The sequence below is a fragment of the Streptomyces sp. M2CJ-2 genome, assembly GCF_016757295.1.
GTDB lineage: Bacteria > Actinomycetota > Actinomycetes > Streptomycetales > Streptomycetaceae > Streptomyces.
Genome location: NZ_JAESIF010000020.1, coordinates 57,672 through 113,564, shown reverse-complemented (window position 1 = coordinate 113,564; position 55,893 = coordinate 57,672). Strand labels below are relative to the sequence as shown.

General features: G+C 71.6%; 55 protein-coding genes and 1 pseudogene (2 of these 56 running past the window's edge). 22 read left to right on the top strand and 34 right to left on the bottom strand.

Annotated features, from left to right (window positions below):
- The 7 genes from tpiA to uvrC all read right to left on the bottom strand — a co-directional run.
- Positions 1-223: the beginning of a triose-phosphate isomerase gene (tpiA, locus tag JL475_RS17900; RefSeq protein ID WP_219933638.1), read on the bottom strand. 533 nt of this gene lie to the left of the window's left edge; only the first 223 of its 756 coding nucleotides appear in the window; its start codon is at positions 221-223; its stop codon lies beyond the left edge, outside the window.
- Positions 224-262: 39 nt separating this feature from the next.
- A complete protein-coding gene (pgk, locus tag JL475_RS17895; RefSeq protein WP_202278720.1) occupies positions 263-1,474 on the bottom strand; it encodes a phosphoglycerate kinase in 1,212 nt (403 codons plus the stop codon).
- 158 nt (positions 1,475-1,632) lie between these two features.
- Positions 1,633-2,640 (bottom strand): type I glyceraldehyde-3-phosphate dehydrogenase, encoded by a 1,008-nt coding sequence (gene gap, locus JL475_RS17890; RefSeq protein WP_109380029.1) that lies wholly within the window; start codon positions 2,638-2,640, stop codon positions 1,633-1,635.
- A gap of 308 nt (positions 2,641-2,948) precedes the next feature.
- Entirely contained in the window at positions 2,949-3,938 is a 990-nt protein-coding gene (gene whiA / locus JL475_RS17885) for a DNA-binding protein WhiA (RefSeq protein WP_202278719.1), read from the bottom strand.
- Positions 3,929-4,999, bottom strand: coding sequence for a uridine diphosphate-N-acetylglucosamine-binding protein YvcK (gene yvcK / locus JL475_RS17880; RefSeq protein WP_202278718.1), 1,071 nt, complete (start codon positions 4,997-4,999; stop codon positions 3,929-3,931). The genes whiA and yvcK overlap by 10 nt, the downstream gene beginning before the upstream one ends.
- A complete protein-coding gene (gene rapZ / locus JL475_RS17875; RefSeq protein ID WP_237407440.1) occupies positions 4,996-6,018 on the bottom strand; it encodes an RNase adapter RapZ in 1,023 nt (340 codons plus the stop codon). The genes yvcK and rapZ overlap by 4 nt, the downstream gene beginning before the upstream one ends.
- The gene (gene uvrC, locus JL475_RS17870; protein ID WP_202278717.1) at positions 6,015-8,153 is read right to left on the bottom strand and encodes an excinuclease ABC subunit UvrC; all 2,139 of its coding nucleotides are present in this window, start codon (positions 8,151-8,153) and stop codon (positions 6,015-6,017) included. Before uvrC ends, rapZ begins: the two co-directional genes overlap by 4 nt.
- 170 nt (positions 8,154-8,323) lie before the next feature.
- On the opposite strand from uvrC, the gene JL475_RS17865 reads away from it, so the two are divergent.
- Positions 8,324-8,521 (top strand): hypothetical protein, encoded by a 198-nt coding sequence (locus tag JL475_RS17865; RefSeq protein ID WP_202278716.1) that lies wholly within the window; start codon positions 8,324-8,326, stop codon positions 8,519-8,521.
- A 285-nt stretch (positions 8,522-8,806) separates the two neighbouring features.
- A complete protein-coding gene (locus JL475_RS17860; protein ID WP_202278715.1) occupies positions 8,807-9,754 on the top strand; it encodes a hypothetical protein in 948 nt (315 codons plus the stop codon).
- Positions 9,755-9,785: 31 nt separating this feature from the next.
- Here the strand turns inward: JL475_RS17860 and JL475_RS17855 are convergent, their stop codons facing one another.
- On the bottom strand, positions 9,786-10,205 hold the full coding sequence (locus JL475_RS17855; protein WP_202278714.1) for a Rieske (2Fe-2S) protein: 420 nt from the start codon (positions 10,203-10,205) through the stop codon (positions 9,786-9,788).
- A 223-nt stretch (positions 10,206-10,428) separates the two neighbouring features.
- Between JL475_RS17855 and JL475_RS17850 the strand changes: the two genes are divergently transcribed.
- Together JL475_RS17850 and JL475_RS17845 are read left to right on the top strand one after the other, a co-directional pair.
- Positions 10,429-11,550 (top strand): LacI family DNA-binding transcriptional regulator, encoded by a 1,122-nt coding sequence (locus JL475_RS17850; protein ID WP_202278713.1) that lies wholly within the window; start codon positions 10,429-10,431, stop codon positions 11,548-11,550.
- On the top strand, positions 11,547-12,455 hold the full coding sequence (locus JL475_RS17845; RefSeq protein ID WP_202278712.1) for a carbohydrate kinase: 909 nt from the start codon (positions 11,547-11,549) through the stop codon (positions 12,453-12,455). Before JL475_RS17850 ends, JL475_RS17845 begins: the two co-directional genes overlap by 4 nt.
- 100 nt (positions 12,456-12,555) lie before the next feature.
- Here JL475_RS17845 and uvrA read toward each other — a convergent pair whose 3' ends face one another.
- Positions 12,556-15,549, bottom strand: a complete 2,994-nt coding sequence (uvrA, locus tag JL475_RS17840) for an excinuclease ABC subunit UvrA (RefSeq protein WP_202278711.1) — start codon at positions 15,547-15,549, stop codon at positions 12,556-12,558.
- Positions 15,550-15,772: 223 nt separating this feature from the next.
- Between uvrA and JL475_RS17835 the strand changes: the two genes are divergently transcribed.
- Positions 15,773-16,468, top strand: coding sequence for a maleylpyruvate isomerase family mycothiol-dependent enzyme (locus tag JL475_RS17835; RefSeq protein WP_202278710.1), 696 nt, complete (start codon positions 15,773-15,775; stop codon positions 16,466-16,468).
- Between the two features lie 10 nt (positions 16,469-16,478).
- Positions 16,479-17,135 (top strand): MBL fold metallo-hydrolase, encoded by a 657-nt coding sequence (locus JL475_RS17830; protein WP_202278709.1) that lies wholly within the window; start codon positions 16,479-16,481, stop codon positions 17,133-17,135.
- Positions 17,136-17,228: 93 nt separating this feature from the next.
- On the opposite strand, the gene aroQ is transcribed toward JL475_RS17830, so the two are convergent.
- The 7 genes from aroQ to JL475_RS17795 all read right to left on the bottom strand — a co-directional run bounded on the left by aroQ (position 17,229) and on the right by JL475_RS17795 (position 26,623).
- Positions 17,229-17,702 (bottom strand): type II 3-dehydroquinate dehydratase, encoded by a 474-nt coding sequence (aroQ, locus tag JL475_RS17825; protein ID WP_202278708.1) that lies wholly within the window; start codon positions 17,700-17,702, stop codon positions 17,229-17,231.
- A 255-nt stretch (positions 17,703-17,957) separates the two neighbouring features.
- On the bottom strand, positions 17,958-19,079 hold the full coding sequence (locus tag JL475_RS17820) for a calcium:proton antiporter (protein ID WP_202278707.1): 1,122 nt from the start codon (positions 19,077-19,079) through the stop codon (positions 17,958-17,960).
- 370 nt (positions 19,080-19,449) lie between these two features.
- A complete protein-coding gene (locus tag JL475_RS17815) occupies positions 19,450-20,433 on the bottom strand; it encodes a TerC/Alx family metal homeostasis membrane protein (RefSeq protein WP_202278706.1) in 984 nt (327 codons plus the stop codon).
- A 317-nt stretch (positions 20,434-20,750) separates the two neighbouring features.
- On the bottom strand, positions 20,751-22,757 hold the full coding sequence (locus tag JL475_RS17810) for a TerD family protein (protein WP_202278705.1): 2,007 nt from the start codon (positions 22,755-22,757) through the stop codon (positions 20,751-20,753).
- A 52-nt stretch (positions 22,758-22,809) separates the two neighbouring features.
- Positions 22,810-23,388, bottom strand: a complete 579-nt coding sequence (locus JL475_RS17805) for a TerD family protein (RefSeq protein ID WP_202278704.1) — start codon at positions 23,386-23,388, stop codon at positions 22,810-22,812.
- A 157-nt stretch (positions 23,389-23,545) separates the two neighbouring features.
- Positions 23,546-25,690 (bottom strand): excinuclease ABC subunit UvrB, encoded by a 2,145-nt coding sequence (uvrB, locus tag JL475_RS17800; RefSeq protein ID WP_202278703.1) that lies wholly within the window; start codon positions 25,688-25,690, stop codon positions 23,546-23,548.
- 63 nt (positions 25,691-25,753) lie between these two features.
- On the bottom strand, positions 25,754-26,623 hold the full coding sequence (locus JL475_RS17795) for an MHYT domain-containing protein (protein ID WP_202278702.1): 870 nt from the start codon (positions 26,621-26,623) through the stop codon (positions 25,754-25,756).
- Positions 26,624-26,957: 334 nt separating this feature from the next.
- On the opposite strand from JL475_RS17795, the gene JL475_RS17790 reads away from it, so the two are divergent.
- A complete protein-coding gene (locus tag JL475_RS17790) occupies positions 26,958-27,830 on the top strand; it encodes a glycerophosphodiester phosphodiesterase family protein (RefSeq protein WP_202278701.1) in 873 nt (290 codons plus the stop codon).
- An 82-nt stretch (positions 27,831-27,912) separates the two neighbouring features.
- The gene (locus tag JL475_RS17785; protein WP_202278700.1) at positions 27,913-28,476 is read left to right on the top strand and encodes a methylated-DNA--[protein]-cysteine S-methyltransferase; all 564 of its coding nucleotides are present in this window, start codon (positions 27,913-27,915) and stop codon (positions 28,474-28,476) included.
- A gap of 18 nt (positions 28,477-28,494) precedes the next feature.
- On the opposite strand, the gene JL475_RS17780 is transcribed toward JL475_RS17785, so the two are convergent.
- Positions 28,495-28,923, bottom strand: coding sequence for a VOC family protein (locus JL475_RS17780; protein ID WP_202278699.1), 429 nt, complete (start codon positions 28,921-28,923; stop codon positions 28,495-28,497).
- Positions 28,924-29,023: 100 nt separating this feature from the next.
- Between JL475_RS17780 and JL475_RS17775 the strand changes: the two genes are divergently transcribed.
- Together JL475_RS17775 and JL475_RS17770 are read left to right on the top strand one after the other, a co-directional pair.
- Positions 29,024-29,932, top strand: a complete 909-nt coding sequence (locus JL475_RS17775) for a pseudouridine-5'-phosphate glycosidase (protein WP_202278698.1) — start codon at positions 29,024-29,026, stop codon at positions 29,930-29,932.
- A 74-nt stretch (positions 29,933-30,006) separates the two neighbouring features.
- Entirely contained in the window at positions 30,007-30,897 is an 891-nt protein-coding gene (locus JL475_RS17770) for a carbohydrate kinase family protein (protein ID WP_237407473.1), read from the top strand.
- A 52-nt stretch (positions 30,898-30,949) separates the two neighbouring features.
- Here the strand turns inward: JL475_RS17770 and JL475_RS17765 are convergent, their stop codons facing one another.
- From JL475_RS17765 to JL475_RS17755, 3 genes are all read right to left on the bottom strand, one after another.
- Positions 30,950-31,744: a class I SAM-dependent methyltransferase gene (locus JL475_RS17765; protein WP_202278696.1), complete on the bottom strand. Its 795-nt coding sequence runs from the start codon at positions 31,742-31,744 to the stop codon at positions 30,950-30,952.
- A gap of 135 nt (positions 31,745-31,879) precedes the next feature.
- Positions 31,880-32,308: a CBS domain-containing protein gene (locus tag JL475_RS17760; RefSeq protein WP_202278695.1), complete on the bottom strand. Its 429-nt coding sequence runs from the start codon at positions 32,306-32,308 to the stop codon at positions 31,880-31,882.
- A gap of 180 nt (positions 32,309-32,488) precedes the next feature.
- A complete protein-coding gene (locus JL475_RS17755) occupies positions 32,489-33,121 on the bottom strand; it encodes a uridine kinase (RefSeq protein ID WP_202278694.1) in 633 nt (210 codons plus the stop codon).
- A gap of 199 nt (positions 33,122-33,320) precedes the next feature.
- Between JL475_RS17755 and JL475_RS17750 the strand changes: the two genes are divergently transcribed.
- Positions 33,321-33,809 (top strand): anthrone oxygenase family protein, encoded by a 489-nt coding sequence (locus JL475_RS17750; RefSeq protein ID WP_202278693.1) that lies wholly within the window; start codon positions 33,321-33,323, stop codon positions 33,807-33,809.
- Between the two features lie 167 nt (positions 33,810-33,976).
- Positions 33,977-35,473, top strand: a complete 1,497-nt coding sequence (locus JL475_RS17745) for a glutamate synthase subunit beta (RefSeq protein ID WP_202278692.1) — start codon at positions 33,977-33,979, stop codon at positions 35,471-35,473.
- An 88-nt stretch (positions 35,474-35,561) separates the two neighbouring features.
- Here JL475_RS17745 and JL475_RS17740 read toward each other — a convergent pair whose 3' ends face one another.
- The 3 genes from JL475_RS17740 to JL475_RS17730 all read right to left on the bottom strand — a co-directional run bounded on the left by JL475_RS17740 (position 35,562) and on the right by JL475_RS17730 (position 37,664).
- Positions 35,562-36,368 carry an SAM-dependent methyltransferase gene (locus tag JL475_RS17740; protein WP_202278691.1) on the bottom strand — a complete coding sequence of 269 codons (807 nt, stop codon included), beginning with the start codon at positions 36,366-36,368 and terminating at the stop codon, positions 35,562-35,564.
- Between the two features lie 123 nt (positions 36,369-36,491).
- The gene (locus JL475_RS17735) at positions 36,492-36,773 is read right to left on the bottom strand and encodes a DUF397 domain-containing protein (RefSeq protein WP_202278730.1); all 282 of its coding nucleotides are present in this window, start codon (positions 36,771-36,773) and stop codon (positions 36,492-36,494) included.
- A 30-nt stretch (positions 36,774-36,803) separates the two neighbouring features.
- Positions 36,804-37,664 carry a helix-turn-helix transcriptional regulator gene (locus JL475_RS17730; RefSeq protein ID WP_202278690.1) on the bottom strand — a complete coding sequence of 287 codons (861 nt, stop codon included), beginning with the start codon at positions 37,662-37,664 and terminating at the stop codon, positions 36,804-36,806.
- Between the two features lie 197 nt (positions 37,665-37,861).
- Here JL475_RS17730 and JL475_RS17725 point away from each other — a divergent pair, with 197 nt between their 5' ends.
- On the top strand, positions 37,862-38,617 hold the full coding sequence (locus JL475_RS17725; protein WP_237407435.1) for an ATP-binding protein: 756 nt from the start codon (positions 37,862-37,864) through the stop codon (positions 38,615-38,617).
- A gap of 14 nt (positions 38,618-38,631) precedes the next feature.
- Complete coding sequence (locus JL475_RS17720) at positions 38,632-39,042, top strand: hypothetical protein (RefSeq protein WP_202278688.1); 411 nt, start codon at positions 38,632-38,634, stop codon at positions 39,040-39,042.
- Here the strand turns inward: JL475_RS17720 and JL475_RS17715 are convergent.
- The 4 genes from JL475_RS17715 to JL475_RS17700 all read right to left on the bottom strand — a co-directional run bounded on the left by JL475_RS17715 (position 39,032) and on the right by JL475_RS17700 (position 42,658).
- On the bottom strand, positions 39,032-39,238 hold the full coding sequence (locus JL475_RS17715; protein WP_202278687.1) for a hypothetical protein: 207 nt from the start codon (positions 39,236-39,238) through the stop codon (positions 39,032-39,034). The genes JL475_RS17720 and JL475_RS17715 overlap by 11 nt on opposite strands.
- Before the next feature lie 147 nt (positions 39,239-39,385).
- Complete coding sequence (locus tag JL475_RS17710) at positions 39,386-41,272, bottom strand: FUSC family protein (protein WP_202278686.1); 1,887 nt, start codon at positions 41,270-41,272, stop codon at positions 39,386-39,388.
- Positions 41,273-41,609: 337 nt separating this feature from the next.
- Positions 41,610-41,822 carry a DUF397 domain-containing protein gene (locus JL475_RS17705; RefSeq protein ID WP_202278685.1) on the bottom strand — a complete coding sequence of 71 codons (213 nt, stop codon included), beginning with the start codon at positions 41,820-41,822 and terminating at the stop codon, positions 41,610-41,612.
- The gene (locus tag JL475_RS17700; RefSeq protein WP_202278729.1) at positions 41,819-42,658 is read right to left on the bottom strand and encodes a helix-turn-helix transcriptional regulator; all 840 of its coding nucleotides are present in this window, start codon (positions 42,656-42,658) and stop codon (positions 41,819-41,821) included. The genes JL475_RS17705 and JL475_RS17700 overlap by 4 nt, the downstream gene beginning before the upstream one ends.
- Positions 42,659-42,847: 189 nt before the next feature.
- On the opposite strand from JL475_RS17700, the gene JL475_RS17695 reads away from it, so the two are divergent.
- Positions 42,848-43,321, top strand: coding sequence for an ATP-binding protein (locus tag JL475_RS17695; protein WP_237407434.1), 474 nt, complete (start codon positions 42,848-42,850; stop codon positions 43,319-43,321).
- A 136-nt stretch (positions 43,322-43,457) separates the two neighbouring features.
- Here JL475_RS17695 and JL475_RS17690 read toward each other — a convergent pair whose 3' ends face one another.
- A complete protein-coding gene (locus JL475_RS17690) occupies positions 43,458-44,081 on the bottom strand; it encodes a TetR/AcrR family transcriptional regulator (protein ID WP_307825082.1) in 624 nt (207 codons plus the stop codon).
- Positions 44,082-44,175: 94 nt separating this feature from the next.
- On the opposite strand from JL475_RS17690, the gene JL475_RS17685 reads away from it, so the two are divergent.
- The 3 genes from JL475_RS17685 (at position 44,176) to JL475_RS41490 (ending at position 46,558) form a co-directional block, all read left to right on the top strand.
- Positions 44,176-44,823 carry an NADPH-dependent FMN reductase gene (locus JL475_RS17685; protein WP_202278684.1) on the top strand — a complete coding sequence of 216 codons (648 nt, stop codon included), beginning with the start codon at positions 44,176-44,178 and terminating at the stop codon, positions 44,821-44,823.
- Positions 44,820-46,223: a DHA2 family efflux MFS transporter permease subunit gene (locus JL475_RS17680; protein WP_202278683.1), complete on the top strand. Its 1,404-nt coding sequence runs from the start codon at positions 44,820-44,822 to the stop codon at positions 46,221-46,223. The genes JL475_RS17685 and JL475_RS17680 overlap by 4 nt, the downstream gene beginning before the upstream one ends.
- Before the next feature lie 89 nt (positions 46,224-46,312).
- Positions 46,313-46,558 (top strand): hypothetical protein, encoded by a 246-nt coding sequence (locus JL475_RS41490; protein WP_307825081.1) that lies wholly within the window; start codon positions 46,313-46,315, stop codon positions 46,556-46,558.
- Between the two features lie 41 nt (positions 46,559-46,599).
- On the opposite strand, the gene JL475_RS17670 is transcribed toward JL475_RS41490, so the two are convergent.
- Positions 46,600-47,379 (bottom strand): nucleotidyltransferase family protein, encoded by a 780-nt coding sequence (locus JL475_RS17670; protein ID WP_202278682.1) that lies wholly within the window; start codon positions 47,377-47,379, stop codon positions 46,600-46,602.
- A gap of 380 nt (positions 47,380-47,759) precedes the next feature.
- Between JL475_RS17670 and JL475_RS17665 the strand changes: the two genes are divergently transcribed.
- Positions 47,760-51,320, top strand: coding sequence for a S8 family serine peptidase (locus tag JL475_RS17665; protein ID WP_307825080.1), 3,561 nt, complete (start codon positions 47,760-47,762; stop codon positions 51,318-51,320).
- A gap of 127 nt (positions 51,321-51,447) precedes the next feature.
- Positions 51,448-51,555: pseudogene (locus tag JL475_RS40075) on the top strand (histone acetyltransferase); the annotation flags it as partial.
- Positions 51,556-51,564: 9 nt separating this feature from the next.
- On the opposite strand, the gene pip reads toward JL475_RS40075, so the two are convergent.
- On the bottom strand, positions 51,565-52,530 hold the full coding sequence (pip, locus tag JL475_RS17660; protein WP_202278680.1) for a prolyl aminopeptidase: 966 nt from the start codon (positions 52,528-52,530) through the stop codon (positions 51,565-51,567).
- A gap of 32 nt (positions 52,531-52,562) precedes the next feature.
- Complete coding sequence (locus JL475_RS17655) at positions 52,563-53,321, bottom strand: uracil-DNA glycosylase (protein WP_202278679.1); 759 nt, start codon at positions 53,319-53,321, stop codon at positions 52,563-52,565.
- Between the two features lie 178 nt (positions 53,322-53,499).
- Here JL475_RS17655 and JL475_RS17650 point away from each other — a divergent pair, with 178 nt between their 5' ends.
- Positions 53,500-53,967: an RNA-binding S4 domain-containing protein gene (locus JL475_RS17650; RefSeq protein WP_109380617.1), complete on the top strand. Its 468-nt coding sequence runs from the start codon at positions 53,500-53,502 to the stop codon at positions 53,965-53,967.
- A 47-nt stretch (positions 53,968-54,014) separates the two neighbouring features.
- On the opposite strand, the gene JL475_RS17645 is transcribed toward JL475_RS17650, so the two are convergent.
- Positions 54,015-54,701, bottom strand: coding sequence for a bifunctional 2-polyprenyl-6-hydroxyphenol methylase/3-demethylubiquinol 3-O-methyltransferase UbiG (locus JL475_RS17645; RefSeq protein WP_237407433.1), 687 nt, complete (start codon positions 54,699-54,701; stop codon positions 54,015-54,017).
- A 133-nt stretch (positions 54,702-54,834) separates the two neighbouring features.
- Here JL475_RS17645 and JL475_RS17640 point away from each other — a divergent pair, with 133 nt between their 5' ends.
- On the top strand, positions 54,835-55,098 hold the full coding sequence (locus tag JL475_RS17640; protein WP_202278726.1) for a DUF6343 family protein: 264 nt from the start codon (positions 54,835-54,837) through the stop codon (positions 55,096-55,098).
- A 33-nt stretch (positions 55,099-55,131) separates the two neighbouring features.
- On the opposite strand, the gene JL475_RS17635 is transcribed toward JL475_RS17640, so the two are convergent.
- Together JL475_RS17635 and coaE are read right to left on the bottom strand one after the other, a co-directional pair.
- Positions 55,132-55,512: a tetratricopeptide repeat protein gene (locus JL475_RS17635; RefSeq protein ID WP_109380614.1), complete on the bottom strand. Its 381-nt coding sequence runs from the start codon at positions 55,510-55,512 to the stop codon at positions 55,132-55,134.
- A gap of 50 nt (positions 55,513-55,562) precedes the next feature.
- A protein-coding gene (gene coaE, locus JL475_RS17630) for a dephospho-CoA kinase (RefSeq protein ID WP_202278677.1) crosses the window boundary here: on the bottom strand, positions 55,563-55,893 show its 3' portion. 290 nt of this gene lie beyond the right edge of the window; only the last 331 of its 621 coding nucleotides appear in the window; the start codon falls outside the window, past its right edge; it ends in the stop codon at positions 55,563-55,565.

Sequence of the window (55,893 nt, the reverse complement as noted above, 5' to 3'; positions counted from 1 at the left end):
CGGTGTAGGCGCCGCCGTCGTGCGCCGAGATGTCCTGGGCGCCGTACTTGATCTTCAGCTTGTCGCCGTCGACGAGGGTCTGGACGGAGCGCAGGTCGGTGAAGGGCGGCAGGACGGCGACCTCGACGGCCTCGTAGTCCGTGTCGGCCAGGGCGAAGGCGAGCTTCTGGACGTGGGCGATGGCCTCGAGGTGGTTGAGGTTCATCTTCCAGTTGCCCGCCATCAGCGGCGTGCGGCCTTTTTCAGCAGCGGTCATTGAGGGTCAGTCCTCCAGTGCGGCGAGGCCGGGGAGCGTCTTGCCCTCGAGGTATTCGAGGGAGGCGCCGCCTCCGGTCGAGATGTGGCCGAATGCCTTTTCGTCGAAGCCCAGGATGCGTACGGCCGCGGCGGAGTCGCCACCGCCGACCACGGTGTAGCCCGGGGAGTCGAGAAGGGCCTGGGCGACCGCCTTGGTGCCCTCGGCGTAGTCGGGGTGCTCGAAGACGCCCATGGGGCCGTTCCAGAAGACGGTGGCCGCGTCGGCGAGCTTCGAGGCGTACAGGGTGCGGGTCTCGGGACCGATGTCCAGACCCTGCCGGTCGGCCGGGATGGCGTTCGCGGCGACGGTGACGGGATGGGCCGGAGCCTTGGTCTTCAGGTCCGGGAACTCCTCGGCGACCAGCGTGTCGACCGGCAGCACCAGCTCCACGCCGTTCTTCTCGGCGCGTTCCAGGTACTCGGTGACGGCGGGCAGCTGGTCCTCCTGGAGCAGCGACGTGCCGATCTCGTAGCCCTTGGCCTTGAGGAAGGTGTACGCCATGCCGCCGCCGATGAGGATGCGGTCGGCCTTGCCGAGCAGTTCGTCGATGACGGCGAGCTTGTCGGAGACCTTGGCGCCGCCGAGGGCCACCACGTAGGGCCGCTCGACCTCGTCGGTGAGCTTCTTCAGGACGCCGACCTCGGTGGCGATGAGGAAGCCCGCGGCGTGCGGCAGGCGCGCCGGGAGGTCGTACACGGACGCGTGCTTGCGGTGCACCGCACCGAAGCCGTCACCCACGTAGAGGTCGGCGAGTGCGGCGAGCCGGTCGGCGAAGGCCCCGCGCTCGGCGTCGTCCTTGGCGGTCTCGCCGGCGTTGAAGCGCAGGTTCTCGAGGACCGCGACCTGTCCGTCGGCGAGGCCCGCGACGGTGGCGGTGGCGGAGTCGCCGACCGTGTCCGTCGCGAACGCCACGTCGGCGCCGAGGAGTTCACCGAGACGCGTGGCGGCCGGGGCGAGCGAGAAGGCGGGGTCCGGGGCGCCCTTGGGGCGGCCCAGGTGCGAGGCGACGACCACGCGGGCGCCCGCGTCGGCGAGGGCCCTGACGGTGGGCAGCACGGCGCGGATACGGCCGTCGTCGGTGATGGTGGTGCCGTCCAGCGGCACGTTGAGGTCGGCGCGGACGAAGACCCGCCTGCCCGCGACCCCTTCGGAGAGGAGTTCGTCGATCGTCTTCATGAGGGGACTCCTGGAAAAGAGCTGAAGAGAGCTTGTGTTCGCTCGTGATCGCTCGTGATCGGAAGAGGTCGACTGCTCCGATACGTGCGTCAGGGCTCGGACAGCGCTGTGGCGCGCCGGCCGAGCCCTGCACTCATATCAGGCGGTCTGCTCCACGATCAGAGCTGGTTGCCGACGAAGACCGTGAGGTCGACGAGGCGGTTGGAGTAGCCCCACTCGTTGTCGTACCAGCCGATGATCTTCACGCTCTTGCCGTCCTGGACCATGGTCAGGGACGAGTCGAACGTGCAGGACACCGGGGCGTTGACGATGTCGGAGGAGACGATCGGGTCCTCGGTGTACTCGAGGAGGCCCTTGAGCTCGCCCTCCGCGGCCTTCTGGAAGGCGGCGTTGACCTCTTCCTTGGTGACCTCGCGGCTGAGCTCGACGACCAGGTCGGTGACCGAGCCGGTCGGGACCGGGACGCGCATCGCGATGCCGTCCAGCTTGCCCTTGAGCTGCGGCAGCACCAGGGCGGTGGCCTTCGCGGCACCGGTGGTCGTCGGGATGATGTTCTCGGCGGCGGCACGGGCGCGGCGCAGGTCCTTGTGCGGGAAGTCCAGGATGCGCTGGTCGTTCGTGTACGCGTGCACCGTCGTCATCAGGCCCTTGACGATGCCGAAGTTCTCGTCGAGCACCTTCGCCATCGGCGCCACGCAGTTGGTGGTGCAGGAGGCGTTGGAGATGACGTGGTGGTTCGCCGGGTCGTACTTGTCCTGGTTGACGCCCATCACGATGGTGACGTCCTCATCCTTGGCCGGAGCCGAGATGATGACCTTCTTGGCGCCACCGGCGATGTGCTTCTCGGCGTCCGCCTTCTTGGTGAAGATGCCGGTCGACTCGATGACGACGTCGACGCCCAGCTCGCCCCACGGGATGTCCGCGGGGTTGCGCTCCGAGAGCACCTTGATCGTCTTGCCGTCCACGGTGATCGTGTCGGCGGTGTGGGAGACCTCCTGCTTGAGGCGCCCAAGAATGGTGTCGTACTTCAGCAGGTGGGCAGTGGTCGCGGTGTCACCCAGGTCGTTGACCGCCACGATCTCGATGTCTGCGCCCTGCTCGAGCAATGCGCGGAAGTAGTTCCGACCGATGCGGCCAAACCCGTTGATGCCTACGCGGATCGTCACGAACCGATCTCCTCGTTGGTGCGCCGGCTCAAGTCGCCGGCGAGCTGTATGGGATGTCCCCGACCACCCCCGACCCTACCTCTCCGGGGCTCCGGCCGTGACATTGAGTCGACGCATACCCGGCACGACGCCCTTTACCCGTCAGTAAGGCATGGACCGCCCAGTCCGACGCACCTTGCGGGCCCCCCGTCGGGGTCCTGCGGCCCCTTCCGGCTCGACCGGAAACCTCCGGGCCCCCTTGACGACCGCCGGCCGGCCGTGTGCACGGCCGGCCGGCGGCGGGTGGGTCAGAGGTCAGGGGTCAGGGGTCAGCCGACGAGGTTGTCGGCGAGTTCCTCGCCGATGTTGGCCTCCGTGCCCGGGATGCCGAGGTCGGCGGCGCGCTTGTCGGCCATGGCGAGCAGCCGGCGGATCCGCCCGGCGACGGCGTCCTTGGTCAGCGGCGGGTCGGCGAGCGCGCCCAGTTCCTCCAGGGAGGCCTGCTTGTGCTCCATGCGCAGCCGGCCGGCCGCGGCGAGGTGCTCCGGGACGTCGTCGGCGAGGATCTCCAGGGCACGCTGCACCCGGGCACCGGCGGCGACGGCCGCGCGGGCCGAGCGGCGCAGGTTGGCGTCGTCGAAGTTGGCCAGCCGGTTCGCCGTGGCGCGCACCTCGCGGCGCATCCGGCGCTCCTCCCAGGCCAGCACCGAGTCGTGGGCGCCGAGCCGGGTGAGCAGGGCACCGATCGCGTCGCCGTCACGGACGACGACCCGGTCCACGCCGCGCACCTCGCGGGCCTTGGCGCCGATCGACAGCCGGCGGGCGGCACCGACCAGGGCGAGCGCCGCCTCGGGGCCGGGGCAGGTCACCTCCAGGGAGGAGGAGCGGCCCGGCTCGGTGAGGGAGCCGTGCGCCAGGAAGGCCCCGCGCCAGGCCGCCTCGGCGTCGCAGGTGGCCCCCGAGACCACCTGCGGAGGCAGGCCGCGGATCGGGCGGCCCCGGCCGTCCACCAGGCCGGTCTGGCGGGCCAGCTGGTCGCCGCCCGCGACCACCCGGACAACATAGCGCGAGCCGCGGCGCAGCCCGCCCGGTGCCATCACGATCAGTTCGGATCTGTGGCCGAAGATCTCCAGGACGTCCCGCTTGAGGCGGCGGGCGGCCATCGCCGTGTCCAGCTCCGCCTCGATCACGATGCGCCCGCTCACCAGGTGAAGGCCGCCGGCGAACCGCAGCATGGCGGAGACCTCCGCCTTCCTGCAGCAGGTCCGGGTGACGGGGAGCCGGGAGACCTCGTCCTTCACCGCTGCCGTCATCGCCATGGGCCGATCCTTCCATGCATCCGAAAAATACGGTCGTACGCGGCGGCCAGCAGCTCCGGGTCGTGCCTGGGGCTTCCGTCGGGCCGGGCCACCGGCGCCAGTTCGACCGCGGCGCCGCCGAACCCCTTCGCGGCCTCGGTCAGCACATCGCGGTCGGGTACGGCGGCCTCGTCGGCCAGCACCACGTCCAGGGCGAGTTTAGGGGCGTGTCGCCCCAAAACCTCCAAATGACGCTGCGGGGAGAAGCCCTCGGTTTCTCCGGGCTGCGGGGCGAGGTTCAGGGAGAGCACCCGGCGCGCCTTCGTCTCGACGAGCGCCTCCAGCAGTTCGGGCACCAGGAGGTGCGGGATGACCGAGGAGAACCAGGAACCGGGGCCGAGCACCACCCAGTCGGCGTCGAGGACCGCCGCGACCGCCTCGGGGACGGCGGGCGGGTCGTTCGGCACGAGGTGCACGGACTGCACCTCGCCGGGGGTGAGGGCGACGGTCGCCTGGCCCCGGACGGTCTCCACGGCGTCCGGACGCTCGGGGTCGTGCCCCTTGACCAGCGCCTGGAGCTCCAGCGGCACGGCGGACATGGGCAGCACCCGCCCGTGCGCGCCGAGCAGTCGGCCGACCAGGTCCAGGGCCTGGACGTGGTCGCCGAGCTGCTCCCACAGGGCGACGATCAGCAGGTTGCCGACCGCGTGCTCGTGCAGGTCGCCCTTGGACTGGAAGCGGTGCTGGATGACCCGGGCCCAGGTCTGGCCCCAGTCGTCGTCGCCGCACAGCGCGGCCAGCGCCTTGCGCAGATCGCCGGGCGGCAGCACGCCCAGTTCGTCGCGCAGCCGCCCGCTGGAGCCGCCGTCGTCGGCCACGGTGACGACGGCGGTGAGGTCGCCGGTGATCCGGCGCAGCGCGGCGAGCGAGGCGGACAGCCCCATGCCGCCGCCGAGGGCCACCACCTTGGGCTGGGCGCCACGGCGTCGCGGCTTGGCCCCACGGGCCTCGACCGGTCGGCCGACGCGCCCTTCGGGCTGCGCCCGGCGCAGCCGGTTCAGCCGCGGAGTACGCACGGTCATTCCCGGCCCATGTCCCGGTGGACGACCACCGTCTCCACGCCCTCCGCGGCGAGGCGGGCGGCGAGCTTCTCCGACATGGCGACCGAACGGTGCTTGCCACCGGTGCAGCCGACGGCGATGGTCACATAGCGCTTGCCCTCACGGCGGTAGCCCGCGGCGATCAGCCGCAGCAGCTCGGCGTACCGGTCGAGGAACTCCTTGGCGCCGGGCTGGTTGAAGACGTACGCGGCCACCTCCTCGTGCCGGCCGGTGAAGGGTCGCAGCTCGGGGACCCAGTGCGGGTTGGGCAGGAACCGCATGTCCACCACCAGGTCGGCGTCGACCGGGAGGCCGTACTTGAAGCCGAAGGACATCACGGTGGCCCGCAGCTCGGGCTCCTCGTCACCGGCGAACTGGGCGTCCATCTTGGCGCGCAGCTCGTGCACGTTGAGGCTGGAGGTGTCGATCACCAGGTCGGCGTCGCCGCGCAGTTCGCGCAGCAGTTCCCGCTCGGCGGCGATGCCGTCGACGATGCGGCCGTCGCCCTGGAGGGGGTGCGGGCGGCGCACCGACTCGAAGCGGCGCACCAGGGCTTCCTCGGAGGACTCCAGGAACACGATCCGCCGGGTGACGCCCCGGGTGTCGAGGTCGGCGAGCGACTCGCGGAGGTTGTCGAAGAAGCGCCGGCCGCGGACGTCGACGACGACCGCGATCCGGGCCACATTGCCCTGGGAGCGGGCGCCGAGCTCCACCATGGTGGGGATCAGCGCGGGCGGGAGGTTGTCGACGACGAACCAGCCCAGGTCCTCCAGACACTTCGCGGCCGTGGAACGGCCGGCCCCGGACATGCCGGAGATGATCACCAGCTCGGGGATCGCCGTCTCGGCGCCCCCGGCCTTTTCCTTGCCCGTACTCACCTGTGCTCCGTCGTCCTGACGCGTCTCGTCGTGTGTGCCCCGGCCCGCGTCCTGTGCGGCGTCATGGGGTGTGCCATGGGATGTCTCACGGCCTGCGTTCCGGTGTGTCTCGTGCTCGGTCATCTCTCCAGCCCCCGTCGGTCGTCCGGGGCGCCCGCGGACACGGGCTCCCCGGGGGAACCCGGTGTCTTCCCGGGTTCTTCCACGTCATCCATGATCTCGCCCGTCGCCGTGTTCACGGCGGGGGCGGCCGGGGCCGCCCCGGCGAGGGCCACGGCGATCACCTCGGCCGTCTTGCGACCTATGCCCGGCACTTCACAGATCTGCTCGATCGTCGCCGAGCGAAGCTTCTTCACCGACCCGAAGTGCTTGATCAGCGCCTGCTTGCGGGTGTCGCCGAGGCCCGGCACCTCGTCCAGCGGACCGGACCGGAAGCGTTTGGCCCGCTTGACCCGCTGATAGCCGATGGCGAAGCGGTGGGCCTCGTCACGGACGCGCTGGAGCAGGTAGAGGCCCTCACTGGTGCGGGGCAGCACCACCGGGTCGTCGTCGTCCGGCAGCCACACCTCCTCCAGCCGCTTGGCGAGGCCGCACACGGCAATGTCGTCGATGCCGAGCTCGTCCAGGGCCCTGCGGGCCGCCGCCACCTGGGGAGCGCCGCCGTCGACGACCACGAGCTGGGGCGGGTAGGCGAAGCGTCTGGGGCGGCCGTCGTCCTCGGTGAGCGTGCTCGCGGGCGGTTCACCGGGGCTGCCGGCGGGGGTGCCGTCCGCTCCGTCGGTCACGCCGGTGGCTGTCCCGGTGCCGGCGGTCACACCGGCAGTCGCCTCGGTGCCGCCGGTCCACTCGCCGGTCCTCTCCTTGTCGGCGAGGTAGCGCCGGAAGCGGCGGGTGATCACCTCGTGCATGGAGCGGACGTCGTCCTGTCCGGCGAAGCTCTTGATCTGGAAGCGGCGGTACTCGCTCTTGCGGGCCAGCCCGTCCTCGAAGACGACCATGGAGGCCACGACGTCGTCGCCCTGGAGGTGCGAGATGTCGTAGCACTCGATCCGCAGCGGGGCACCGTCCAGGTCGAGCGCGTCGGCGATCTCCTCCAGCGCGCGCGAGCGCGTGGTGAGGTCGGAGGCGCGCCTGGTCTTGTGCAGGGCGAGAGCCTGCTGGGCGTTGCGCTGCACGGTCTCCATCAGGGCCCGCTTGTCCCCGCGCTGCGGGACCCGCAGGGAGACGCCCGACCCGCGCCGCCCGGTGAGCCACTCCTGGACCGGCTCCACCGGGTCGGGCAGCGCGGGGACCAGGACCTCCTTCGGGACGGCGTCGCCGGTCTCCTCCCCGTACAGCTGCTGCAGGGCGTGCTCCACGAGGGCGCTGGTGGTGATCTCCTCCACCTTGTCGGTGACCCAGCCGCGCTGGCCGCGCACGCGTCCGCCGCGGACGTGGAAGATCTGGACGGCCGCCTCCAGCTCGTCCTCGGCGACCGCGATCAGGTCGGCGTCGGTCGCGTCGGCGAGTACGACGGCGCTCTTCTCCATGGCCTTCTTCAGGGCGCCGATGTCGTCACGCAGCCGGGCGGCCCGCTCGTACTCCATGTCCTCGGCCGCCTCGGTCATCCGCTGCTCCAGGCGGCGCAGATAGGCGCCGGTGCGGCCGGCCATGAAGTCGCAGAACTCCTCGGCGAGCTCGCGGTGCTCCTCGGCGGAGACCCGGTCCACGCAGGGCGCCGAGCACTTGCCGATGTAGCCGAGCAGGCAGGGGCGGCCGGTGCGGGCGGCGTTCTTGAACACACCGGCCGAGCAGGTGCGCACCGGGAAGACCCGCAGCAGCAGGTCCACGGTGTCGCGGATCGCCCACGCGTGCCCGTACGGACCGAAGTACCGGACGCCCTTCTTCTTGTGACCCCGCATCACCTGCACGCGCGGGAACTCCTCGTTCATCGTCACCGCGAGGTACGGGTAGCTCTTGTCGTCGCGGTACTTGACGTTGAACCGGGGGTCGTACTCCTTGATCCAGGAGTACTCCAGCTGGAGCGCCTCGACCTCCGTGGACACCACCGTCCACTCCACGGAGGCGGCCGTGGTGACCATGGTGCGGGTGCGCGGGTGGAGCCCGGCGAGGTCCTGGAAGTAGTTCGCCAGGCGCTGGCGCAGGCTCTTCGCCTTTCCGACGTAGATCACCCGGCGGTGCTCGTCGCGGAACCGGTAGACCCCCGGCGAGTCGGGGATCTCACCCGGTTTGGGGCGGTAGCTGGAGGGGTCGGCCATGTCTCACACCCTACTGGCGAAGACCGACACCGCGGCGGGGTCGCGGAACCGCCGGGCGGGCGTCGCTCCGGAAGGTTACGGCCGCCGGGAAGCGGGAAGGTGGGAGGTCCGGCCTGTTGACAGGCCGCAGGACGGGAAGCGGACGCGGTCACGAGTCGGAGGCTGGGCGAATGCGACAGACGCGACGGACACAGGTCGGGAAACGACGGCTGCCGGCCCGCGCGCGCCGGTACGCGGACGAGACGGCCCCGTTCCTCGACCCCTTCGGCTCCCTGAACCCCTTCGACCCGCGCGATCCCGCCATCGTGCGCGCCAAGCGCCTGCGTGCGCGCCGTGCGGACGACCACGGACGAACCGGCCGCTCCTAGGGCGCTCAGTCGCGGCAGAGCCGCAGCTCAGGGGCCGTACCGACCTTCGGGTCCGGTACGGCCCCTGAGCTGTGTGCTCCGCGCGTGCACACCGTGCGGGTGCGCCTCCGTCCGGCATCAGGTGTTGTCGGGAATTGGTCAACACGCTTCAATGCGGGGGAACTCGGGGCCCTGAACGACGGCGTACGGATGTGAACGTCCCGCCGCGCCGACGGGGGCGGACCCGGGGTGCCCCGAGCGAACGGTCTGACCAGCCGTTGTGGACATTCAGAGAAAGGCCCCTGCATGCCGCATGCCACACCGCACACGGACACCACCACCGCGGAACTGGACTCGGTCCTGCGTGGTGGGCCCTTCCATGTCGCCCTGCGGGCCGCGATAGCCGCCCGCGGACTGCCGCTGCAACGTGTGCAGCACCATCTGTCGCGCCACGGCGTGAAGGTGGGCGTCACCAGCCTCAGTTACTGGCAGCAGGGCGCCCGCCGCCCGCAGCGCCCCGAATCGCTGCGCGCCGTACGGGCCCTGGAGGAGATTCTGCAGTTGCCGGAGGAGTCGCTGATCCGCCTGCTCGCGGATTCCGGCGATCAGGCGCCGGACCGCGGCCCGGCGGGCCGCTCCTACCGCTCGCTGGTGGAGGCATCGGGCGTCCTGGCGGGGCTGCTGGCCGAGCTCGGCGTCACGCGGGACAACGGACTGCACACTCTGGCGCACCACGAGCGGGTCCTGATCGGGGCACGCCGCGAGCTCGCGGAGCGCGAGTCGCACCACATCGTGCGCGCCCACCGGGACGGCATCGACCGCTTCGTGGCCGTCCACCACGGCGATCCCGGTTCCGCGCCGGCCCGGATGACCGTGCACGCCCTGGAGAACTGCCGCACCGGCCGGATCCGCCTGCAGCAGGACACCGGCGTGCTCGCGGCCGAGCTGCTCTTCGACACCCGGCTGCGGGCCGGTGACACGTTCCTCTTCCGCTACGCCGTCGAGGACGGCACGGCCGGCGTCTCACGCGAGTACGTGCACGGGACGGACTCCCCCGGCGGCCAGTACGCGCTCCAGGTGTGCTTCGACGCCGGGGCACTGCCCGCGCGCTGCCACCGGTTCACCCAGCACTCCGCGGCGGCCCCGCGCGGCGGTCACCAGGAACTGGCGGTGAGCGGCCTGCACCGTTCGGTGCACCTGGTGGAACCGCGGCTGCGGTCGGGGTACGTGGGGATCGGCTGGGACTGGGACTGAGGCCGGGCGGGGCCGGGGCCGGGCGGCTCGGTCAGGTCTGCGGGCCGGCGACGATCGTGCCGTTCCGCACTTCCACGGAGAGCGGTGTCAGCGGCGCCACCGCGGGCTCGCGCAGCACCTTGCCGGTGGTGGCGTCGAACTCGCTGCCGTGGCAGGGGCAGATCAGCTTCGTCCCCTCCAGCTTGCCGATGGCGCAACTCGCGTGCGTGCAGACGGTGCTGTAGGCCGTGAAGGAGTCGTCCGCGCCCCGGCTGACGACGATGTTGTGGTCCCGGAACAGCTTGGTGCTCCCCGGAGCGATCTCGCTCTCCGCGCCGAGCTCGACGGGCTCGGTCGGCGGCGCGGGCCTCTCCTCGGGGGCCCCGCAGGCGGTGAGGCCGAGCCCGGCGACTGAAGTGAGGGCCACGCCTCTGAGAACGGTACGACGGCTCGCGGCGGGTCGGCCGGGCATGGGAACTCCACTGGTCGGACGGTTGTACGAGGCCGACCATACCGGGGGCGGTCGTTCCGGTTTCCGGGCGGGGAGCGAGTGAGCCGCCGGGCCGGCGGGCTCCCACCGCTGGACGTAAACGCTTGCGCAAACGTTTACGTCCGCCGTTGGATGGGATACCTTCCTCGTCACGGCGCCGCGGGGACGGACGGCGGCCGGTACCCGGAACGGAAAGGGGCGGGCGATGGCGACCATGACGGACGTGGCGCGGAGCGCCGGTGTCTCGGTCGCGACCGTCTCGCACGTCCTGAACGGCACCCGGCCGGTGCTCCCGCACACGCGCCAGGCGGTCCTGGACGCCGTGGAGGAACTCGGCTACACCCCGAACACCCTGGCCCGCTCGCTGGTCACCTCCCGCACCCGCTCGATCGGGCTCGCGGTCTCGGCGATCAGCAACCCGTACTTCACCGAGATCCTCCAGGGTGTCGAGGCGGCTGCCCTGGAGCACGGCTACAGCCTGCTCATCGCCGACCCGCACGACGACCCGGAGCACGAGCGCAAGGTCGTCCAGCTGCTGCACGAGCGCCGGGTGGAGGGCATGGTCGTCGCGCCTTCCGCGCATCCGCGCGAGCTCCTCGCCTACCTCGGGCGTCATCGGGTGCCGGCCGTGTTCCTCGACCGGGTGGTCGAGGACCCGGGGGACGGCGGTCCGCGCTTCGACCAGGTCGGCGCCGAGAGCGCGGAGCCCGTGGCCCGCCTGGTCACACACCTGGCCGGGCTCGGTCACCGCCGGATCGCCCTGGTGGCGGGGCTGCCGGGGTTCAGCACCACGTCCGAGCGGATCACCGGGTACCGGCGCGGTCTCGCGGGCGCGGGGCTGCCGTTCGACGAACGGCTCCTGGTGCACGGCGACTCCGAGTCGGCCGGCGCCGAACGGGCCACCGGTGCCCTGCTGTCCCTCGGTGCTCCCCCGACCGCACTGGTCACCGCCAACAACGCCATGACGATCGGCACGCTGCGCGCCCTGCGCGCCCACGGTCTCTCGGTGCCCGAGGACATCGCGCTGTGCTGCTTCGACGACTTCGCCTGGGCGGACCTGTTCTCGCCCCGGCTCACCGCGATCGCCCAGCCCAGCAGGGAGATCGGCGCCCGGGCCGTCCAGGTGCTCCTGGACCGTCTCGCCGCGCCGGACCGACCCGCGCGGACGGTACGACTCCCCTGCGCCTTCGTGCACCGCACCTCCTGCGGCTGCCCGGACCGGCCGGAGCAGCACGCACGGCCCTCGCAGCCGCCACGGACACGGCGGCCCGAGCAGAAGACCCAGCAGCCCGAGAACCAGCAGCCCGAGAAAGGGAACCCCTCGTGATCGTCGTAGCCGGTGAGGCACTGATCGACCTGGTACCGCGGGGCGCGGGCGCGCTCGCGGCACTGACCCCGGCGCTCGGCGGCGGCCCCTTCAACACGGCGGTGGCGCTGGGCCGTCTCGGCTCCCCCGCCGCGTTCTGCTCCCGGGTGTCCCGCGACGCCTTCGGCGAGGCGCTGCTGGACCGGCTGCGCGGGACCGGCGTGGCGGTCTCGGCGGTGCAGCGGGGCGACGAACCGACGACACTCGCCGTCGCCGCGGTCGGCGCGGACGGCTCGGCGGTCTACTCGTTCTACGTGGAGGGGACCGCGGACCGGCTGTTCACGGCGCCCCGGGCGTTGCCGCCCGGTACCCGCGCGGTGTCCTTCGGCACCTGCTCGCTCGTGCTGGAGCCGGGGGCGAGCGCGTACGAGGAGCTGATGCGCGCCGCTCACGCGCGCGGCGTGTTCACGACGCTGGATCCCAACATCCGGCCGGGGCTGGTTCCGGACGCCGACGCCTACCGGGCCCGGTTCAGGAGGTGGCTGCCGTCGGTGTCGCTGCTGAAGCTGTCGGAGGAGGACGCCCGGTGGCTCGGCGGTACTCCCGAAGAGTGGCTGGCGGCCGGTCCGGCGGCGGTCGTGGTCACCCGGGGCGGTGACGGGCTGACCGCCTTCACCCGGGACGGCGGCGAGTACTCCGTGCCGGGTGAGCCGGTCGAGGTGGTGGACACGATCGGCGCGGGCGACACGGTCAACGCGGCACTGCTGCACGGCCTGGCGACCCGGGACGCGCTCAGTGAGCGGGGGACGTCCGCTCTGGGCGCGGACGGATGGGGGGACGTGCTCGGTTTCGCGGCTCGCGCGGCGGCGATCACCTGCTCACGCGCGGGCGCGGAACCCCCGTACGCCCACGAACTGGCGGGCTGAGCACACCGTCCGAGCGTCAGGCCGAGCCGTCGGGCCGAGTCTTCGCGCGGTGCCCCGCGGGACGTTCCCGCGGGGCACCGCGCGGGAACGTCCCGCGGAGTCAGGCCTTGGCCGCCCGGGACGTTCCCTTGGCGCCGGTTTGGGCGGTCACCGCGGTCTTCCGGGTGGTGGCCTTGGCGGCGGCCGTCTTCTTCGCCGCGCTCTTCGCCGCCGTCTTGCGGGGGGCGGGCACCGAGGCGGCGTCGCTGATCCGCTCCGCTCCCAGGACGTCGCGGAGGAACTTGCCGGTGTGGCTGGTCGAGACGGCCGCGACCTGCTCGGGGGTGCCCTCCGCGACGACCAGGCCGCCGCCGGCGCCGCCCTCGGGGCCCATGTCGACGACCCAGTCGGCGGTCTTGATCACGTCGAGGTTGTGCTCGATGACGATGACCGTGTTGCCCTTGTCGACCAGGCCGGAGAGGACCGCCAGCAGCTTGCTGATGTCCTCGAAGTGCAGGCCCGTGGTCGGCTCGTCCAGGACGTAGACCGTGCGGCCGGTGGAGCGCTTCTGCAGTTCGCTCGCGAGCTTCACCCGCTGCGCCTCACCGCCGGACAGGGTGGTCGCCGCCTGGCCGAGCCGGACGTAGCCGAGTCCGACGTCGTGGAGCGTCTTCATGTGGCGGGAGATCGCCGGGACGGCCTCGAAGAAGTGCATGGCCTCTTCGATCGGCATGTTCAGGACGTCGGCGACGGACTTGCCCTTGTAGTGGACCTCCAGGGTCTCCCGGTTGTAGCGGGCGCCGTGGCAGACCTCGCACGGGACGTACACGTCCGGGAGGAAGTTCATCTCGATCTTGATCGTGCCGTCGCCCGCGCAGTTCTCGCAGCGTCCGCCCTTGACGTTGAAGGAGAAGCGGCCGGGCAGGTAGCCGCGGACCTTGGCCTCGGTCGTCTCGGCGAACAGCTTGCGGACGTGGTCGAAGACGCCGGTGTACGTCGCCGGGTTGGAACGCGGGGTGCGCCCGATGGGCGACTGGTCGACATGCACGACCTTGTCGACGAGGTCGTCGCCGTCCACCCGCGTGTGCCGGCCGGGGACGCTGCGGGCGCCGTTCAGTTCGCGGGCCAGATGGGTGTACAGGATGTCGTTGACCAGGGTGGACTTGCCGGAGCCGGAGACTCCGGTGACCGCGGTGAACACCCCCAGGGGGAAGGACACGTCGATGTCCTGCAGGTTGTTCTCGCGGGCGCCGTGCACCGTGAGCCGGCGTGCCGGGTCGTGCGGGCGGCGGACGTCCGGCAGCGGGATGGCCTTCTTGCCGGACAGGTACTGGCCGGTCTGCGACTCCGCGTTGTCCAGCAGCTCCTTCAGTGCGCCGCTGTGCACGACCTTGCCGCCGTGCTCACCGGCGCCCGGACCGATGTCGACGATCCAGTCGGCGACCTTGATGGTGTCCTCGTCGTGCTCGACGACGATGAGCGTGTTGCCCATGTCGCGCAGCCTGACCAGGGTCTCGATCAGTCGGTGGTTGTCGCGCTGGTGCAGGCCGATGGACGGCTCGTCGAGGACGTACAGCACACCGACCAGGCCGGAGCCGATCTGGGTGGCCAGGCGGATGCGCTGGGCCTCGCCACCGGAGAGCGTGCCCGCGGCGCGGTTCAGCGAGAGGTAGTCGAGGCCGACGTCGACCAGGAAGCGCAGCCGCTCGTTGACCTCCTTCAGCACGCGCTCGGCGATCTTCTTGTCGCGGGCGGTGAGCTTGAGGGCGCCGAGGAAGTTCGCGCACTCGCTGATCGACATGGCCGAGACCTCGGCGATCGACTTCTCCATGACGGTGACGGCGAGAACGATGGGCTTGAGGCGGGTGCCCGCGCAGGAGGGACAGGCCACCTCGCGCATGTAGCCCTCGAAGCGCTCACGGCTGGAGTCGCTCTCGGCCTCACTGTGCCGGCGCTTGACGAAGGGGACGGCGCCCTCGAAGGCCGTCGTGTACCGGCGCTCCCTCCCGTACCGGTTGCGGTAGCGGACCTCGACCTGTGTCTTGTGGCCGTTGAGCAGGGCCTTCTTAGCGCGCTGCGGCAGACCGGCGAAGGGGATGTCCGTACGGAAGCCCAGCGCCTCGGCCAGGGCGCCGATCAGACGGGCGAAGTAGTCCTTGGTGTGGCCGTGCGACCAGGGGTGGATGGCGCCCTCGTCGAGGCTCTTCTCCTCGTCGGGGACGATCAGCTCCGGGTCGACCTCCATGCGCGTGCCGATACCGGTGCACTCGGGGCAGGCGCCGAAGGGCGAGTTGAAGGAGAAGGAGCGGGGCTCCAGCTCCTCGAAGGACAGGTCGTCGTACGGGCAGTACAGGTGCTCGGAGAACATGCGCTCGCGCTCGGGGTCGTCCTCCGGGAGGTCGACGAAGTCGAGCACGACCATGCCGCCGGACAGACCGAGCGCGGTCTCGACGGAGTCGGTGAGACGGCGCTTGGCGCTGCCCTTCACCGTGAGGCGGTCGACGACCACCTCGATGGTGTGCTTCTCCTGCTTCTTCAGCGTGGGCGGGTGGGAGAGCTGGACGGTCTCGCCGTCCACCCGCGCGCGGGAGTAGCCCTTGGTCTGGAGGTCGGCGAAGAGGTCGACGAACTCGCCCTTGCGCTCGCGCACCAGCGGGGAGAGCACCTGGAAGCGGCTGCCCTCCGGCAGCTCCAGCACCCGGTCGACGATGGCCTGCGGCGACTGGCGCGAGATGGGCCGGGCGCACTCGGGGCAGTGCGGTTTGCCGATGCGCGCGAAGAGCAGCCGCAGGTAGTCGTAGACCTCGGTGATGGTGCCGACCGTGGAGCGCGGGTTGCGCGAGGTCGACTTCTGGTCGATGGAGACCGCCGGGGACAGGCCCTCGATGAAGTCGACGTCCGGCTTGTCCATCTGGCCGAGGAACTGCCGGGCGTACGAGGAGAGCGACTCCACATAGCGCCGCTGGCCCTCGGCGAAGATCGTGTCGAAGGCCAGCGAGGACTTGCCCGACCCCGACAGGCCCGTGAAGACGATGAGCGAGTCACGGGGGAGGTCGAGCGAGACGTTCTTGAGGTTGTGCTCGCGTGCTCCACGGACGATGAGACGGTCGGCCACGCCGGTCCGCACCTTTCTTGAGAGAAGTGACAGGGGCGGGACCCCCGTGCTTTCTCACACTAGGGCGAGCCACTGACAACGCCGGTCGGATTCACGGGTTGACAACAATCCCCGGCTCTCCAGCATGCCCGACGCCGGAAACGACCCTATAGCACGTGCATTCGATTTACGGCCCTTCCTCGCCACCTTCACCCGAAGGTGTGGCGGGACTAGGGTCGACCCCATGACCGATCACGCTCATGACCTGGCATCTGTACATGACGCGACCGAGCGGCTGCTCGACGCGGTCGGCGCACTGGACAACGCCGCTGTGACCCAGTCGTCACGGCTTCCCGGCTGGACGCGTGGACATGTGCTGGCCCACCTGGCCCGCAACGCGGACGCCCTCGTGAACGTCCTGGAGGGGCGTCCGATGTACCCCTCCGCCGAAGTCCGGGAGGCCGACATCGAGCGGGACGCCCCGCGCCCCCTCGACGTCCACCTCGCGGACCTGCGGGAGACCGGAGCCCGCTTCCAAAAGACGGGCGCGGCGCCTGCGGACTGGTCGCGCACCGTGGCACTGCGCAACGGGGTCACGGACCGGGCGGCCCGGGTGCCGTTCCGGCGCCTGATCGAGGTGGAACTGCACCACGTGGACCTCGGCATCGGCTACGAGTTGGAGGATCTTTCGGCGGAGTTCACCGAACGGGAGATCCGTTTCCTGGTGGCACGGTTCAAGGGCCACCAGGACGTGCCCACGACGCTGCTGACCACGAGTGACGGCCGGACCTGGACCACCGGCGGCGGGGCGCCGGACGGCCCGGTCGAGGTCGAGGTCGAGGGTCCGGCCGCCGACCTGCTCGGCTGGCTCGCCGGACGCCGCGACGGCTCCGGACTGACGGTGAAGAACGGCCCGCTGCCCGCCCTTCCTCCGATATAGGCTGGCCGCCATGACCTACAGCGGGCAGGTGACGGTCGGCGGGCCGGCCGACGTGCACGAACTCAAGGACCTGATGATCACCAAGGTCGCGGTCGGGCCCATGGACAACAACGCCTATCTGCTGCGTTGCCGGGCCACCGACGAGCAGTTGCTGATCGACGCGGCCAACGACGCGGACACCCTGCTGGGCTCGATCGGTGACGACGGCATCGCGTCCGTCGTCACCACCCACCGGCACGGCGACCACTGGCAGGCGCTCGCCCAGGTCGTGGCGGCCACCGGCGCGCGCACCCACGCGGGCCGGGACGACGCCGAGGGCATCCCGGTGCCGACGGACGTCCTGATCGACGACGGCGACACGATCCGGGTGGGGCGGGTGGAGCTCACCGCGCGCCATCTCGTCGGCCACACGCCCGGCTCGATCGCCCTCGTCTACGACGATCCACACGGGCATCCCCATGTGTTCACGGGGGACTGCCTGTTCCCGGGCGGGGTGGGCAACACCCACAAGGACCCGAAGGCGTTCGCCAGCCTGATCCACGATGTGGAGACCAAGATCTTCGACGTGCTCCCGGACGAGACCTGGGTCTACCCCGGACACGGCGACGACACCACGCTGGGCGCGGAACGTCCGCATCTGCCGGAGTGGCGCGCCCGGGGCTGGTGAGCGCCCCGGGCGACGCGGCGGACGGCCGGGTACGGATTGCGGGGCCGGCGCGGGTGAGGAACGCCCTCCGGGCGCCCATTTCGTCCGGAGTTCTTACGCCTGCGCCCTGCCCGGGCCGGCCAGCGCCGCGATGCGCTCCACGGCGAACGCATAGCCCTGCACCCCGCACCCCGCGATGACCCCGTCGGCCCGCAGCGAGACGTAGGAGTGGTGCCGGAAGGACTCGCGCCGGTGGATGTTGGAGATGTGGACCTCCACCACGGGCAGACCGTCACAGGTGTTGAGCGCGTCGAGGATCGCGACGGAGGTGTGCGAGTAGGCACCGGGGTTGATCACGATGCCGCAGTGGTTCAGCCGCGCCTCGTGGATCCAGTCCACCAACTGGCCCTCGTGGTTGGACTGCCGCAGATCCACCGTGCCCCCGTGCCTGCCCGCCGCCTCGGCGCACAGCGCCTCGACGTCGGTGAGCGTCTCGGAGCCGTAGATCTCCGGCTGACGCTGCCCGAGCAGGTTCAGATTGGGGCCGTTGAGAATCATGATCGGGGCGTCGGCCAGGTTGCGGGGCACAGTTCCTCCGGTCCGTTCGGAAGGTTCGCGATGAAACGGGCATGCAGTATTCATGAACCGGCGTGAAGCCGGTCGCAACGGCCGGTCGTCGCCGGAACGCTGCTCGGACCGGTCTATCACGGTGCCCCGGGCGCATGGCGGGCCCCCGGGGTGCCGACGGAACCGCCTCCGGGTGGGGGTGCGCCCGCGCGGGTGCCGCGGGCGCACACCCGCCCGGAGGCGGTTCTGCGATCGGTGTCACGGGTTGGATCGGTGTTACGGGTTGAGCGCCAGTTCGAGATAGGCGGCGAGGATCACCAGGTGCACCCCGCCCTGGAGCGGTGTGGCCCGGCCGGGGCGTACGGTCAGGACGCCGACCATCACGGTCAGGGCGAGCAGCACCATGTGGGTGTTGCCGAGGCCCAGAACGAGCGGACCGGAGAGCCAGAAGGACGCGATCGCGACCGCGGGGATGCTCAGTCCGATACTGGCCATCGCCGAACCGAGTGCGAGATTGACGCTGGTCTGCACGCGATTGCGCCGCGCGGCCCGCACGGCTGCGATGGTCTCGGGAAGCAGGACCAGCAGCGCGATGATCACACCGACGACGGCGTGGGGCAGCCCGGCAGCCGATACGCCGGACTCGATGGCGGGCGAGACTCCTTTGGCAAGGCCGACCACCCCGACCAGGGCCAGGCCGAGCAGGCCGAGGCTGATCAGCGCGGTGCGGTTGGAGGGCGCGACGGCGTGCTCGTCCTCGTCCTCGACCTTCGTGACCGGCATGCCCTGCTTGCCCAGCTTCTGTACGGGCAGGAAGTAGTCACGATGTCGAACGGTCTGGGTGGCGACGAACAAGCCGTAGAGGATCAGTGAGGTGACCGCGGCGAAGGTGAGTTGCACCGCGGAGAATTCCGGCCCGGGCTTGCTGGTGGTGAATGTCGGCAGCACGAGGGTGAGCCCCGCCAGCGTCGCCACCGTGGCGAGCGCCGCGCTGGCGCCTTCCGGGTTGAAGACGGCCGTGCCGTGGCGCAGTGAGCCGACCAGAAGACTCAGGCCGAGGATGCCGTTACAGGTGATCATCACGGCTGCGAAGACGGTGTCCCTGGCCAGGGACGCGGTCTCGGGCCCCCCGTCGATCATCAAGGTGACGATCAGCGCGACCTCGATGATCGTGACGGCGACCGCGAGGACCAGTGAACCGAAGGGTTCACCGACCCGGTGGGCCACCACTTCCGCATGGTGCACGGCGGCCAGCACCGCTGCCGCCAGCACGACGACCGCCACGGCGACGACCGCTCCGGGCAGTTCGCGTCCCCAGGTGAACAACAGGAGCACTCCGGCGAGCACCGGCACCACGGTCGTCCACCGGTCCGTCAGCCCTTTGACCCACCTGTTCATGAAGCAAGGCTCTCGGAGGTGAACGAGCGTCGCATTCCGGTCTCTCCGAGCTCTGACGGCCCGCTTGCCGCACCGGCCGCTTCGACGTCCGTGCTGCCGGCGGGTCTCGGGCGGTACGGCCGGCCTCGCCGGTGTCCGGCGAGCCCCATCGCTTCCACGTTCCTTGTCGTTCTGGGGTGATCGTTGTCGCGCATGATCTCCTCTACTGCTGGAGGAATGGTCAGTGACGGGCGGCAGCGAGTGTGGCCGCGGTTCCTTCCGCTGAGGTCTTCTGTCGTGATCCGGCGGGAGACAGGCAGACACCGGGAGCGGTGCTCGGCTGTGGGCCGCGCCCCGCTCCCGGAAATTTCCTGTCCGGTTACGGACTGGGTCAGACGTCGATGCTGTTCTTGCCGGCGGAGTCCTCGGCCTGGGCCTGCTTCCTGGAGGCCCGCAGGCTGGTGATCGTGGTGACGATCAGGACGGAGCAGATCACGCCCAGCGACACCGGGATGCTGATCACGGGAACGTGCACCCCGGACTCGTGCAGCGCGTGCAGCACCAGCTTCACGCCGATGAAGCCGAGGATGATCGACAGGCCGTAGGCCAGGTGGACCAGCTTGCTCAGCAGGCCGCCGAGGAGGAAGTACAGCTGCCTGAGGCCCATCAGGGCGAACGCGTTCGCGGTGAACACGATGTACGGGTCCTGGGTCAGGCCGAAGATCGCGGGGATCGAGTCGAGTGCGAAGAGCACGTCGGTGGTGCCGATGGCGAGCATCACGACCAGCATCGGGGTCATGACCCGCTTGCCGTTCTGCTCGATCCACAGCTTGGTGCCGTGGTACCGGTCGGCCACGCCGAACCGGCGCTCGGCGGCCTTGAGGAGCTTGTTCTCCTCGAACTCCTCCTCCTCTTCGGGAGCGCGGGCCTCCTTGATGAGCTTCCACGCGGTCCAGATGAGGAAGGCGCCGAAGATGTAGAAGATCCACGAGAAGTTGGCGATGATCGCGGCGCCCGCGGCGATGAAGCCGGCCCGCAGCACCAGGGCTATGAGCACACCGACGAGGAGCACCCTTTGCTGGTACTGCGAGGGCACCGCGAATTTCGTCATGATCAGGACGAAGACGAAGAGGTTGTCGACGCTCAGCGACTTCTCGGTGATGAAGCCGGCGAAGAACTCACCGGCGGGCTGGCCGCCGCCGAAGACCAGCAGGCCGAGCCCGAAGAGCACGGCCAGGACGATCCAGACGATGGTCCAGATCCCGGCTTCCTTGATCGATACGTCGTGCGGCTTGCGGCCGATGAAGAAGTCGACCGAGATGAGGGCGGCAAGGCCCACGATGGTCAGGACCCACAGGGTCAGGGAAACATCCACTACGCCTCCGGCAGATACGTCTCACGGCAAAAGTCAGCGTCGTCGCTGCCGGAGGTCTCTTCCACCCGGGTTCCGGCATTCGAAAGCAGTGCCGGACAGCACCTCGGGCCGACGCCCCGGGATCAGGCCTGATCCGTATTGACGGGGTCGCCGCACAGACAGGGAGTACTCCCCTCCGTGCGGAAAACTTTACCCCCATGACCAAGGATTGGTAAAGAGGTGGGTAAAAGAAAGACCAAAGCGCCAGATGAGACGTGGTGCGATGGGCACTCGTTCCAAGGGGCGGGACACGCCCGCCCGGGCGGACCGAGGCGCGGTCAGGGCCGCCAGGCGCGGCGGGCCTCGGCGACCCGGGTGAGCACCTGCTGGAGGATCTGGCTGCCGGGCGGCACCAGCGAGGGCTCGTACGTCCAGGCGTGCCCGACCCAGGGGTCGGCCAGGTGGCTGTCGGCGACCGGTGTCAGCCGCAGCAGCGCACGCCACAGCGGATCGAGCAGCGGGCCGTAGCCGGCGGACTCCTCGCGGTCGGCGACCATCATCAGGTGGACGCCGACGGACGGGCCCTCGTCGGCGAGGTACCGCAGCTGGTTCACGGCACGGTCGTCGAAGCCGTGCGGGAAGTCGTTGACGACCAGCAGTTGCTGGGAGGTGTCGAAGTCGGGGGGCAGCGAGTCGGCCGCTCCGCCGCGCAGTGCCATCTGCACCAGGTCGACCCGCTGGGTGAGCCGGCTCAGGACCTCCGCGACGCCCGCGGCGCCCTGGGCCGGCGGGGCCGCCAGCACACCCGTCCGCGTCAGCGGTGCCAGCGGCTGCCCGGCCGAGCCGGCCGGGTCGATGACGTGCACGGTGAACTCGCCCGCCGGATGGACGGCGAGCAGCCGGGCCGCGTGGGACACGGCCGTCTCCATGGCGAGGCGTCGCATGTCGTGGGCGTCGGTGAACGACTCGGCCGGCGCGTCGGCCCGTCCGCTGTCGATCCACAGACCGCGTTCCAGCGGCAGCCGGAGCAGCATCGGGATGCGGAGGCGGTCGGCCTCGGGCAGCCGGAGGTCGCCCAGGCGCAGCGCCATGGGGATCTCCATCGGCACCCGGTAGGCGTGCCAGACGGGGTTGTCCCAGCGCGCGTAGGCAGGCGGGAGGGCGGGCTCGACGACGTCGGCCTCGGCGACGAGCTGGGCGAGGTCCCGGTCGAAGGCCTCCCTCGCCTGGTCGACGAGCTGGGCCTGCCGTGCCCTGGCCGCCTCGCGCGCGGCGTCGCCCTGGCTCCCGATCCGGCTGCGCGGGTCGGACAGGGCCTGTTCCAGCTCCTTGTCCATGCGTGACTCGGCGAAGTCGACGGCGCTGCGGTAGGCGGCGGTGGTGCGGGCCAGGTCCTCGAACATGCCCCAGACCTGGTTGTGGAGGCGCTCGTCCATGGACCAGCCGGTCGCGTCGCCGGCGACGGGCTGGGCGGGCTGTCCCGGCCGGGCCGGGGGCGCGGCCGGCGGGGGCGGCGGAGCGGCGTTCCGCCGACGGGGGTGGCTGTAGTCGATCGGGCCACCGGTGGTCGCCGCGGACGGGTCGGCGGCTCCCCCGGGGTACGCCGGCTGCGGTCCGCCCTGTCCCGGCGGGCCGGCCGACTGACCGCCGTACGCGGGCGGCACGGGACCGGGGGCGCCCTGTGGTGCGGTGCCGACGCCCTGGTCGGGGTGGCGGGCCGGGGCGGCCGTCTGCCGGTGACGGTCGCCGTCGGACGGACGGGACGGGGGTGCCTGCACGGAGCGGGCGAGGCCCTGCGCGACCGCTTCGTCGATGTCGCCCGCGAGCTGCCGTGCCTGGGGCAGGCCCTGGTCGGTGAAGAGTTCGGTCAGGCCTCCGGCGTAGCCCTGGCCGACCGCCCGGACCTTCCAGGCGCCCTGGCGCCGGTAGAGCTCCAGGGCGACGACGGCCGACTCGGCGTCCAGGCCGGTGACGGTGTAGCTGGCCACTTCGGTGCCGTCCAGACCGGTGACCGCGACGAAGGGGGCGGCGACGGCGCCGAAGCGGGCGGGTCCCGGGCCGTCGGCCGCGGCGGGCAGGGCGAGCAGCACGCTGACGCGGTGGACCGCGTCCGCCAGCGCGTCCAGGTCCACCGCGAGCCGGTGGTCGGCCGCGGCTTGCCGCGACACCTCCAGGCCGGGCCGGGTGGGCGCGCCCGGGTGGGCCACCCACTCCACCCCGTGGATCCGGCCGTTCTCGTCGCCGAGCACGGCCGCGGTCACGATCGACGTACCGGCCGAGACCCGGATCTCGAGACGGGACCGGGAGAGCGGGTGATTCTGTCCCCGCACCAGCTCAGCCGTCATTGCCCTCGTCCCCCTGTGTCGCGTGCGGTGCGCTGGTCGCGTGCGGTACCGGTCAGAGCACCGGCAGGATCGACGGCATCAGGTCCTGGAAGGTACGGCCGTTGGCCGGGTTGCCGAGGGCCGTCATCGTCCAGCCCGTGCCCGAGCGGTGCACCTTCGCCATGAGCTGGGCCGTGTAGGCGCCGCCGCCGGCCAGCGTGTAGCGGGCCAGTTCCTGGCCGTTGGTCTCGTCGACGAGCCGGCAGAACGCGTTCTGCACCTCCTGGAAGGTCTGGCCCGTGAAGGAGTTCACGGTGAAGACGATCTGGTCGATGTGGACCGGGACACGGGACAGGTCGACGAGGATGGCCTCGTCGTCGCCGCCCTGGCCGACGCCACCGACGAGGTTGTCGCCGGTGTGGCGCACGGAGCCGTCGTCGCTCACCAGGTGGCGGAAGAAGACGACGTCGACCGGCTGCTTCTCGGCGAACAGGACGGCGGAGGCGTCCAGGTCGATCTCCCGGGTACGCGAGCCGAACAGGCCGCGGCGGGGGGCCGCCTGCCAGCCGAGACCCATACGGACCGCGGTCAGGCTGCCGCCGTCGTTCTTCTGCAGACTGATGGCCTGACCCTTGGTCATGTTGACGGTCACGCGCTGATTCCCCTCTCGGACTTCCCCTGTTGCCGCGAAACCGCGGTTGCCCAGAACACTACGCAGGGGCACTGACGGTGACGTACCCCCGTCCGCACTTTGTGTCGGTCTTGCAACACAGTCCGTACGGGCGGGGAACCGCACGAGCCCGGTGCCGTCAGGACAGGCCGGCCTCGCGCATCTGGCGCAGTTCCTTCTTCATCTCGGAGACCTCGTCGCGCAGCCGGGCCGCGATCTCGAACTGGAGGTCGGCGGCGGCTGCCCGCATCCGCGAGGTCAGCTCCTCGATCTGTTCGGCGAGTTCGGCCGCGGGGCGGTCGGTGGGCACCGGCTCGGCGCCCTTGGCCCTGCCCTTCGTGCTCTTCGTGCCCTTGGCGGCCTTGCCGAGCGCGGGCACGGGTGCCTTGGCCGCGCCGCCGTCCTTCTTGGTCTTGCGGTAGCCGGAGTCGAGCAGCTGCTCGGTGTCGATGTCCTCGCGGGCGATCTGCGCGACGATGTCGTTGATCTTCTTGCGGAGCGGCTGGGGGTCGATGCCGTTGGCCTGGTTGTAGGCGACCTGCTTCTCCCGGCGGCGGTTGGTCTCGTCGATGGCCTTCTCCATCGCCGGGGTGATCTTGTCGGCGTACATGTGGACCTGGCCGGAGACATTGCGCGCGGCCCGGCCGATGGTCTGGATCAGGGAGGTGCCGGAGCGCAGGAAGCCCTCCTTGTCGGCGTCGAGGATCGCCACCAGGGACACCTCGGGCAGGTCGAGGCCCTCCCGCAGCAGGTTGATGCCGACGAGGACGTCGTACTCGCCGCTGCGCAGCTCCCGCAGCAGCTCGACCCGGCGCAGGGTGTCGACGTCGCTGTGGAGATAGCGCACCTGGATGCCGAGTTCGAGGAAGTAGTCGGTGAGGTCCTCGGCCATCTTCTTGGTGAGCGTGGTGACCAGGACGCGTTCGTCCTTCTCCACGCGCGCGCGGATCTCGTGCACCAGGTCGTCGATCTGGCCCTCGGTGGGCTTGACCACGACCTCCGGGTCGACCAGGCCGGTGGGGCGGATGATCTGCTCGACGACTCCGTCCGAGCGGGAGAGCTCGTACGCGCCGGGGGTGGCCGACAGGTACACGGCCTGGCCGATGCGCTCCTGGAACTCCTCCCACTTCAGCGGGCGGTTGTCCAGGGCGGAGGGGAGCCGGAAGCCGTGGTCGACGAGGGTGCGCTTACGCGAGGCGTCACCCTCGTACATGGCGCCGATCTGCGGCACGGTGACATGCGACTCGTCGATGACCAGGAGGAAGTCCTCCGGGAAGTAGTCCATCAGGGTGTTCGGCGGGGAGCCGGGCAGGCGGCCGTCGAAATGCATCGAGTAGTTCTCGACGCCGGAACAGCTGCCGATCTGGCGGAGCATCTCGAGGTCGTAGGTGGTGCGCATCCGCAAACGCTGGGCCTCCAGGAGCTTGCCCTGCTTCTCCAGCTCGGCCAGGCGCTCGGTGAGCTCCTTCTCGATGTCGCCCACGGCCCGCTCCATGCGCTCGGGGCCGGCGACGTAGTGGGAGGCGGGGAAGACGTACAGCTGCTGGTCGTCGCTGATGATCTCGCCGGTGACCGGGTGGAGCGTGGAGAGCGCCTCGATCTCGTCGCCGAACATCTCGATGCGGACGGCGAGCTCCTCGTAGACCGGGAAGATCTCGATGGTGTCGCCGCGGACGCGGAAGGTGCCGCGGGTGAAGGCCAGGTCGTTGCGCGTGTACTGGATGTCCACGAAGCGGCGCAGCAGCTCGTCCCGGTCGAACTCCTCGCCGACGCGGAGCGGCACCATGCGGTCGACGTACTCCTGCGGGGTGCCGAGGCCGTAGATGCAGGAGACGGAGGCGACCACGACGACGTCACGGCGGGTGAGCAGGGAGTTGGTCGCGGAGTGGCGCAGTCGCTCGACCTCCTCGTTGATCGAGGAGTCCTTCTCGATGTAGGTGTCCGACTGGGGGACGTACGCCTCGGGCTGGTAGTAGTCGTAGTACGAGACGAAGTACTCGACCGCGTTGTTCGGCAGCAGTTCGCGGAACTCGTTGGCCAGCTGGGCGGCCAGCGTCTTGTTCGGCGCCATCACCAGGGTGGGGCGCTGGAGCTTCTCGATCATCCACGCGGTGGTGGCGGACTTGCCGGTGCCGGTCGCGCCCAGGAGGACGACGTCCTTCTCACCTGCTTCGATGCGCCGGGCGAGGTCGGCGATGGCCGCCGGCTGGTCGCCGCTGGGCTGGTAGGGGCTGACGACCTCGAAGGGCGCCACCGTGCGTTCGATCTGGGAAACGGGCCGCATGTCACCCACCGTACGACCCGCCACTGACAACGGGTCCCGACCGGGCCCGGGGCAGGACTGCGGTCAGCGCTTCTGCGGGGTGCGGGAGCGGTGCTCGACGGGGCCGCGGGCACGCGGCCGAAGACGGTTCGGGGAGGAGGAGTGCTGGTGCCGGTGATGGGCGGGGACGCCGGGCTTGTGCTCGGCGGGGGCCGGACCGGACCGCCCCATGATCATCAGCGGATCGAAGATCACCACGACGCCGGCCAGGACGAGGAGGGCGATCGGGCCGAGCATCATGGGCGCGAGCAGGGAGGCCGCCGACTCTCCCTCGACGGGGGCGGCCGTCCCGTGGACGTGGACCTCCAGGGCGGCCATGCCGGTGTAGTGCATACCGGTGACCGCGAGGCCCATGACGAGACTCGCGCCCACGCTCCACAGGAAGCCTCTGACCTGTCCGGCCGCCCACAGGGCGGCGGTGGCGGCGACCATGGCGATGGCGACGGACGCGGCGACGGTGAGCGTGTCGTACTCCAGCGTTCCGTCGAGGCTCATGCTGGCCATGCCCAGGTAGTGCATGGAGGCGATACCGAGACCGGTGATGGTGCCCCCGGTGAACAGCGGCGTCCCGGTCGCGCCCCGGTAGCCGACGATGAAGATCCCGATGCCCACCATGACGAGGGCGACGCCCAGGCTGGCGAGTGTCGTCACACGGTCGTAGTGGATGGGCGTGCCCTCGATCGTGAAGCCCGTCATCGCGATGAAGTGCATCGTCCATATACCGGAGGCGATGGCCGCCGCGCCCAGGGCGAGCCAGCCGGGGCGCCAGGACCGGGTCACGACGAGGGGCCTGGTGGCGCACCGCAGGCCCAGGGCGCCGCCGAGGCAGGCCATGAGGAAGGCCACCACCGGTGTGACCATGCCGTAGCTGAATCCGTCGACCGTGCTCTGCATGCGCGGCTGCCCTTTCCCACCGTTTGCATCCCGGAATCGTGTGTCGTGAACCCCCTCCCAGGACCGCTCGGCGGTCAGGGTTGACGCAGAGAGTATGACGGCCACCGGAATGGTCGAACGACCATCCGGGCAAAGAAACACGCTCTTGCCTCACTTGTGCGGCTCCAGTGTGCGGAGTTGGGGCAAGACCGTTCAATCCGTGGTCATCCTGCACCCGCCCCGCGTTGACCTTCTGCTGTCAGAGTTGCACTGTCCGTGTTGTTTGGGACGTCTGGCATGTCTTGCATGTCCCGTATATCCGGCATGATCTGACCGCTCGACGCGAGGAGTCCGCATGCACATGCGCGCCGTTGTCGCCTCGACCACCGCGCTCCTGGGAACCACCGCTCTCCTGCTTCCCCTCTCCCCCGCGCGTGCCTCCGACGGTGGCACACCGCCCGTAGTGGTCGCCCACCGGGGCGCCTCCGGATACGCGCCCGAGAACACCCTGGCAGCCGTCGACGAGGCCGCCGCACTCGGCATCGACTGGGTGGAGAACGACGTCCAGCGCACCAAGGACGGTGAGCTCGTCGTCCTGCACGACGACAGCCTGGCGCGCACCACGAACGTCGAGACGGTCTTCCCCGGCCGGTCGCCGTGGAAGGTGAAGGACTTCACCGCCGCGGAGATCGCCCGTCTCGACGCGGGCAGCTGGTTCGGTCCCGCGTACGCGGGCGTGCGCGTACCGACGCTGGAGCAGTTCGTGCGGCGTGTGGAGCGGCACGACCAGAATCTGCTGCTGGAACTCAAGAGCCCGGAGCTGTATCCCGGCATCGAGCAGGAGACCCTGAAGGTCCTGAGCAACGAGGGATGGCTCGACCGCGCGCATCTGAGGGACCGGCTGGTCGTGCAGAGCTTCAACACGGACAGCGTGCGGACCGTCCACGAGCTGAAGCCCGGGGTGAAGACCGGTTTCATCGGTGCGCCCCCGGTGAGCGACCTGCCCGCGTACGCGGACTTCGCCGACCAGATCAACCCCCCGCACACGTCGCTGTCCGGCGCTTACGTCGCGGCGGTCCAGGCCTTCCACGGACCGCACGACAAGCCGCTGGAGGTCCTCACCTGGACCGTGAACGATGCGGCGGCGGCCCGGCGGGTGGCGGGATTCGGGGTCGACGGGATCATCAGCAACAAGCCCGACGTGGTGCGGGACGCGGTGGACGGCTGACGGCCCGCCGCACGGTGCCCTTCGCGGGTCTTCGCGGGTCTTCACGCCCGGCGTTGTCAGTGGCGGGTCGTACGGTGGGCTCATGGACAGCCATGGGCAGTACGAGCAGCGGGTCGTGTGGGCGGTCGTCGGTACCGGCATCGGCCCGCTGCTGCTGGCCGCGACCCGTGAGGGCCTGGTCAACGTCGTGTTCCACGCGACCGACAAGGTGCGCGACGGCGCGCTGGAGCGGCTGGCGTCCCGGCTCGGCACCGAGCCCGTCGAGGACCCCGGCTCCCCGCTGCTGACCGAGGCGATACGCCAGGTCGAGGCGTACTTCGCGGGCGAGCTCCACGACTTCGACCTGCCGCTGGACTGGTCGCTGGTCTCGGGGAACTCGGGCTTCAACCGCGAGGTCCTGCGGGAGCTGGCCTCCGGTGTTCCGTACGGCACGGTCGTCGGGTACGGCGATCTGGCCGGGCGGGCCGGTCAGCCCGGCGGCGCCCAGGCCGTCGGCATGGCGATGGGCGCCAATCCGCTGCCGGTGGTCGTGCCCTGCCACCGGGTGGTGGAGAGCGACGGCGGCATCGGCGGGTTCGGGGGCGGGGTGGAGACCAAGCGCCGGCTGCTCGCGCTGGAGGGTGTGCTGCCCGAGCCGCTCTTCTGACGGACGCGTCAGTCCGCGTCAGTCGTAGTGGCGCGCTTCGAGCACGTTGCCGTCGGGGTCGCGGAAGTAGAAGCTGCGTCTGGCCGGGCCGCGCGCCCCGAAGGAGTCGTACGAGAAGTCCGTCACCGGTACGGAGCGTTCCTCGAGGCGGCCGCGCAATGCCTCGAAGTCGTCGGCGGGCAGGGACAGACAGACGTGGTTGACGGGGTGGCCGGAGCTGTCGGCCGCACCGGGAAGCATCGTCATCCGTTCCGCCATGGTGAGCGGCATGAGGTCGAGGAGGGTCTCCTCATTGATCCGTACCGAGGGGAAGGGCACCTCACCCGCGGCGAAGTCGGTGAGTCTGACCGGTTCCAGACCGACCGCCTCCGCGTAGAAGCCGGTGGCGGCGATCGGGTCGCGCACCCAGAGGACGACGTGGTCGAGACGTGCCGTGCTGTCCGTCATGGTCCCCAGGCTCCGTGACGTCCATGACGGGGCGCAAGAGGTTTGTTCCGGCGCCCGGCCCGCCAGGGATGAGGAGGGAGCGACAGACGGGAGACGGCGCGTGACCCTGACGGTGTCCGAAGAGGTACGGGAGGCCATCGCCGCGCGGCGGCCGGTGGTGGCCCTGGAGTCCACGATCATCGCGCACGGGCTGCCCCGGCCGCGCAACCTCCGGGTGGCGGCGGAACTGGAGGCGGCGGTGCGGCAGGAGGGTGCCGTACCCGCCACGATCGCGGTGCTGGACGGGCGGCCCCGGGTCGGCCTGGACAAGGAGCAGCTGGAGCGGGTCGCCCAGGAGGACGGCATCCGCAAGCTCGGCCATCGTGACCTGCCGCTCGCGATGGCCTCCGGGACGAGCGGCGCCACCACGGTGTCGGCCACCGCCCTGCTCGCGGCGCTGGCGGGCGTCCGGGTCTTCGCGACCGGTGGGCTCGGCGGGGTGCACCGCGAGTGGACGGTGACCCAGGACGAGTCGGCCGACCTGGGGCTCCTCGCGCGGACCCGGATCACCGTGGTGTGCGCGGGGGTGAAGTCGATCCTGGACGTCCCGGCGACGCTGCAGCGGCTGGAGACCCTGGGGGTCGCGGTCGCCGGGTACGGCACGGACCGCTTCCCCGGCTTCTACCTGTCGGACTCGGGGCACCCCGTGGACTGGCGGTTGGACACCCCGGAGCAGGTGGCCGGGGTGATGCGGGCGCAGGACGCGCTCGGTGGGCCCGGGTCGGCGCTGATCGTGGCCAACCCGGTGCCCGAGGAGGAGCAGTTGGATCCCGGGCTGCACGCGCGTGTACTGGACGAGGCGCTGCGCGCGTGCGAGGCGGAGGGCGTCACCGGCCAGGCCGTCACTCCGTTCCTGCTCGACCACTTGGTGCGCCACACCGACGGCGCCTCTCTCGCCGCCAACCTCGCGGCGGTCCGGGGCAACGTACGACTGGCGGCACGCGTCGCGGCGGCCTGGACCGGAGCGTGACGGAGCCCTGGCCGGGCGACGGGACCGGTGCCGCGGACCGCACGGCGGGGCGGGCCGGCGGACGTTCCGGTGCGCTGCTGGTCGTCGGTGACGTCATCACCGACGTGGTGGCCCGGCACCGGGGGCCGCTCGCCCCCGGTACGGACACGGCGGCGGCGATACGGACGGTCCCCGGTGGCGCGGGGGCCAATGTGGCCTGTTGGGCAGCGTGTTGGGGTGACACGGAGGTGCGGCTGCTCGGACGGGTGGGTGAGGACTCCGCGACGTGGCACACCCGGGAGCTGATCGCCCGCGGGGTGCGCCCCTCGCTGGTGGTCGATCCGCGGGCACCGACCGGGACGGTGGTCTGCCTGGTCGACGAAGGCGCGGCGGCCGAGCGGACCTTCCTGACCGACGGTGGCGCCTCCCTGCGGCTCGAACCCGGTGACTGGTCGGACGCGTTGCTGGACGGGGTGGCCCGGCTGCATCTGTCGGGGTACCTGCTGTTCGCCGAACCGAGCAGGGCGTTCGTGGCGGTGGCCATGAAGGCGGCACGCGCACGCGGGGTGCCGGTGAGCCTGGATCCGGCGTCGGCCGGTTTCCTCGCGAAGCTGGGCAGGGACCGCTTCCTGGCCCTGGTCGAGGGGGTGGACGTCCTGCTGCCGAGCCGTGACGAGGCATGCCTGCTCGCCGGGACGTCCGAGACGGCGGACGCGGCGGCCCGGTTGAGCCGACGGTTCCCCCTGGTCGTGACCAAGCAGGGCGCCGAGGGCGCGCTGCTGGCCCGGTCCGGCCGGGTGTGCGCCCGCATGCCCGCCGTGACCACGACGCCCCGGGACAGCACGGGCGCCGGTGACGCCTTCACCGGCGCGTTCCTCGCCACCCTCATGGCGGGCTCCGGTCCACGGCACGCGGCGGCGGAGGGGTGCAGGGCGGGTGCGCTGGCGGTGCGACAGGTGGGCGGCCGCCCGCCCTCACCCGTGTGACGCCCCCGACCGCCCGGCCGGCCCCGCGACCGGGCGCCCGGCGGCCCCGGGCCTACGCCTTGCGTCCCCAGGCCGAGATCATCGGGGCCGTCGCCAGGTCCAGGGTGCCGGAGGCGACGTTGGCGAGGTGGCGGTCGATGTCCTGGTCCGTGGCGATGCCCGCGGTGACGAGTTGGTCGCGGACGAGGCGGATGGTGGCGGACTCCAACGCCTCACAGGCCGGTGCCGCAACCGGGAAGTACGCGTCGGCCCGCACCTCGGTCAGTCCGGTCTCCCGCAGCAGGCGCGGGAGCCTGCGGCCACGGGCGAGGTCGGTCCCCCGGTCGCTGAGGAGCTTGCGCAGGCCCTGCCGGAGCCGGTTCGCGAGCCGCTGTTCGGGACCGTACTCGTCCGGGCAGACCAGGGGCTGCAGGGCGGGATCGGTGTCCTCGACCAGAAAACGCCCGCGGGGACGCAGGGCTCCGACCATCGAGCGCACCGCACGCTCGCGATGCGCCACGTCGATGAGCGGGAGCCGGACGTGCACCAGGTCGAAACCGCCCGCCGGCGGCTCCTCCGTGCCGATGTCGTGGGTGCGCACCTCCACCGGCGGGCGGGCGACCGGGGCGAGCCGGGCGACGTCGGTGCCGGTGACCAGCACCCGTCCGGTCGGTCCGACCTTCTTGGCGAGCCAGGACACCACGGAGGCGCCGTCGGCGCCGACCTCCCAGCAGCGCCAGCCGGGCCTGACGCCGACCGCTTCGAGATACCGGAACGTGGTGGGATCGAACAGATCGGCGAAGGCGTCGAGGCGCTCCGCCGCCTCGGCCTCCCGGTGATCGAGCGGGTACCCGTCGGTTCGCATCATGCCGCGATCATCCCAGTTGACCGACTTGTCCCGCACGGGTGACGCTCCGGCCCGTTCGTTTCCACAACCGGGAACCAGGCGGACGGGGCGAAGGGCAGAGGGACGGGAGGACGAGGGCGGGGCGGGGAGCGGGGGTCAGCCGGTCGCGGTCCTGGCGTAGACGTTCTCGGCCCAGGTGGCGAGCTGGTCGTCCGTCAGGTGCCGGGCGAGATCGGCTTCGCTGATCATGCCGACCAGGCGCTTGTCGTCGATGACGGGAAGCCGGCGGATCCGGTGCGTCTCCATCTCCTGGAGGACCTCGCTGACGTCGGCGTCCGCCTCGATCCAGCGCGGTGTCCCCTTGGCCATCTCGCCCGCGGTGGTCCTGGCCGGGTCGTGGCCCATGGCGACGCAGCCGACGACGATGTCGCGGTCGGTGAGAATGCCGCAGAGCCGCTCGTTCTCATCGCTGATGGGCAGCGCGCCGACGTTCAGGTCGCGCATCAGCTGGGCCGCGCGGTCGAGCGTCTCGTGGGCGGGGATCCACTGGGCGCCGCGGTGCATGATGTCTCCGGCGGTGGTCATGAGGTGCCTCCTGATACCGGACGGCCGGCGCGGCACGGGGCGCACCGCGAGTACCGGCGCTCTCCATTGTCCGCCGCACCACCCGGGCCCCGCACTTCCCGCCCGGCCCCGGCACGTGTGCGCGCGGCGCCCCGACCCCGCGGCGCCCCGACCCCGCGACGTCTCAGCCGCTGCCAAGTCTCAACCGTGCCAGGCCGGGTGGCGTGGGTCGTCGGCGCGCACCAGGACGTCGGCGGTGCCGACCGGGTCGGTCTCCTGCTCGTAGCGCTCGAAGGCGGGCAGGGTCCAGTGCCCGGACTCGGGGGTGCGGCGGCGCAGGGCACCCGGGGAGAGCGAGACGTGGACGCGCAGGTCGAAGGGGAACCAGTGCCGCAGGAGGAGCGGGCCGTGCAGCAGCAGTACGCCGCCGGGCGGCAGCGGGACACGGGGGCTGCGGGTGGCGCGGTCGGTGACCGGGTCCCACAGGTCGGGCAGGACCCGTCCGCTCCCGCCCGGTTCGAGGGGTCCGAAGACCTCGCGCCAGAGGGCGCCGGTGTCGTACCAGCCGTCGTAGTAGGACTCCGGGTCCTGACGGCCGTACTCCAGCCGGACCGAGGCGGGACGCAGGAAACCGTCCGCGCTCACGACGAGGGAGGGGCGCCCGCGGACCCGCAGGGACGCGGCGACGCGTTCGGCGAGGTCTCCGGGTCGGCCGGCCGGGGCGCCGTCGAGGGCGACGCGCGGCCAAGGGCTGCCGTCGGCCGTCCGCAGCGCGGTCAGGCGCTCGGCGAGGAGGTCGCCGAGCCGGTCCCAGGTGATCGCTTCGAATCGCACACGGCCATGATGCGCCGTCCGCCGCCGGCGGCACCTCCTGCCCCGGGTTCTCCGCCGGAGGCGTGCTGGACGTCCGCGTATGGTCCCGCGACGCTCGGCCATGGGCACCGGGCCCGTGTCCGGCTTCACTGGTGGTGACGGGTGACGGGTGGGCGGCGGGAAAAGGATCCCGGCCGGCGGACGGGCAGGAGTCGACGACGTGATCGAGGGACCATCCTCCGTGCTGACGGTACTGACGGTGCTGGGGGTGCTCGGGACCGGTCTGGCGGCGGGAGTCTTCTGTGCCTTCTCGACGTTCGTGATGAGAGGGCTCGCGGCGTTGCCGCCCGCGCGGGGCGTGGCCGCGATGCAGTCGGTCAACGTGGCCGCGGTGCGGGCGCCCTTCATGCTGGTGTTCCTCGGCTCGGCACTGCTGTGCGCGACGATCGCCGTGGTGACGTCGGTGAGGTGGCCGGACGAGGGCGCGGTCGGGCTGCTGGTCGGCAGCGCGCTGTACCTGTTCGGCGGGTTCGGGGTCACCGTGGCCGCGAACGTGCCGCGCAACGACGTGCTGGCCGGACTCGCCCCGGACACCGCCGAGGCCTCCGCGTACTGGACCGCCTATGTGCGCGAGTGGACGCTGTGGAACCACGTGCGCACGGTCGCCTCGGCGGGTGCCGCGCTGTCCTACGTACTGGCCCTCGTCTGACGGAGGAGAGAAGCGCCGTCCGCAGGCCTGCGTGCGCGCAGGAGCAGTCGTATCGTGGCCAAGGAGCAGAGCGCCGGGGAGAGCGCACCCCGGGGGTGCCGCCCCACCGCCGAGGAGCGCCGCCCCACGACGCCTGGCCCGTCACCGCGTACGCAAGGAAGACGGCCATGGCCGATCCCAAGGGTTTCCTGACCACGCCGCGCCGGGACCGGCCGCGCCGGCCCGTCGAGGAGCGGGTCCGCGACTGGGACGAGGTGTACGTCCCCGGCGCGCTGCTGCCCATCGTCAGCAAGCAGGCCGACCGCTGCATGGACTGCGGTGTCCCCTTCTGTCACGAGGCGTGCCCGCTGGGCAATCTGATCCCCGAGTGGAACGACCTGGTCTCGCGCGAGGACTGGCGGGCCGCGGCGGAGCGGCTGCACGCCACGAACAACTTCCCCGAGTTCACCGGCAGGCTCTGCCCGGCGCCCTGCGAGGCGGGTTGTGTGCTGGCCATCAACCAGCCCGCCGTCACCATCAAGGACGTCGAGTGCGCCATCGCCGACCGCGCCTGGGCGGAGGGCTTCGCCGCACCGGCCCCGCCGGACCGGCTCTCCGGCCGGACGGTGGCGGTGATCGGCTCGGGTCCCGCCGGTCTGGCCGCGGCCCAGCAGCTGACCCGGGCCGGTCACACGGTCGCCGTGTACGAGCGGGACGACCGGCTCGGGGGGCTGATGCGGTACGGCATCCCCGAGTTCAAGATGGAGAAGCGTCATCTGGAGCGGCGTATCGAGCAGATGCGGGCCGAGGGGACGACGTTCCGTACGTCCACGACGGTCGGGTGCGATGTCGACGCCGCCGAGCTGCGGGCGCGTCACGACGCCGTGGTGATCGCCACCGGGGCGACCGCGTGGCGTGAACTGGCCGTGCCGGGAAGGGAACTGACCGGTGTTCACCAGGCCATGGAGTACCTGCCGCTCGCCAACCGGGTCTGTGCGGGGGACCTGGAGACGTCCCCGCTGTCCGCCGCGGGCAGGGACGTCGTCATCGTCGGGGGCGGCGACACGGGCGCCGACTGTCTGGGCACGGCCGTGCGGGAGGGAGCGGCGTCCGTGACCCAGCTGGACATCTACGAGCGGCCGGGCACCGTTCGCGACGAGGACACCGAGCCCTGGCCGACGTACCCGAAGCTCTACCGGCTGTCCCCCGCGCACGAGGAGGCCCGCGCCCTGCGGACGGCGCCGGCGGCCGCCGAGAACTCCGACGCGCGGCTGTTCGCGGCGTCCACGCTGCGCCTCACCGGCGACGCGGACGGGCGGGTCCGGGCGGTGCACCTGGTCGAGGTCGACGCGGAGCGCCGCCCCGTACCGGGCACCGAACGCGTCCTTCCGGCCGGCCTCGTCCTCCTCGCGCTCGGCTTCTCCGGACCGGACCGAGCGGACGGGCTCGTCAGCGGGCTCGGTCTGGAGCTGGAGCCGCGCGGCACGATCGCGCGCGACACCGGCTTCGCCACGAACGTGCCGGGCGTGTTCGCGGCGGGGGACGCCGCCCGTGGGCAGTCGCTGATCGTGTGGGCGATCGCCGAGGGCCGGGCGGTGGCGGCGGCCGTCGACCGTCACCTGACCGACGGCACCACCCGTCTCCCGGCTCCCATCGGCCCGTACGACCGCCCGATGAGGACATGACGCGCTGACGGTAACCACCCCGGACAACCGGCGACCGACGACCCGCGACCCGCGCGAGCTGCGCCCCACGGGCCCCGCGGGCCCCGGCCTACGCCTTGCGCCCCACCGCCCCGTATCCCGGGATCACCCCGTCGTCCTGGCCGGGCACGGGCTCGCCCAGCTCGGGGTGCCACAGGTGGGGCACCTGGACACCGGGTTCGACCAGTTCGAGGCCGTCGAAGAAGCGGGTGAACTCCTCGCGGGAGCGCAGGGCCAGGGTGACGCCCGCGGCCTTGAGCTTCTCGGTGGCCGCCTTCGATTCCTCGGGGGTGAAGTCGGAGGTCGCGTGGGAGATCACCAGGTGGCTGCCGGAGGGCAGCTCGGCCAGGAGCCGTCCGACCAGCTCGTGGGCGCCGTCCTCGTCGGAGACGAAGTGCAGCAGCGCGATGAGGGAGAGCGCGACCGGCTGGCCGAAGTCGAGGATCTTCCGCGCACCCTCCAGGATGGATTCCGGCTCGCGCACGTCAGCCTGGATGTACTCGGTCACCCCCTCGTCGGTGCCGCGCAGCAGCGCCCCGGCGTGGGCCAGCACGATCGGGTCGTTGTCGCAGTAGACGACGCGCGCTTCGGGTGCGATCTCCTGGGCGACCTGGTGGAGGTTGGGCTCGGTGGGGATGCCGGTGCCGATGTCGAGGAACTGGCGTATGCCCTGGCCGGCCAGCCAGCGCGTGGCGCGCTGCATGAAGGCCCGGTTCACCCGGGCCATCACCGGCACCCTCGGGTCGAGGGCGAGCATCTGCCGGCCCATGGCCTCGTCGACCGGGTAGTTGTCCTTCCCGCCGAGGTACCAGTCGTACATCCGCGCGGTGTGCGGCTTGCTCGTGTCGATCTCGACGGGGGGCTGCTGCCCGGTCATGACGAACTCCGTAAGTGTCTGCAACTGTTAGTGATCAATTTCAGGGCCGAACCAGGGTGTGGGGGGGGGAACAAGCAACATCGGCTGTGCGCCGGGAGGCAACGGTAGAACGGTCGACAGGCGTCAGGACAGCAGGAAATCCGCCTCTCCCGCCTTCGCTCCCTCGATGAAGGCCGTCATCTCGGCAGAGGTGTAGATGAGCGCCGGTCCGTCCGGGTCGGTGGACTGCCGTACGGCGATCCGGCCGTCGTCGAGCTTCATCGCCTCCAGGCAGTTGCCGCCGTTGCCGCCGCTCCACGGCTTGTGCCAGCCCTCGCTGCCCAGCTCCCGCGCGGGCATGCCGTTGTAGATCCGCTCGGTGCGGACCCGCGGCCGGGGCAGCGGGAGGGAGGAGCCCAGTGCCATGGACAGGGACAGGGACGTGAGGTGGTTCATTCACAGCTCCTTGCGGAGATCCCTGAGGATCACCTTCGTGCGATGTGCTGAGGCGGCCTGCGCCGCCATGCGGTCCATGACCTCGAGGTGGGTCGCCACCTCGGTACGCGCGTCCAGGTAGACGGCGCCGGTCAGGTACTCGCTGTAGACCATGTCCGGCAGTTCGGGCATGCCGAACCGGAACAGCACGAACGGCCCGTACGTGCCGGGGTGCGGACCGCCGGCGAACGGGGCGACCTGCAGCGTCACGTTGGACATCTTCGTGGCGTCGAGAAGTCTGTCGATCTGGGCACGCATCACCTCCGGGCCGCCGACCGGGCGGCGCAACGCCGTCTCGTCCATGACGACCCACAGCCGGGGCGCGTCGTCACGGGTGAGCAGTTCCTGCCGTTGCATGCGCAGCGCGACGTGCCCCTCGATGTCCTCGGGACTGGTCTGCCCGATGGCACCCGAGCGCAGCACGGCACGCGCGTAGTCCTCGGTCTGCAGCAGTCCGGGGACGAAGTGGGGCTCGTAGCTGCGGATGAGGGTGGCCGCGCCCTCCAGGCTGACGTACATCGAGAACCAGTTGGGCAGGATCTCGTGGAAGCGCTGCCACCAGCCGGGCCGGTTGGCGTCCTCGGCCAGTTGCACGAAGGCGTCGATCTCCTCGTCGGAGACTCCGTACGCCTTCAGCAGCAGTTGGAGGTACGGGATCTTGAGCGCGACCTCGGCCGTCTCCATGCGGCGGATCGTGGCGGGGGCTACGCGAAGGACGCGGGCGGCCTCCTCACGCTTGAGGCCCGCGCTTTCCCGCAGATCCAGCAGACGCCGACCGAGGACGACCTGGCCGACCGTCGGCGCGGACCGCGGTTCACTCACGCTCCACCTCCACGAACTCCGCTGAAAGGATTCCTGACAGCCCGGCGGCGCCAATCCGAGAGCTCCTCGAAGATCCGTCCACTCGTTCGGACTTTTCTTCGACAGTCTCAACTGGCGCCGTGCGGGGTGCTGTTGCGAGCAGTGTGCCACGGCCGTCCAGACCGTCACACAGCACTCTGGATTTTTCAGAGTGATGCTTGCCAAGTGTGCACGGCGGGGCGATAGTGGCAAGCGTGATTCCGCCTGCGCCCTTAGGAACAGACACCGCTGTGAGCCCCTCCGGTCTCGGCCCCGCCCCGGGAGCCGCCGACGCCGCAGGGGCTGCCGCCCGGCGTCGGTTCCGTTTCGAACTGGCCGCCCATCCGGGCTCTCCCGCGCAGGCCAGACGCCTGACGAGGGCCCGGCTGACCGGCTGGGCGGTCAGCGAGGACACCTGCGACACGGCGGCTCTGGTCGTCTCCGAGCTCGTCACCAACGCCATCGTGCACACGGCCGGCAGCCAGATAGTCTGCGAGCTGCACGACGGCGACGACGTGGTGCGCATAGCCGTGCTGGACGAGGGCTGCGGCCCCGACCAGCCCCGGGCGAACACCCGGCAGCAGCCGGAGGACGAGCACGGCAGGGGCCTGCTCCTCGTCGACGCCGTGTCCCACGCCTGGGGCGCCCACGAACACGGTCCCGGGCTGCTGGTCTGGGCCGACCTGCCCCGCAAGGCGGACAAGGCGCGCCCTCCCGACGAACCGCACAACGACCTCGGCTGGGGCGAGCGGCCCAAGCCGGACCCCGCCGGCGGCCCGGACGGCGGCCCGGACGACGAGGAGGCCCAGCAGCGGCACCACGCCGCGGCGGCCCCGAGGCCTGCGGCAGCCGCGATGTCGACGGCAGCCCCGCACACGTATCAACGCGAGTACGTCCCCGCGCACCGGCACGGCTGCCACGGAGGACGGGAGTGACGGGCGCTCGCACCATGAGCCTGAACACGCTGGTCCACCTCCAGCGCGGACGGCACGCCCCGGCCGTACCGCCCCGGCGGCTGCCCGTCCCCGACGGGATGACGGCCCCGATGGGCTGCGACGCGGTGGCGGTACCGGCCCGCTTCGGACCACTGGTGATGCCCCGGCTGCCCCGGGTGGGGTGCGTCTACGCCGACGAGGCGCACTGGTGGTGGCTGGTTCCGTCCGATTCCGACTACGCCCTGGAGTGGCCCGCCCCCGCGCGCTACGACACCGGCGCCCTCGTGCCGGACGGCCCGCGCCTCCCCGACCTGATCCACCGCCCCGACTGCGCGCTCCCGTACACCCCGCCGATACCGCTCTACCTCGCGGTGTGCCGCCTGACGGACACCACCCCGAGCTGGTCCCGCCCGATCACGGCCTAGGCACCGGGCCCCACGCGGCCGCGTGGGGTCCGCCGTCGCCGCTGCGGACGATCACCAGGAACATGTCGGTCGCGAGGTCCATGACGACCTCGGCGGGCAGGCCCTCCAGACGCCGCGCCCGCGCGAACTCCTCCGCCGGCCAGGACCCCCGCGGCCCGCCCGCGGGAAAGCGTTCAAGCACCGTTCTCCCGTTCACCTGCTGCCTCCCGTTCGGCGTCGCACTCGTGGAGTCAAACGCCGACGGCAGGGGGAACGCCTCGCCCGGTGACGCCATTGAGACCTACTCGTCACCCGTTCACCGTCAGAAGCGGGCGACCTCGGTGTGCCGGGGGTCACCGGCCGCTCACGGCCGCACGGACCGCGCCCCGTCATCGGCTCGCCCGGCGACGGGCAGCTCCGGCAGCCGGACCCCGACGCGCTCGCGGCGCCGGTCGAGGGCGTCCCGGAGTTCGGCGAGCCGCTCGGCGTGACGGGCGTCGAGCCGTCCCGTGTCGTCGAGGTGGACGGCGCAGGCGGTGGTGGTGTCGACGAGCCGTTCGAGGAGGGCGGCGAACTCGTCCGCGCCGTCGGCGTGCCGGGCGAGCGCGGGCAGCTCCGCGGAGGCGAGCGCGACGGCGCCGCGGGCCTCGGCGAGGGCCCGGTACGCCTCACGGCGCAGGACCCAGCGGGCCGCGCGGTCGCCGGACCCGTCCAGCACATGGGTGAGGTACGCGTGCGCTGCCTCCCCCGCTTCCGTGAGCCGGACCCGGATGGCGCCGCCGCGCCGCACGGGCATCGGCAGGTGTCCGACGACGAGCACGATGACACAGGCCAGCAGCGTCTCGGCGATCCGTGCCACGGAGGCCTGCGGTTCACCGCCCACCATCACCAGGGCGAGCACGAGCACGGTGATGACGGTGGTCTGCGCGGCGAAGTGCCGGGCTGCGACCGGGATGAGCGCCCCGCTGACCGCCACCAGCGCGATGAGTCCTTCCGGCCGGGGCAGCACTGCGGCGAACCCGGCGAACAGGAGCGCCCCGAGCACGGTTCCGGCAGCCCGGTTCAGCACCCGCGAGGCGAGCGGTCCGAGGTCGGGCTTGACGAGGAAGACGGCGGTGACGGGCAGCCAGTACCAGTACTCGTGCTGCCCGTACCAGCGGGCGTGGTACAGGGCCTGGGCGACGGCGACGCTCACGCCGAAGCAGAGGGCGACCCGCAGGCCGTACTCCTGTCCCCGGGTGCCGAGGAGGGTACGGATGAGAGCGGCGCGGGACCGGCGGCGCGTGTGCAGGTCGCCGCCGTCGGCCCGGTCGAAGGCCACGGCGGCGCGCAGGAGGGCGTCGTCGAGGGCGCGCAGCGCGGGGACGGACCGGGAGGGTGCGGGCAGCGGTCCGCCGGGGACGCCTTCGCGTACGGCGACGGCGAGCCGCCGTGGCCCTTCGGACGCGCGAGCCGGTACGCCCTCCCCTGCCCAGGCCAGCGCGGTCGCGGCCTCCGCCAGCGGCAGCGCGGCGGCGTACTGCGCGTGCAGTCGCCGTTCGGCCGCGGAACCGGCGTACCGCCGCAGCCGGGGCCCGGCGAGCGCGTCCTGCGCGTGGTCGAGGGCGGCGGTGAGTGCGGCGCGCCGCGCGGTGGCGGTGGGTGAGCCGGCGGCGTCGAGCAGCGCGGCGACGGCCTCGTACACGCCGGCCACGGCATGCCGCTCGCCGTCGAACCGGAAGTCTCCCGCGAGGGCCCCCGGAGCGGGCAGCGCCAGCCGCAGCAGGAGCAGCCACGCGGCTCCGGCGAGGAAGGCGAGCGCCCGCTGCCCTCCGGGTTCGGGCAGGGGCATTCCGGCGCCGACGGCGGCCCCGACGAGCAACTGGATCCCGGCGGCGGAGCCGGTGGGACTCAGCGCGCTGACCGCGCCGGCGACCAGCCCGCACCCGGTCAGGGTCAGGGTCAGCGGTACGGCCGGGAGGTGGTCCTCCGCGTACGTCCCGACGAGGAGTCCGGCCGCCCCGGCGAGCGCGGGCACTCCGATCCGGCTGACGGAGGCGCGTCGGCTGCCCGGCAGGTCGTTGATCCCGGCGAACATGGCGCCGATGGCGGCGACGACGCCGAGGGCGGGATGCCCGGCGAGGACGGCGGCGACCAGCAGGGGCCCGCCGCCCAGTACTCCCCGCGTGACCGCGCTCCACGGGACCGGTCCGCGCTGGGCCCGCAGGGCGTGGGTGAGCCAGAGGGGTACGGCGGGCGTGGTGCGGGACACGGTGCTCCAGTCGTCTCGTCGGGGGCGGGGCGGGCTCGCGGGCGACGGTGACCGGGCTGGGGACGTGGTGTCCACCGTAAACGGAATTGTCGGAGGGAAGGGAACAGTCTCGTTTCCGGGATGTGACGATGCGAGCGAAAGGGGTGCTCTCCAAGGAACACGGTCCGCGATGTGCTTGTTCCACGGGATTCCCGCAGGACCGGGGTCGGTCCTCCCTCCCGTGGGCCGCGGATGCCGGGATCGCGGCCGACCGCCGGCCGCCGCCGCGGTCCTCGTGGGTACGCCGGTGCCCCATGACCCAGGTCGGCGGTCACGGGGCACCGGGGTGCTCTTCGCTCTACGCGGTGTGCCAGGCAGCGAATCCGACGAACTCCGCCCATGCACCCGGTGCAAGGCTGACCAGGGCACTCGCCTCGTCCTTCGAGTCGCGTACGCACACGACACCGCTCCCGGCGGCCACCTCGACGCACTCTCCACCGTCCCCGGCGCTGTAACTGCTCTTGAACCACGCCAGGTCGTCGAAGTCTCGCCCGGCCGTTTCCCCGCTCATCCCTCTCCCAACAACTTCTCGATCAACGAGAGCGATTCAGCCGGTGTGAGCGCCTGCGCTCGGAGACTTCCGTACGCAGTCTCAAGCTCCCGGACCTTCCCGCGCTCGGTGTGGACGTGGCTATCACCTTGCACCTCTGTGTAGGCGATCCTCCGCTCATCCTTGGTCTCCATCAAGGTGAACGGGCCAGCCAGTCCTGCGTGTTCCTTGCGGGAGAGGGGCATCACCTGGATCTCGACGTTCCGCTGCTCCCCGGCCAGCAGGAGATGCTCCATCTGTCCCCGCCAAACGGCCTCACCACCGAGCGGGCGGTGCAGCACTGCTTCCTCGATGACGAAGGTCAGGTGCGGTGCCGGGCGCCTGGCGAAAATGCCCTTCCGTGCCATGCGTGCGGTCACGCGCTGTTCGATGACCTCCGCGTCCAGCAACGGACGCCACATCGCGCACACAGCACGGGCGTACTCCTCCGTCTGCAACAGTCCAGGGACAGCCCGGGTGCCGTACACATGGAGTTCGACCGCCTGCGCCTCCAACCGCGCCGCATCCCGAAAGAACGCCGGATACTGCGCCCTCGCCACCTCCTCCTTCCCCGCCTTCAACAACCCGCCCGCATCGAGCAGTTCATCCGCGTTGTCGATGAACTTGGCCGGCGGGATCCGCCTCCCCTGTTCAAAGCTGGCGATGGTCGACGCGGAGTAGCCCGCCCTGCTTCCCAGCTCCGCCCGGTCCAGCCCCGCCCGCTCCCTGCACAGCTTCAACTGCCGTCCGAAGACGTGCAGGATGCCCGTGCTCGCCTCCTGCTCCTGGCCGTCCGCCTGCTGCCGCTGTTCCTCCACGCCCGGCACCTCCCGTACGTACTCACCGCCGAACACCCCGCACAGTCCTCGCGTACGCGACCAACCCGCCCCGCGGGGCCTCCGTCACGGCTCACCCCGTGTACAAGCCCCGCCTCGGCGACGTACAGCCACCGCCGGTCAGCGCGTCACGCCTGTTCGACGCTACGCACAGTTCGTCACGGTTACCCCATGAAGTCAGCAACTCCCCCGCAAAGGCGTACGCCCCGGCCGACCCGCACGTTCGCGATGCAGTTCACCTCGACCCCGCGTGGTGCCCGCCTCGCCCGCCGGCTGGTCTCGCACCGCCTGGACGCGTGGGGCCACCCGTACGCCTCCCCGGCGAACGAAACGGTCACCCTGATTGCCGCCGAACTCACCGCGAACGCGGTCCGGCACGGACACGTACCGGGCCGTGACTTCCACCTGTGCCTCACCGAGACCGAGGACGGCACACTGCGGATCGAGGTCACGGACACCCGCACGGAGCGACGGCCGGTCGCCGGAACACCGGCCCCGGACGGCGAGTCGGGCCGGGGCCTGTTCCTGGTGGACGCCCTCGCGGACGACTGGGGTGTCCTGCCCCGCCCCACCGGCCCCGGCAAGACCGTATGGGCGGAGTCGGCACCACCACCGGAACCGGCGGCACCTACTCCAGTCCCGTGAAGGAAACGAAGGCTCGCCCCCCATGCCCCGGCCGGCCCCGGCCGGTCGAGAGGCGGGAAGAGGGCCGTGGCCCCCGGACGGAGCAGCTCGCCCGGCGAACCTCGGCGCAGTCCGGGGCCGTCGTACGTGTGCGGCCTCAGCGCCGTTCGTATCCCCGCAGGAACGCGCGCACCCCGGAGGCGATCAGCTCGTCCCGCTCCTCGTCCGGCATGGACAGGATCCCCTGGTAGGTGCGGTCGCTGATCACGCCGGCGGTCAACTGCAGGAAGTGGACCGCGGCACGATCCGGGTCCGGGGCGTCGAGCAGCCCTTCCTCGGCCAGCTCGCGGAAGCGGGCGGCCACCTCCCCGAGGGCACGGTCGGGACCGGCGGCACGCCACGTGTCCAGGAACTCCCGCGGGACGTGGCCGACCTCGGCCCGCAGCTGCCGCACGACGGCGAAGTGGTCCTGGTACCGGTACATCGGCGACATCCAGGCGTGCGCGAAACCGATGAGGTCGGCCTCCAGGTCCGTGACCTTGTGGAGCCGTCGGTCGATGGCGTCGATGTGGGCCCGTACGACCTCCTCCGAACCCTCCACGACCACGACGCGGAAGAGCTGCGTCTTCCCCTCCGGGAAGTGGTTGTAGATCGTGCGGGTGGAGACTCCGGCCTCCTTGGCGATGGAGTCCATGCCGGCGCGGGTGTAGCCGTCGCGCCCGAAGACGCGGCGCGCTCCCCGCACGATCGCCTGCCGCTTCTCCGCCAGCCCTTGTCTCACGCGTCCTGCCCCTTCCTGTCGACCGCCACGGTATCCGGCCGGAAAAGTACAACGACCGTTGCACTGATTGCCACGATCGTTGTACTTTCTCGGCATGACGAACTCATCGGCCTCCTCCCCCAGTTCGAACGCTTCCCTCACGACCGGTGTCCTCCCGGGCGATCCTCCGGCGAACACCCCCCTGCGCGTCGTCGTTCTGACCGGCTCGACCCGCGAGGGCCGTTTCGCCCCTGTCGTCGCCGACTGGTTCCTGCGGTTCGCCGCCCAGCGCGGCGACCTCGAACTGGACCCCGTCGATCTGGCCGAGCACCCCCTGCCCGACGTCGTCTCCCCTGTGCCCCACCCGGAGGCCGCCGAGGTCACGGAGCGCCTGGCGGCGGCCGACGCCTTCGTCGTGATCACTCCCGAGTACAACCACAGCTTCCCCGCGCCCCTGAAGAACGCCATCGACCTGCACTTCACGCAGTGGCAGGCCAAGCCTGTCGGCTTCGTTTCCTACGGAGGCCTGGCCGGCGGCCTGCGCGCGGTCGAGCAGCTGCGGCTGATCTTCGCCGAACTGCACAGCGTCACGGTGCGGGACACGGTGAGCTTCCACAACGCGTGGGAGAACTTCGCCGAGGACGGCTCACTGCTGCGGCCCGAGATCCCCGAGGGAGCGGGCAAGGCGATGCTGGACCAGCTGACCTGGTGGGGGCGGACGCTGCGAGCCGGGCGCGCCCACGCCGCGTACGGAGCGCGATGAGCACCGCCCTCCCGGCACGGACCGGGGGAGGAGGCGGGAGCGGGAGGCCGCCCCTGCCCGCCGTCCCCCGGCACGCCCTGGCCCTCGCGGGTGTCGTGGTGCTCGGCTCGTTCATGACGGTGCTCGACATGACCATCGTCAATGTCGCCCTGGGCCACCTCTCGCGGTCCTTCGACGCGCCCCTGTCCGTCGTCCAGTGGACGGTGACCGGCTACTCGCTGGCGCTGGCGACCGTCATCCCGGTCACCGCGTGGGCGGTGGGCCGGTACGGCGCCAAGCGGGTCTTCCTCACCGCCGTCGCGCTCTTCACCCTCGGCTCGGGGCTCACCGGCCTCGCCTGGAACGTCGGTTCGCTGATCGCGTTCCGCGTGGTGCAGGGACTCGGCGGCGGCATGATCGTGCCCGTCGCCATGACGGTCGTCCTGCGCGCCGCCCCGCCGGAACGCAAGGGCACGATGATGGGCATCCTCGGCATCCCCGTCCTCGTCGGCCCCATGGCGGGTCCGGTCCTCGGCGGCGTCCTCACCGACGCGCTGTCCTGGCGTTGGATCTTCTTCGTCAACGTCCCGGTCGGCGCCCTCGCCCTGCTGCTCGGAGCCCGGGTCATGCGCGGCGACGGCGAGCGGACCGGCCGCCCGCTGGACCTGGCCGGACTGCTGACGCTCCCCCCGGGCCTGGCCCTCCTGCTGTACGGGCTGACCCTGGGCGGCGAGCGCGGCGGTTTCGGCACCCCCGGGGCCGTCGTCCCGGTCGTCGCCGGTGCGGTGCTGGTGGCCGCCTTCGCGGTGCGGGCGCTGCGGACGGCCCACCCCCTGCTCGACCTGCGGCTGCTGCGGAGGGCGTCGGTCGGCCGTGCGGTGGCGACCATGGTGCCGTTCTCGGCCGCGTACTTCGGTTCGATGATCCTCGTACCGCTGTACTGGCAACAGGAGCGCGGCCTGTCCGCCACTCAGGCCGGGCTGCTGATGGTGCCCCAGTTCCTGTGCAGCGGCACGGTGATGCAGATATCCAGCCGGATCTCGGACCGCGTGGCGCCGCGCGCGATCGTCGTGCCGGGCGTCCTGGTCGCCGTCACGGGCTTCCTCGCCTTCGCCGTCCAGGCCGGCTCCGACGTCCCGCACTGGCGCCTGGTCGCCTCCCTCGCCGTCATGGGCACCGGGGTCGGCATGACGAACATGCCCGTCATGGCCTCCGCCACGCGCGGCCTCGCGGACACCGAGGTCGCCGCCGGCAGCACGGCGCTGAACATCGTCTCCCAGGTGGCCGCGTCCGTCGGCACGGCCCTGACGGCTTCGCTGCTGACGGCGACGGACGGATTCCGTACGACGCTGCTGTGCGGGGCGGGCCTGATGGCGCTGGCGCTGCCGATGGCCGTGCGCCTGCCGAAGCACCGGCCGTGAACACGAACGCCGGACCGTGGGGAAGACCGAGTCGTTCCTGGTGCCGGCGCCAGACCACTGCCCGCGGAAAAAAGCGCGGGGTCAAGGGCGTGCTGCTGTATCCGGTGAACGCGCTCGCCACCGACCAGGTGGTGCGGATCGGCGAGTACCTTGCCGATCCGCACCTCGCGCAGGTCACCACGGGCCTCTCCGCCGGAGACCGGCCGGACACCGACCTCCGGCGGGTGCTGACTCGGCGCGAAGGGATGCGCGTCCCGCCGCCGGACGTGCTGATCACCGGCTACAAGGTGCTCGACCTGCTGCTCCAGCGCGACGGGGACCGGCCATTGTGGTAGCACGCGGAGATCGCGTACGTGGTGCTGGGCGAGTTCCACACCTACGACGGCGCGCAGGGCACGGACCGGCGCAGCAGCGCTTCGGCGTCCACGACCGCCCGGACGAGAGCGCCCGGGCTCCGCGTCAGGCCTTCCGTCAGCGCGTCCACGTCGGCCAGCCCCGCCCGCTCGACCAGCCCCTTCTCATTCGTCACCCACTCCCCCCGCACCGCCATCACCGCGTGCGCGGTCTGGGTCGCGGCGACGGCGATGCTCCCGGCGACCTGGGTGAGGGCGCCCTTGGGGGCGTGGCCGGCCTTGGCGTAGGCGAGGGTGGCGGTGGCCGTGCCGCACCAGCGGGGCGGGGCACTCTCGCGCAGGGCCCGCGGGTAGGCGGCGGGGCGGGGGAGGTCGCCGCGCAGCACCTTGTTGATCGCGAGTTCCGCGACCAGCAGGTACGTCGGGATGCCGGCGAGGTGGAACATCAGCGGCTCGACGCGGAAGCGTCCCGCCTCCGCCTCTGCCAACTCGTGCTCGACGACGTCGAGGTCGCGGTAGTGGACGTCGACGCGGCGCCCGTCGACCGTGAGCCAGGCGCCGCCGTTGAAGACACCGCCGCCCCAGCCGCCGATCTCGGAGACCTCGCCCTCCCAGCCGATCGCGCGCAGGTCGTCCGGGTCGAAGGATCCCCGGTAGTAGACCGCCAAGTCCCAGTCACTGTCCGGCCGTTCGGTGCCCTGGGCCCGTGAGCCGCCAAGGGTGACGGCCCGGACGCCGGGAAGGGCTGCGAGCCGGTCGGCGGTCGTGTCGAGGAAAGCCCGGTCGGACGGAGAGGGCGACACGGCGGCTCCTGGCGGTCGACGGGGCAGCGGACGGCACGGGGGTGGCCCGCGGGAAGGGTACGGGGGACGACTGTGCGTGGTCGAACGGTATTCGACGCGGCGCCGTGTCGCGGCGTGCGTGCAGGCCGACGCGTCCGGCCGAACGCGAACCGGAGCACACGGTCGTGACGCCGCGTCGCATCCACACGCGGGGCGCGTTCACATTCGACCACTCCGCCCCCTTGTCATGCCCGATGCAACATAGTCATCATAAGTCGCCGTCACTTTCCGCACCCGTCTCCTCACCCACAGGTGACGGGGCGCTTCGGACGGCACAACGTTCCGCGAAAGCCCTTGCCTTCCCCGGGTGGGCGAACCCCACCCCCCGATCAAGGAGACCCGTGGCATCCTCTCGAAGATCTCCACGCCGGATCGCTCTGGCTTCCCTGGCAGCCCTGGTGCTGCTGCCCTGGGGCGCCGGAGTCGCGGCGGCCGCCGAGCCGGTCGCTCCCACGGCACAGGAGCTGCTGAGCGCCAAGGCCGAGCAGAAGCTGCTCAAGCAGTTGGACGAGAAGGACAAGACGACCTTCTGGGTCGTCATGAAGAAGGAAGCCGACCTTTCCGTCGCCGAGCGCGCCGAGGGCAAGACGGCCAAGGCCAAGGCCGTGCTCACGGCCAAGAAGAAGGTCGCGCAGGACACCCAGTCAGGCGTCCTCAAGGCGGCCAGGGCGGCCGGATCGGATGCCGTCTCGTTCTGGATCGACAACTCCGTCAAGGTCGTCGGCGACATGGAACTCGCCGCGAAGATAGCCGAGTTGCCCGAGGTGCAGGCGATCGAGGCCGACCGGACGATCAAGCTCGACACACCGGTCAAGGGCAGCAGCGAGCCGACCGTCGACGGCGTCGAGTGGGGTGTCGACCGGATCAACGCCCCGCAGGTGTGGAGCACGTACGGCGTCCGCGGTGAGGGCGTCGTCATCGCCAACATCGACAGCGGCGTCCAGTACGACCACCCGGCGCTCAAGAACCAGTACCGGGGCCGCAACGCCGACGGCTCCTTCTCCCACGACTACAACTGGTTCGACCCGGCGGACGTCTGCGCGGGCGACAGCCCGTGCGACAACAACGGCCACGGCACCCACACCATGGGCACCATGGTCGGTGACGACGGCGACGCCAACCAGATCGGTGTCGCACCCGGCGCCACCTGGATCGCCGCCAAGGGCTGCGAGAGCAGCAGCTGCTCCCGCGATTCCCTGCTCGCCTCCGGGCAGTGGGTGGTCGCGCCGACCGACGCGAACGGCGCCGACCCCCGGCCCGACCTGGCCCCGGACATCGTGAACAACTCCTGGGGTTCGAGCGTCCAGGACCCCTGGTACCAGGATGTGGTGGACTCCTGGCGGACCGCGGGCATCTTCCCCGCCTTCTCCAACGGCAACAGCGGCCCCGGCTGCAACACGGCGGGTTCCCCCGGCTCCTACGTCAGCAGCTACGCGAGCGGCGCGTTCGACAGCGGTAACGCCATCGCGAGCTTCTCCTCACGCGGAACGGGCGAGAACGGCACCGTCAAGCCGAACCTGGCCGCGCCCGGCGTCAACGTCCGCTCCGCCTACACGGGCGGCGGCTACAGCGCGCTGAGCGGTACGTCGATGGCGTCCCCGCACACCGCCGGCGCCGTCGCCCTGGTCTGGTCCGCGTCGGCCTCCCTGCACGGCGACGTCGCGGCCACCGAGGCGCTCCTCGACGGCACCGCGATCGACGTGTCCGCCCTGACCTGCGGTGGTACCGCGGACGACAACAACGTCTTCGGTGAGGGCCGGCTCGACGCCTACGCCGCGGTGAGCGACGCCCCGCGCGGCGCGACCGGTTCCCTGACCGGCACCGTCACCGCCGGCGGCAACGCCGTCGCGGGCGCCCAGGTCGTCGCCGACGGACCGATCGACCGCACGGTCGTCACCGACGCCGAGGGCGACTACGCCTTCCCCGCCCTGTCGGTGGGCGAGTACGACCTGACGGTCAAGAAGTTCGGCCACACCGACGCGACCGGCACGGCCGCTGTCAGCGACGGCCAGAGCACGGTGCGGGACTTCACCCTCACCGCCGCTCCGTCCGCCAAGGTGTCCGGCACCGTCACCTCCTCGGCGGGCCCCGCGGGCGGCGCCGAACTGTCCTTCGCCGGCACGCCGGTGACCGCCACCGCGGACGCCCGGGGCCGCTACGAGGCCACCCTGCCGCACGGCACGTACACGCTGAACGCCACGCACGACTCGCGCTGTGTGGCGCCGGGGAGTGCGGAGGTGTCGGTGTCCGGTGACACGGTCGCCGACGTGCGCCTGCCCGACCGCCTCGACGCCTTCGGCACGGCGTGCGCCACCGGAGCCGAGTCCTGGGTGTCCGGCACCGACAAGCTGAACGTGACCGGCGACTCCGGCAACGTCAAGATCGACCTGCCGTTCCCGGTTCCGTTCTACGGCAAGACCTACCAGTCTGCCTGGGTCAGCGCCAACGGGTACCTGAACTTCCTCGCGGCCAACTCCAGCAACTCCAACGGAGCGCTGCCCGGCACGGCGGCCCCGAACGCGGCTCTCTACCCGTTCTGGGACGACCTGCTGGTCCGTGCCGACGCCGGCGGCGTCTACACCGCGGTCCGGGGCGAGTACCCGAACCGGTCGCTCGTCGTCGAGTGGCGGGACATCGTGAACTGGTACGACCAGGGCGTCCCGTTCTCCTTCTCCGCCGAGATCGGCGAGGACGGCTCCGTCACCTACCGGTACAAGGACATCGCCGACACCCCCGGCGGCTACTCCACCGGCAGGAGCGCCACCGTCGGCGTCGAGAACGCCACCGGTACGGACGCCCTGCAGTACTCCTTCAACTCCGAGGTGATCTCCGACGGCCTCAGCGTCGCCTTCCGCACGACGAAGTCCGGTGTCGTGCTCGGCACGGTCAAGGACGACAACGACGGCAAACCGGTGTCCGGCGTCGAGGTGACCACGGGCTCGACGAGCACCACGACGGACTCCGCCGGCAGGTACGCCCTGCAGCTGGGCACCGGGCAGCACACGCTGGCGTTCTCGGCCACGGGATACACCGGCGAGGAGAAGACCGTCACCGTGGAGCCGGGCCGCGCCGCCGACGCGAGTGCCTCCCTGGCCACCGGACGGGTCGCGCTCGACCAGAAGCAGATCACGGTCGTCGCCCCCGCCGACCAGACGCGGGAACGGTCGGTGACCCTGTCCAACACCGGTTCCGCGACCCCGTACACGATCGTCGAGGCCGTCGACGGCGCGGTGCGGGACGTGCCGTGGCTCACGGCCTCGCCCGCCCGGGGCGACCTGGCAAAGGGCGCCGAGCAGACGGCGAAGCTCCGCTTCGACACCACGGGCCACAAGCCCGGCGACGTGCTCTCGGCGGACCTGCTGGTGCGGTCCGACAGCGGGCGCACCCCGGAGCTCAAGATCCCGGTGCAGCTGGTCGTCCCCGGCTACCAGCAGGCGCTCGACAGCGGCGCCGGCTCCTCGTCGACGGACGCCCGCGGCGACGGCTGGCAGCCGGACCGGGCGCACGTCAAGGGGTCCTTCGGATACCTCGGCACCACGAAGACGACGTCCACCAAGAAGGGGATCAACGGCACTCAGGACCCCCAGCGGTTCACGACGGCCCGTGAGGGCATGCACGAGTACCGCTTCGACAGCGTTCCGAACGGCGTCTACACCGTGGAGCTGGACTTCGCGGAGCTGTCGTCGACGAAGCCGACCGCCCGGGTCTTCGACGTGATCGCGGAGGGCAAGGAGGTCGAGCCGAGTCTGGACATCGCCCTGGAGGCCGGCGCCTACACGGCTCTGCAGCGCACCTACACGGTGACGGTCACCGACGGAGTGCTGAACGTCCGCTTCGTCTCGAACTCGGGCAAGACACTGGTGAACGCCGTCCGCGTCACCGAACGGCCCGACCTTTCGTGAGTCGTACACGGCACTGAGCACCACGGCCCGTCCCGCGCCCGCCGCGGGACGGGCCCCGTTCCTGCTCCTCCTCCTGACCCGCGACGACGCCTGTACCGGACCCCGGGGTTCGGTACAGGCGTGAGCGCCCGCGCACAGCTCCTACGAGCGGCACGGCTTCGAGGCCGTGGAGTGGACGGACGGCGGCGGGAACGAGGAGCGGGAGCCGGACGTGCGGTACGTGGGGCGGCCGTAGGGCGGATCGTCAGCCGTGGGGGCGCGCGTACCGGTCGGTCGCCGCCACCAGTACGTCGTTCCCGGTCGCTCCGGCGTCGTGCCCGGCCTCGTCCACGATCACCAGTTCGCTGTCCGGCCAGGCGTGGTGGAGGCGCCAGACGGTGCCGAGGAGGTTGCCGAAGTCGAGGCTGCCCTGGACCAGGGTGCCGGGGATGCCCTTCAGCAGGTGCGCGTCGCGGAGGACCACGCCCTCGTCGTTGCCCTCGCCCAGGAAGTGGTCGTGGCCCCAGTAGTGGGTGACGGTGCGGGCGAAGCCCCTACGGAACTCCGGGTCCTCGAACCGCGCGACCGAGCCGGGCGGGGCGGGGATCGTCGCCGTCTCCCAGTCGGTCCAGGCCCGCGCGGCCCGTTCCCTGACCTTCGGGTCGGGGGACTCCAGCAGCCTGCTGTACGCGGCGGCCGGGTTGCCGTCGCGCTCGTCGGCGGGCAGTTCGGCGAGGAAGCGGGCGAAGGCCTCCGGGAAGATTTTCCCCAGTCCTCGGGTCAGCAGGGCCACTTCCGGGTCGGAACCGGTCGCCACTGCCGTCAGCACCAGCTCGGACACCACCCCGGGGTGCGCCTGCGCGTACCGCAGTCCCAGCACCGATCCCCAGGACGCGCCCCACACCAGCCACCGCTCGATGCCCAGGTGGGCCCGCAGCCGCTCCAGGTCGGCCATGAGGTGCGCGGTCGTGTTGACGCTCATGTCGGTGGCGTGGTCGGCGGCGTGCGGGGTCGAACGTCCGGCGCCGCGCTGGTCGAGCAGCACGATGCGGTACGCGGCCGGGTCGAAGTAGCGCCGGAGGGTGGGGCTCGCGCCGCTTCCCGGTCCGCCGTGCAGCACCAGCGCGGGCTTGCCGTGCGGGTTCCCGCAGGTCTCCCAGTACACGCGGTTGCCGTCGCCGACGTCGAGCATGCCGTGGTCGTACGGTTCGATCTCCGGATACAGTCCCATCGCGGCACCCTAGCGGGACATGCCGCGCGGGCTCATCTCTGTTTCCGCGTGGGCAGCCCCGCCGCCTCGGCCGCCGCGTGCAGCACCTCCCGGAGCATTCCGGGAGTGAGTCTGCCGGTGAAGGTGTTGCGCTGGCTCACGTGGAAGCAGCCGTACAGGTGCAGGTCGTCGCCGTCCGGGGCGGGGAGCGTGACGCGGGTGCCGTGGGCGAAGGCCGGGCGGGGGCGGGGCACGGTCCAGCCCGCCTCGGTGAACGCGGGCAGCGCGGCCTGCCAGCCGAAGGCGCCGAGGACGAGCGCGGCCCGCAGCGTCGGCCGCAGCAGCCGCAGTTCCCGGACCAGCCAGGGCCGGCAGGTGTCCCGTTCCCCGAGGGTCGGCTTGTTGGCGGGCGGGGCGCAGTGCACGGGTGCGGTGATGCGTACGCCGTACAGTTCCAGGCCGTCCCCGGCGTGCGTGGAGGTCGGCTGCGAGGCGAGTCCGACGTCGTACAGCGCCTCGTACAGCACGTCGCCGGAGCGGTCCCCGGTGAACATCCGGCCGGTGCGGTTGCCGCCGTGCGCGGCGGGTGCCAGCCCGACGATCAGCAGCCGGGCGTCCGGCGGCCCGAATCCCGGCACCGGCCGGCCCCAGTACGTCCAGTCGGCGAACGCGGCGCGCTTGGTACGGGCGACCTCCTCCCGCCAGTCCACCAGCCGCGGGCAGGCGCGGCAGTCGGCGATGCGCCGGTCGAGGCCGGAAAGGCCCGGGAGGTCGTGGGCGCCGGTCGGACCGGGCAGGCCGCTGGGGTCCATGGGCTCCACGGTAGGACGGGCCGGTGCCGCCCGTCCGCCGCTGCCCCGGTCCACGAGGAGGGCGAGACGGTTGCCGGCACCCGCACGGACGAAACCCCGGAGGCAAGCGCGGCGAAGAACCCTGGTTCCGGCGACATCCCTTCCCGCCCGGCCGCCCCGGACGGCTAAGGTCGGGACCATGGCTTCCGAGGACCCGAAGACCGCCGCCGCTGTGGCCGCTGCCGAGGCTGCCGGCCCGCAGGCCGGCGAGACCGTTCGCACCGACAGCTGGATCTGGTCCGTGCGTCTGCTCAAGACGCGTTCCCTCGCTTCCACCGCCTGCCGGGGCGGCCATGTGCGGGTGAACGGCGAGCGGGTGAAGCCCGCGCACTCCCTGCGCGTCGGTGACGAGGTGCGGCTGCGGCACGAGGGCCGGGAGCGGGTCGTCGTCGTCAAGCGGCTGATCCGCAAGCGGGTGGGCGCCCCGGTGGCCGTCCAGTGCTATGTCGACAACTCCCCGCCGCCCCCGCCCCGCGACGCCGTCGCCCCCGCCGGTGTCCGGGACCGCGGCGCGGGCCGCCCGACCAAGCGCGACCGCCGCGAACTGGAACGCCTGCGAGGCCTGGGAGGCCCTGGCGCACCCGGCGGCACGGCGCCGCGCCCCTGAACGAACGGCGCCGGTCCGAGGCGGGCCCACGATCAGGACGGGCGGTGTCACCGCGCCTTCGGCGCCACCGCCCTCACCCAGATCCCGTCCTTCGTCAGGTACCGGTCCACCGCCAGGCCCGCCTCCTCCAGCGCCTGCTCGAACTGCTCCTTCGTCAACGGCCGCGACCGGAACGTCTGCGTCCACACCGCGTCCGGGAACACGTACTCCGCGTACACGGAGTCGACCCCGTCGCCGACCGGCTCGGCCGACACGATCCGCACGGTGAAGCCGGCCGGGTCCACCCGCTCGCGCGGCAGATTCGTGTGGTAGTCCTCGCCCTCCCGCTGGATCAGTACGCACCCTCCCTCCGCCAGATGCCGCGCACAGGTGCGCAGCAGTCCCCGTCGTACCTCCGGGTCGCCCGCGTGCACCAGGAACGACGCGAGGAGCACCACGTCGAACGTCTCGTCCAGGCGCAGCTTCTCTATGGGGCCGCATATGGTCCGGGCCCCGCGGACGCGCTCCAGCATCTCGGCGGACTCGTCCACCGCGGTGACCTCGAATCCGCGCTCCAGCAGTGCGTGGGTCATCCGTCCCACTCCACTGCCCAGTTCCAGGACGCGCGCGCCGGCCGGAACGGCGGCGGCGATGATGTCCGGCTCGTCACCGACGGGCAGTCGCGAGTACAGCTCCACCGCGCAGCCGTCCGGGGTGATCGCCCCGGGGCCCGTCCCCTTGTACCCCTCGCGCATTTTCAGTTCCATGTCCGCCCAACGGACCTGAACCGCAAGCCAGTTCCCCTTCTCCCCCGGTCCACTCGAACGAGTGAAGACGCCGCCCCTCGCCGTCCTGGCGTACGGTGAAATCGGGAGGGGTGGTGACGAGATGCGTACGGGCAGTGAGCCGAGGACCGCGCGCAGTGCGCTGCGCGCGCGGCTCTGGCTGAGTGTGTGGGGCGAGGTGTGGACGGTCGCCGGGACGGTGGCGTTCGCGCTCTCCGGCCATCCGGGCTGGGCACTCCTGTGCGGGGTGCTGTGGCTGGTCGTCACGACCGATCTGATCGTGGTCGTCCGGCACCTCCGTCAGGGGCCGCACTACCAGCCGGGCCGCGACGTCCCCCCGTACGAACCGCCCAGGGGCCCGTGGTGACCGTGTGACCGGCGGCAGCGCGGGCGGCCCCGCTCAGGTGTCGAAGCTCGCGGCCTTCAGGTACTCCGGGTTCGGGTCCAGTGCGGCGGCCAGCCGGAAGTGCCGCCTGGCCGGTTCGGGGCGGCTCTGCCGCTGGTAGGTGCGGGCGAGCGCGAAGTGCGCGAAGGCGTTGTCCGGCTCGCGCTCCAGGACGATGGAGAACTCGAGTTCGGCCGGCCTCAGCTGGGCCGCCGCGAAGAACGCGCGTGCGCGCAGCAACCGCGCCGCGGTGTTCTCCGGGTACGCGTCGATGACCCCGTCGAGCAGCTTCACCGCACCCCGCGGGTCCCGCGAGGCGAGCAGTTGCTCGGCGGCACGGAAGTCGATGACATGTGTCTCCGGCGTACGTCCGGTCGAACCACTGAGCTCGGGCACAGCCGCATCCTTCCCTCGTCGAACCGGTTCAACGCCCCGGACGGGGGCTCCTATTCCTGCGCGGGCCGACGGGCCGCCCGCTCCCTGCGGACGAGTTCGGCCCATACGTCCTTCACCCGCCGCGCCAGCTCCTCCAGGGGGACGTCGTTGTCGATGACGATGTCCGCGATCTCCCGGCGCTGCTCGCGCGTCGCCTGGGCGGCCATCCGCGCGCGTGCGTCCTGCTCGCTCATGCCGCGGCGGCCCGTGAGGCGGTCGAGCTGGGTCTCGGCACTCGCGTCGACCACGATCACGAGGTCGTAGCGGGGAGCGAGGCCGTTCTCCGTGAGGAGGGGTACGTCGTGGACGACGACGGCGTCCTCGGCGGCGGCCTCCTCCAGC

What these genes read in the sequence shown, in the direction of transcription:
- pgk (WP_202278720.1), bottom strand. Translation starts at nt 1,474, where the DNA reads ATGAAGACGATCGACGAACTCCTCTCCGAAGGGGTCGCGGGCAGGCGG.
- JL475_RS17780 (WP_202278699.1), bottom strand. Translation starts at nt 28,923, where the DNA reads ATGACGGACAGCACGGCACGTCTCGACCACGTCGTCCTCTGGGTGCGC.
- JL475_RS17695 (WP_237407434.1), top strand. Translation starts at nt 42,848, where the DNA reads ATGAAGTCAGCAACTCCCCCGCAAAGGCGTACGCCCCGGCCGACCCGC.
- yvcK (WP_202278718.1), bottom strand. Translation starts at nt 4,999, where the DNA reads ATGACCGTGCGTACTCCGCGGCTGAACCGGCTGCGCCGGGCGCAGCCC.
- JL475_RS17720 (WP_202278688.1), top strand. Translation starts at nt 38,632, where the DNA reads ATGAGCCTGAACACGCTGGTCCACCTCCAGCGCGGACGGCACGCCCCG.
- JL475_RS17765 (WP_202278696.1), bottom strand. Translation starts at nt 31,744, where the DNA reads ATGATGCGAACCGACGGGTACCCGCTCGATCACCGGGAGGCCGAGGCG.
- JL475_RS17830 (WP_202278709.1), top strand. Translation starts at nt 16,479, where the DNA reads ATGACCTACAGCGGGCAGGTGACGGTCGGCGGGCCGGCCGACGTGCAC.
- JL475_RS17810 (WP_202278705.1), bottom strand. Translation starts at nt 22,757, where the DNA reads ATGACGGCTGAGCTGGTGCGGGGACAGAATCACCCGCTCTCCCGGTCC.
- JL475_RS17650 (WP_109380617.1), top strand. Translation starts at nt 53,500, where the DNA reads ATGGCTTCCGAGGACCCGAAGACCGCCGCCGCTGTGGCCGCTGCCGAG.
- pip (WP_202278680.1), bottom strand. Translation starts at nt 52,530, where the DNA reads ATGGGACTGTATCCGGAGATCGAACCGTACGACCACGGCATGCTCGAC.
- JL475_RS17835 (WP_202278710.1), top strand. Translation starts at nt 15,773, where the DNA reads ATGACCGATCACGCTCATGACCTGGCATCTGTACATGACGCGACCGAG.
- JL475_RS17820 (WP_202278707.1), bottom strand. Translation starts at nt 19,079, where the DNA reads ATGAACAGGTGGGTCAAAGGGCTGACGGACCGGTGGACGACCGTGGTG.
- JL475_RS17645 (WP_237407433.1), bottom strand. Translation starts at nt 54,701, where the DNA reads ATGCGCGAGGGGTACAAGGGGACGGGCCCCGGGGCGATCACCCCGGAC.
- whiA (WP_202278719.1), bottom strand. Translation starts at nt 3,938, where the DNA reads ATGGCGATGACGGCAGCGGTGAAGGACGAGGTCTCCCGGCTCCCCGTC.
- JL475_RS17855 (WP_202278714.1), bottom strand. Translation starts at nt 10,205, where the DNA reads ATGCCCGGCCGACCCGCCGCGAGCCGTCGTACCGTTCTCAGAGGCGTG.
- uvrB (WP_202278703.1), bottom strand. Translation starts at nt 25,690, where the DNA reads ATGCGGCCCGTTTCCCAGATCGAACGCACGGTGGCGCCCTTCGAGGTC.
- JL475_RS17785 (WP_202278700.1), top strand. Translation starts at nt 27,913, where the DNA reads ATGGACAGCCATGGGCAGTACGAGCAGCGGGTCGTGTGGGCGGTCGTC.
- JL475_RS17865 (WP_202278716.1), top strand. Translation starts at nt 8,324, where the DNA reads ATGCGACAGACGCGACGGACACAGGTCGGGAAACGACGGCTGCCGGCC.
- JL475_RS17790 (WP_202278701.1), top strand. Translation starts at nt 26,958, where the DNA reads ATGCACATGCGCGCCGTTGTCGCCTCGACCACCGCGCTCCTGGGAACC.
- JL475_RS17795 (WP_202278702.1), bottom strand. Translation starts at nt 26,623, where the DNA reads ATGCAGAGCACGGTCGACGGATTCAGCTACGGCATGGTCACACCGGTG.
- JL475_RS17745 (WP_202278692.1), top strand. Translation starts at nt 33,977, where the DNA reads ATGGCCGATCCCAAGGGTTTCCTGACCACGCCGCGCCGGGACCGGCCG.
- JL475_RS17860 (WP_202278715.1), top strand. Translation starts at nt 8,807, where the DNA reads ATGCCGCATGCCACACCGCACACGGACACCACCACCGCGGAACTGGAC.
- JL475_RS17680 (WP_202278683.1), top strand. Translation starts at nt 44,820, where the DNA reads ATGAGCACCGCCCTCCCGGCACGGACCGGGGGAGGAGGCGGGAGCGGG.
- JL475_RS17640 (WP_202278726.1), top strand. Translation starts at nt 54,835, where the DNA reads ATGCGTACGGGCAGTGAGCCGAGGACCGCGCGCAGTGCGCTGCGCGCG.
- JL475_RS17705 (WP_202278685.1), bottom strand. Translation starts at nt 41,822, where the DNA reads ATGAGCGGGGAAACGGCCGGGCGAGACTTCGACGACCTGGCGTGGTTC.
- JL475_RS17735 (WP_202278730.1), bottom strand. Translation starts at nt 36,773, where the DNA reads ATGGCACTGGGCTCCTCCCTCCCGCTGCCCCGGCCGCGGGTCCGCACC.
- uvrC (WP_202278717.1), bottom strand. Translation starts at nt 8,153, where the DNA reads ATGGCCGACCCCTCCAGCTACCGCCCCAAACCGGGTGAGATCCCCGAC.
- JL475_RS17850 (WP_202278713.1), top strand. Translation starts at nt 10,429, where the DNA reads ATGGCGACCATGACGGACGTGGCGCGGAGCGCCGGTGTCTCGGTCGCG.
- JL475_RS17655 (WP_202278679.1), bottom strand. Translation starts at nt 53,321, where the DNA reads ATGGACCCCAGCGGCCTGCCCGGTCCGACCGGCGCCCACGACCTCCCG.
- JL475_RS17760 (WP_202278695.1), bottom strand. Translation starts at nt 32,308, where the DNA reads ATGACCACCGCCGGAGACATCATGCACCGCGGCGCCCAGTGGATCCCC.
- rapZ (WP_237407440.1), bottom strand. Translation starts at nt 6,018, where the DNA reads ATGACCGAGCACGAGACACACCGGAACGCAGGCCGTGAGACATCCCAT.
- JL475_RS17740 (WP_202278691.1), bottom strand. Translation starts at nt 36,368, where the DNA reads ATGACCGGGCAGCAGCCCCCCGTCGAGATCGACACGAGCAAGCCGCAC.
- JL475_RS17685 (WP_202278684.1), top strand. Translation starts at nt 44,176, where the DNA reads ATGACGAACTCATCGGCCTCCTCCCCCAGTTCGAACGCTTCCCTCACG.